55 protein-coding genes and 1 pseudogene (2 of these 56 cut by a window edge) are annotated in these 56,675 nt (G+C 60.3%); 31 read left to right on the top strand and 25 right to left on the bottom strand.

The features are described from left to right. Positions 1-99, top strand: partial view of an AraC family transcriptional regulator gene (locus tag J5M66_RS21495; RefSeq protein ID WP_123443711.1) — the end only. The gene continues 831 nt to the left of window position 1, outside the view; 99 of the gene's 930 nt are visible here — the last part of the coding sequence; its start codon lies beyond the left edge, outside the window; it ends in the stop codon at positions 97-99. Between the two features lie 124 nt (positions 100-223). Here J5M66_RS21495 and J5M66_RS21490 read toward each other — a convergent pair whose 3' ends face one another. Together J5M66_RS21490 and J5M66_RS21485 are read right to left on the bottom strand one after the other, a co-directional pair. Beyond that, complete coding sequence (locus J5M66_RS21490; protein ID WP_207808373.1) at positions 224-1,672, bottom strand: aldehyde dehydrogenase family protein; 1,449 nt, start codon at positions 1,670-1,672, stop codon at positions 224-226. Beyond that, positions 1,672-3,309: a 5-guanidino-2-oxopentanoate decarboxylase gene (locus J5M66_RS21485; RefSeq protein WP_207808436.1), complete on the bottom strand. Its 1,638-nt coding sequence runs from the start codon at positions 3,307-3,309 to the stop codon at positions 1,672-1,674. The genes J5M66_RS21490 and J5M66_RS21485 overlap by 1 nt, the downstream gene beginning before the upstream one ends. A gap of 218 nt (positions 3,310-3,527) precedes the next feature. Between J5M66_RS21485 and J5M66_RS21480 the strand changes: the two genes are divergently transcribed. After that, positions 3,528-4,409 (top strand): LysR substrate-binding domain-containing protein, encoded by an 882-nt coding sequence (locus J5M66_RS21480; protein WP_207808375.1) that lies wholly within the window; start codon positions 3,528-3,530, stop codon positions 4,407-4,409. A gap of 194 nt (positions 4,410-4,603) precedes the next feature. On the opposite strand, the gene J5M66_RS21475 is transcribed toward J5M66_RS21480, so the two are convergent. Together J5M66_RS21475 and J5M66_RS21470 are read right to left on the bottom strand one after the other, a co-directional pair. Then, positions 4,604-5,218 (bottom strand): NAD(P)-dependent oxidoreductase, encoded by a 615-nt coding sequence (locus J5M66_RS21475; protein ID WP_207808377.1) that lies wholly within the window; start codon positions 5,216-5,218, stop codon positions 4,604-4,606. A 45-nt stretch (positions 5,219-5,263) separates the two neighbouring features. Beyond that, a complete protein-coding gene (locus J5M66_RS21470) occupies positions 5,264-6,142 on the bottom strand; it encodes an MBL fold metallo-hydrolase (protein ID WP_207808379.1) in 879 nt (292 codons plus the stop codon). Between the two features lie 113 nt (positions 6,143-6,255). Between J5M66_RS21470 and J5M66_RS21465 the strand changes: the two genes are divergently transcribed. From J5M66_RS21465 to J5M66_RS27030, 3 genes and pseudogenes are all read left to right on the top strand, one after another. Continuing rightward, positions 6,256-7,185 (top strand): LysR family transcriptional regulator, encoded by a 930-nt coding sequence (locus J5M66_RS21465; RefSeq protein WP_207808381.1) that lies wholly within the window; start codon positions 6,256-6,258, stop codon positions 7,183-7,185. A 105-nt stretch (positions 7,186-7,290) separates the two neighbouring features. Continuing rightward, complete coding sequence (locus tag J5M66_RS21460; protein WP_016773438.1) at positions 7,291-7,467, top strand: hypothetical protein; 177 nt, start codon at positions 7,291-7,293, stop codon at positions 7,465-7,467. Positions 7,468-7,477: 10 nt separating this feature from the next. After that, positions 7,478-7,591, top strand: a pseudogene (locus J5M66_RS27030) (metal ABC transporter ATP-binding protein); the annotation flags it as partial. Between the two features lie 7 nt (positions 7,592-7,598). Here J5M66_RS27030 and J5M66_RS21455 read toward each other — a convergent pair. Further along, positions 7,599-8,489: a helix-turn-helix domain-containing protein gene (locus J5M66_RS21455; RefSeq protein ID WP_207808383.1), complete on the bottom strand. Its 891-nt coding sequence runs from the start codon at positions 8,487-8,489 to the stop codon at positions 7,599-7,601. Between the two features lie 175 nt (positions 8,490-8,664). Between J5M66_RS21455 and pobA the strand changes: the two genes are divergently transcribed. Together pobA and J5M66_RS21445 are read left to right on the top strand one after the other, a co-directional pair. Continuing rightward, positions 8,665-9,858 carry a 4-hydroxybenzoate 3-monooxygenase gene (gene pobA, locus J5M66_RS21450; RefSeq protein ID WP_207808385.1) on the top strand — a complete coding sequence of 398 codons (1,194 nt, stop codon included), beginning with the start codon at positions 8,665-8,667 and terminating at the stop codon, positions 9,856-9,858. Positions 9,859-9,935: 77 nt separating this feature from the next. Next, entirely contained in the window at positions 9,936-11,453 is a 1,518-nt protein-coding gene (locus J5M66_RS21445; RefSeq protein WP_071173411.1) for an MDR family MFS transporter, read from the top strand. Positions 11,454-11,585: 132 nt separating this feature from the next. On the opposite strand, the gene J5M66_RS21440 is transcribed toward J5M66_RS21445, so the two are convergent. The 4 genes from J5M66_RS21440 to J5M66_RS21425 all read right to left on the bottom strand — a co-directional run bounded on the left by J5M66_RS21440 (position 11,586) and on the right by J5M66_RS21425 (position 15,517). Then, a complete protein-coding gene (locus J5M66_RS21440; protein ID WP_207808387.1) occupies positions 11,586-12,434 on the bottom strand; it encodes a cache domain-containing protein in 849 nt (282 codons plus the stop codon). Positions 12,435-12,563: 129 nt separating this feature from the next. Then, positions 12,564-13,421, bottom strand: a complete 858-nt coding sequence (locus J5M66_RS21435; protein ID WP_110603230.1) for an ATPase — start codon at positions 13,419-13,421, stop codon at positions 12,564-12,566. 116 nt (positions 13,422-13,537) lie between these two features. Continuing rightward, entirely contained in the window at positions 13,538-14,530 is a 993-nt protein-coding gene (locus J5M66_RS21430) for an NAD-dependent epimerase/dehydratase family protein (protein ID WP_207808389.1), read from the bottom strand. A gap of 99 nt (positions 14,531-14,629) precedes the next feature. Next, on the bottom strand, positions 14,630-15,517 hold the full coding sequence (locus J5M66_RS21425; RefSeq protein WP_130902339.1) for a LysR family transcriptional regulator ArgP: 888 nt from the start codon (positions 15,515-15,517) through the stop codon (positions 14,630-14,632). Positions 15,518-15,613: 96 nt separating this feature from the next. Between J5M66_RS21425 and J5M66_RS21420 the strand changes: the two genes are divergently transcribed. The 9 genes from J5M66_RS21420 to J5M66_RS21380 all read left to right on the top strand — a co-directional run bounded on the left by J5M66_RS21420 (position 15,614) and on the right by J5M66_RS21380 (position 29,226). Beyond that, positions 15,614-16,216, top strand: a complete 603-nt coding sequence (locus J5M66_RS21420) for a LysE/ArgO family amino acid transporter (RefSeq protein ID WP_065616683.1) — start codon at positions 15,614-15,616, stop codon at positions 16,214-16,216. Between the two features lie 176 nt (positions 16,217-16,392). Then, on the top strand, positions 16,393-16,989 hold the full coding sequence (locus J5M66_RS21415; RefSeq protein WP_016773431.1) for a Fe-Mn family superoxide dismutase: 597 nt from the start codon (positions 16,393-16,395) through the stop codon (positions 16,987-16,989). Positions 16,990-17,318: 329 nt separating this feature from the next. After that, positions 17,319-19,370, top strand: coding sequence for an EAL domain-containing protein (locus J5M66_RS21410; RefSeq protein ID WP_016773430.1), 2,052 nt, complete (start codon positions 17,319-17,321; stop codon positions 19,368-19,370). Between the two features lie 146 nt (positions 19,371-19,516). Further along, positions 19,517-20,869, top strand: coding sequence for an imelysin family protein (locus J5M66_RS21405; RefSeq protein WP_122746738.1), 1,353 nt, complete (start codon positions 19,517-19,519; stop codon positions 20,867-20,869). Between the two features lie 277 nt (positions 20,870-21,146). After that, positions 21,147-22,574 (top strand): di-heme oxidoredictase family protein, encoded by a 1,428-nt coding sequence (locus tag J5M66_RS21400; RefSeq protein ID WP_024014142.1) that lies wholly within the window; start codon positions 21,147-21,149, stop codon positions 22,572-22,574. A gap of 27 nt (positions 22,575-22,601) precedes the next feature. Then, a complete protein-coding gene (locus tag J5M66_RS21395) occupies positions 22,602-23,666 on the top strand; it encodes an imelysin family protein (RefSeq protein WP_024014143.1) in 1,065 nt (354 codons plus the stop codon). A 14-nt stretch (positions 23,667-23,680) separates the two neighbouring features. Further along, on the top strand, positions 23,681-24,781 hold the full coding sequence (locus J5M66_RS21390; RefSeq protein ID WP_110603242.1) for a DUF1513 domain-containing protein: 1,101 nt from the start codon (positions 23,681-23,683) through the stop codon (positions 24,779-24,781). A 256-nt stretch (positions 24,782-25,037) separates the two neighbouring features. Then, the gene (locus J5M66_RS21385; RefSeq protein ID WP_206421640.1) at positions 25,038-26,186 is read left to right on the top strand and encodes an efflux RND transporter periplasmic adaptor subunit; all 1,149 of its coding nucleotides are present in this window, start codon (positions 25,038-25,040) and stop codon (positions 26,184-26,186) included. A 13-nt stretch (positions 26,187-26,199) separates the two neighbouring features. After that, a complete protein-coding gene (locus J5M66_RS21380) occupies positions 26,200-29,226 on the top strand; it encodes a multidrug efflux RND transporter permease subunit (protein ID WP_207808391.1) in 3,027 nt (1,008 codons plus the stop codon). A gap of 255 nt (positions 29,227-29,481) precedes the next feature. Here J5M66_RS21380 and J5M66_RS21375 read toward each other — a convergent pair whose 3' ends face one another. From J5M66_RS21375 to colR, 5 genes are all read right to left on the bottom strand, one after another. Further along, a complete protein-coding gene (locus J5M66_RS21375; protein ID WP_016773424.1) occupies positions 29,482-29,709 on the bottom strand; it encodes a hypothetical protein in 228 nt (75 codons plus the stop codon). Between the two features lie 2 nt (positions 29,710-29,711). Continuing rightward, complete coding sequence (locus J5M66_RS21370) at positions 29,712-30,428, bottom strand: lipopolysaccharide kinase InaA family protein (protein ID WP_130899986.1); 717 nt, start codon at positions 30,426-30,428, stop codon at positions 29,712-29,714. A gap of 3 nt (positions 30,429-30,431) precedes the next feature. Further along, positions 30,432-31,100 carry a class I SAM-dependent methyltransferase gene (locus J5M66_RS21365; protein ID WP_071173442.1) on the bottom strand — a complete coding sequence of 223 codons (669 nt, stop codon included), beginning with the start codon at positions 31,098-31,100 and terminating at the stop codon, positions 30,432-30,434. 149 nt (positions 31,101-31,249) lie between these two features. Next, a complete protein-coding gene (locus tag J5M66_RS21360) occupies positions 31,250-32,533 on the bottom strand; it encodes a HAMP domain-containing sensor histidine kinase (protein WP_123443727.1) in 1,284 nt (427 codons plus the stop codon). Continuing rightward, positions 32,523-33,206 carry a two-component system response regulator ColR gene (gene colR / locus J5M66_RS21355; RefSeq protein WP_016773421.1) on the bottom strand — a complete coding sequence of 228 codons (684 nt, stop codon included), beginning with the start codon at positions 33,204-33,206 and terminating at the stop codon, positions 32,523-32,525. Before colR ends, J5M66_RS21360 begins: the two co-directional genes overlap by 11 nt. A 208-nt stretch (positions 33,207-33,414) precedes the next feature. On the opposite strand from colR, the gene J5M66_RS21350 reads away from it, so the two are divergent. Continuing rightward, positions 33,415-34,158, top strand: coding sequence for a phosphatase PAP2 family protein (locus J5M66_RS21350; protein ID WP_206421638.1), 744 nt, complete (start codon positions 33,415-33,417; stop codon positions 34,156-34,158). 188 nt (positions 34,159-34,346) lie between these two features. On the opposite strand, the gene groL is transcribed toward J5M66_RS21350, so the two are convergent. The 4 genes from groL to J5M66_RS21330 all read right to left on the bottom strand — a co-directional run bounded on the left by groL (position 34,347) and on the right by J5M66_RS21330 (position 37,870). After that, the gene (gene groL, locus J5M66_RS21345; RefSeq protein ID WP_016773419.1) at positions 34,347-35,993 is read right to left on the bottom strand and encodes a chaperonin GroEL; all 1,647 of its coding nucleotides are present in this window, start codon (positions 35,991-35,993) and stop codon (positions 34,347-34,349) included. Positions 35,994-36,043: 50 nt separating this feature from the next. Continuing rightward, complete coding sequence (locus J5M66_RS21340; RefSeq protein ID WP_007916610.1) at positions 36,044-36,337, bottom strand: co-chaperone GroES; 294 nt, start codon at positions 36,335-36,337, stop codon at positions 36,044-36,046. Between the two features lie 259 nt (positions 36,338-36,596). After that, positions 36,597-37,073 carry an FxsA family protein gene (locus tag J5M66_RS21335; protein ID WP_016773418.1) on the bottom strand — a complete coding sequence of 159 codons (477 nt, stop codon included), beginning with the start codon at positions 37,071-37,073 and terminating at the stop codon, positions 36,597-36,599. A gap of 71 nt (positions 37,074-37,144) precedes the next feature. After that, positions 37,145-37,870: a HugZ family protein gene (locus tag J5M66_RS21330; RefSeq protein WP_095181796.1), complete on the bottom strand. Its 726-nt coding sequence runs from the start codon at positions 37,868-37,870 to the stop codon at positions 37,145-37,147. Between the two features lie 163 nt (positions 37,871-38,033). On the opposite strand from J5M66_RS21330, the gene J5M66_RS21325 reads away from it, so the two are divergent. Then, the gene (locus tag J5M66_RS21325; protein ID WP_123443729.1) at positions 38,034-38,792 is read left to right on the top strand and encodes an SDR family oxidoreductase; all 759 of its coding nucleotides are present in this window, start codon (positions 38,034-38,036) and stop codon (positions 38,790-38,792) included. A 107-nt stretch (positions 38,793-38,899) separates the two neighbouring features. On the opposite strand, the gene apbC is transcribed toward J5M66_RS21325, so the two are convergent. Further along, entirely contained in the window at positions 38,900-39,994 is a 1,095-nt protein-coding gene (gene apbC, locus J5M66_RS21320) for an iron-sulfur cluster carrier protein ApbC (RefSeq protein WP_024014150.1), read from the bottom strand. A 319-nt stretch (positions 39,995-40,313) separates the two neighbouring features. On the opposite strand from apbC, the gene metG reads away from it, so the two are divergent. The 8 genes from metG (at position 40,314) to J5M66_RS21280 (ending at position 47,113) form a co-directional block, all read left to right on the top strand. Further along, positions 40,314-42,365 carry a methionine--tRNA ligase gene (metG, locus tag J5M66_RS21315; RefSeq protein WP_123443730.1) on the top strand — a complete coding sequence of 684 codons (2,052 nt, stop codon included), beginning with the start codon at positions 40,314-40,316 and terminating at the stop codon, positions 42,363-42,365. 114 nt (positions 42,366-42,479) lie between these two features. Then, entirely contained in the window at positions 42,480-43,049 is a 570-nt protein-coding gene (locus J5M66_RS21310) for an Rnf-Nqr domain containing protein (RefSeq protein ID WP_123443731.1), read from the top strand. Continuing rightward, entirely contained in the window at positions 43,046-44,050 is a 1,005-nt protein-coding gene (gene rsxB, locus J5M66_RS21305) for an electron transport complex subunit RsxB (RefSeq protein ID WP_207808393.1), read from the top strand. The genes J5M66_RS21310 and rsxB overlap by 4 nt, the downstream gene beginning before the upstream one ends. Beyond that, positions 44,037-45,020 (top strand): RnfABCDGE type electron transport complex subunit D, encoded by a 984-nt coding sequence (locus tag J5M66_RS21300; protein WP_207808401.1) that lies wholly within the window; start codon positions 44,037-44,039, stop codon positions 45,018-45,020. Before rsxB ends, J5M66_RS21300 begins: the two co-directional genes overlap by 14 nt. Then, on the top strand, positions 45,017-45,622 hold the full coding sequence (locus J5M66_RS21295) for an RnfABCDGE type electron transport complex subunit G (RefSeq protein ID WP_123443734.1): 606 nt from the start codon (positions 45,017-45,019) through the stop codon (positions 45,620-45,622). The genes J5M66_RS21300 and J5M66_RS21295 overlap by 4 nt, the downstream gene beginning before the upstream one ends. After that, positions 45,619-46,191 carry an Rnf-Nqr domain containing protein gene (locus J5M66_RS21290; protein WP_207808403.1) on the top strand — a complete coding sequence of 191 codons (573 nt, stop codon included), beginning with the start codon at positions 45,619-45,621 and terminating at the stop codon, positions 46,189-46,191. Before J5M66_RS21295 ends, J5M66_RS21290 begins: the two co-directional genes overlap by 4 nt. Next, entirely contained in the window at positions 46,188-46,826 is a 639-nt protein-coding gene (gene nth / locus J5M66_RS21285) for an endonuclease III (protein WP_016773410.1), read from the top strand. Before J5M66_RS21290 ends, nth begins: the two co-directional genes overlap by 4 nt. A gap of 107 nt (positions 46,827-46,933) precedes the next feature. Next, on the top strand, positions 46,934-47,113 hold the full coding sequence (locus tag J5M66_RS21280; protein ID WP_016773409.1) for a hypothetical protein: 180 nt from the start codon (positions 46,934-46,936) through the stop codon (positions 47,111-47,113). Between the two features lie 88 nt (positions 47,114-47,201). Here J5M66_RS21280 and J5M66_RS21275 read toward each other — a convergent pair whose 3' ends face one another. Then, positions 47,202-47,828 carry a response regulator transcription factor gene (locus tag J5M66_RS21275; RefSeq protein WP_016773408.1) on the bottom strand — a complete coding sequence of 209 codons (627 nt, stop codon included), beginning with the start codon at positions 47,826-47,828 and terminating at the stop codon, positions 47,202-47,204. A 432-nt stretch (positions 47,829-48,260) separates the two neighbouring features. On the opposite strand from J5M66_RS21275, the gene J5M66_RS21270 reads away from it, so the two are divergent. Continuing rightward, positions 48,261-48,974 carry a hypothetical protein gene (locus J5M66_RS21270; protein ID WP_207808405.1) on the top strand — a complete coding sequence of 238 codons (714 nt, stop codon included), beginning with the start codon at positions 48,261-48,263 and terminating at the stop codon, positions 48,972-48,974. 124 nt (positions 48,975-49,098) lie between these two features. Here the strand turns inward: J5M66_RS21270 and J5M66_RS21265 are convergent, their stop codons facing one another. Together J5M66_RS21265 and J5M66_RS21260 are read right to left on the bottom strand one after the other, a co-directional pair. Then, positions 49,099-50,316 carry an argininosuccinate synthase gene (locus tag J5M66_RS21265; protein WP_007953201.1) on the bottom strand — a complete coding sequence of 406 codons (1,218 nt, stop codon included), beginning with the start codon at positions 50,314-50,316 and terminating at the stop codon, positions 49,099-49,101. A gap of 129 nt (positions 50,317-50,445) precedes the next feature. Further along, complete coding sequence (locus tag J5M66_RS21260; protein ID WP_122507760.1) at positions 50,446-51,360, bottom strand: OmpA family protein; 915 nt, start codon at positions 51,358-51,360, stop codon at positions 50,446-50,448. Between the two features lie 160 nt (positions 51,361-51,520). Here J5M66_RS21260 and pyrC point away from each other — a divergent pair, with 160 nt between their 5' ends. Together pyrC and rnt are read left to right on the top strand one after the other, a co-directional pair. Continuing rightward, on the top strand, positions 51,521-52,567 hold the full coding sequence (gene pyrC, locus J5M66_RS21255; protein ID WP_016773405.1) for a dihydroorotase: 1,047 nt from the start codon (positions 51,521-51,523) through the stop codon (positions 52,565-52,567). Next, complete coding sequence (gene rnt, locus J5M66_RS21250; RefSeq protein WP_207808407.1) at positions 52,564-53,241, top strand: ribonuclease T; 678 nt, start codon at positions 52,564-52,566, stop codon at positions 53,239-53,241. Before pyrC ends, rnt begins: the two co-directional genes overlap by 4 nt. 74 nt (positions 53,242-53,315) lie before the next feature. Here the strand turns inward: rnt and J5M66_RS21245 are convergent, their stop codons facing one another. Next, positions 53,316-53,918, bottom strand: a complete 603-nt coding sequence (locus J5M66_RS21245) for a peroxiredoxin (RefSeq protein WP_003227723.1) — start codon at positions 53,916-53,918, stop codon at positions 53,316-53,318. Between the two features lie 312 nt (positions 53,919-54,230). On the opposite strand from J5M66_RS21245, the gene J5M66_RS21240 reads away from it, so the two are divergent. Continuing rightward, on the top strand, positions 54,231-54,449 hold the full coding sequence (locus J5M66_RS21240; protein WP_003227725.1) for a bacterioferritin-associated ferredoxin: 219 nt from the start codon (positions 54,231-54,233) through the stop codon (positions 54,447-54,449). Positions 54,450-54,649: 200 nt separating this feature from the next. Continuing rightward, the gene (gene bfr / locus J5M66_RS21235) at positions 54,650-55,123 is read left to right on the top strand and encodes a bacterioferritin (protein WP_016773403.1); all 474 of its coding nucleotides are present in this window, start codon (positions 54,650-54,652) and stop codon (positions 55,121-55,123) included. Between the two features lie 201 nt (positions 55,124-55,324). On the opposite strand, the gene grxD is transcribed toward bfr, so the two are convergent. Further along, on the bottom strand, positions 55,325-55,666 hold the full coding sequence (grxD, locus tag J5M66_RS21230) for a Grx4 family monothiol glutaredoxin (RefSeq protein ID WP_016773402.1): 342 nt from the start codon (positions 55,664-55,666) through the stop codon (positions 55,325-55,327). A 97-nt stretch (positions 55,667-55,763) separates the two neighbouring features. Next, a protein-coding gene (locus J5M66_RS21225; RefSeq protein WP_206421630.1) for a molybdopterin oxidoreductase family protein crosses the window boundary here: on the bottom strand, positions 55,764-56,675 show its end. Its footprint extends 1,194 nt past the window's final position; only the last 912 of its 2,106 coding nucleotides appear in the window; the start codon falls outside the window, past its right edge; it ends in the stop codon at positions 55,764-55,766.

Below are 56,675 nucleotides of genomic sequence, written 5' to 3'. Positions count from 1 at the left end.
GTGGGCTATGAAAGTCCGTCGCAGTTCAGCCGTGAGTACAGCCGACTGTTTGGCGCGCCGCCGTTGCGGGATCTGGCGCGGTTGCGGCTTTCGGTCTGATCCGGAACCTGAAGTGGGGCTTATGGCGCTTTCGCGAGCAGGCTCGCTCCCACAGGGAAATGCATTCCAATGTGGGAGCGAGCCTGCTCGCGAAGGGGTCAGTCCAAGCGCTACATATCTATGATCAGACCGCGCGGATCACATGCTTGATCTCCTGAAACGCCGCCAACCCCCAAGGCCCCAGTTCGCGGCCGACACTGCTCTGCTTGTAACCACCCCAAGCCGTCTGCGGGAAAATCACCTGCGGAGCATTGATCCACACCAGCCCTGCCTGCAAGGCATTGGCCACGCGATCCGCCGTTGCAGCATCGCGCGTCACCACACTCGCGACCAGGCCGAACTGCGTGTCGTTGGCCAGCGCAATCGCCTCGCTCTCACTGGCGAAACTGCGCACACACACCACCGGGCCGAAAATCTCTTCACGCCATAACGCGCTGTCCAGCGGCACGTCGGTGAACACCGTCGGCTGCAGAAAATAACCGCGCGGCAAATGCGCCGGACGATTGCCGCCGCACACCAACCTCGCCCCGGCGCTCAAACCGCGATCAATATGCCCAAGCACCCGCTGGTACTGCGCCTGATTGACCAGCGCGCCCATCTCCACATCCGCATCAAACGGATCGGCGACTCGAATCGCCTCCGCACGTTTTTGCAGGCGCTGAAGAAATTCGTCCATCAATGCCTCGGCCACCAGCACGCGACTGGTGGCCGAGCACATCTGCCCGGCGTTGAAAAACGCCCCACCACAGGCCAGTTCCACCGCCAGCTCCAAATCGGCATCCGCCAGCACCAGCAACGACGATTTGCCACCCAGCTCCAGGCTCACACCCTTCACCGTTTCGGCAGCGCGTTGCATCACCTGCACGCCAACCGCATTGCTGCCCGTGAAGGAAATCCTGGCGATGCGTGGATCCGCCGACAACGGCGCGCCCACCGCCAGACCAGTGCCGCAGACCAGATTGAACACGCCGTCGGGCAAACCGGATTCAGCGATGATCGCGGCCAGTTCCAGCTCCGGCAGCGGCGTCACTTCAGAAGGTTTCAGCACCACGCAGCAACCGGCGGCGAGCGCTGGCGCCAGTTTCCACGCGGTGGTGACCATGGGGAAATTCCACGGCACGATCAGCCCGACCACGCCGCAGGGTTCACGCCGCAAGCGTGCGCTGAAATCCTCGCTGGGCAGCGGCACGTTGCTGTCCTGACCGGCGTCGAAGCCTTCGGCGAGTTCGGCGTAATAGTCGAAAGTGGCGATCACATCATCGACATCGATGGCCGCTTCGAACTGCGGTTTACCGTTGTTGCTCGACTGCAGGTTCATCAAGTGATCGCGACCGTTGCGCACGCCGTTGGCAATGTTGCGCAGGATCGCAGCGCGTTCGGCGCCGGTGGTTGTCGACCAGTGTTCGAACGCCTCGGTCGCCGCGCTGATCGCCTGGTCGACGGCGTGTTCGTCACCGCCATTGACGGTGGTCAGCAGCGCTTCGGTAGCGGGATTGATCACCCGTAGATGCTCGCGGCCCGACGACCATTGACCGTTGATGAAGAGCCCATCAAGTGTGGTTGGAAAACTCATCATTGGGCCACCGCCTGCATCCACTGGTTCTGGTCGATTTCAATCAGCGTCGGGCCTTGCCGGTCCGTCGCTTTACGCAGCGCTGCGCGCAATTCGTCGATGCTGCTGATGGCTTGCGCGGCGCAACCGAGGCCCTTGGCCACGGCGACGAAATCCGGGGTGTAGATGTCCACGCCGACCGGATCGATGGCGCGGTTGACCATGTACTTTTTGATCTCCTCGTAACCCTGGTTATTCCACAGCAGCACGATTACCGGCACCCGCGCCTCAACGGCGCTAGCCAGTTCCGGCAGGGTGAACTGCAAGCCGCCGTCGCCGATCAGGCACACCACTGGCGGTCGCGCGCCGTTATCGAGTTGGCCGCCGAGCCACGCACCAATCGCCGCCGGCAACGCATAGCCGAGGGTGCCGTAACCGGTGGATGCGTTGAACCAGCGACGCGGACGCTCGGGATTGAAGGTGAGGTTGCCGGTGTACACCGGTTGCGTGGAATCGCCGACGAACACCGCGTCAGGCAGCTCGTGCAACACGGTTTCGAGGAAACGCGTCTGCGCCAGCGTTGGTGCATCCCAGCTCGCCGCCAACTCATTACGCAGACGCGCGGCGCGGACCTGGCCCCAATCATTGCAACGCTCGGCCAGCGGTTGGTGCGACAAGGCGCTGAGCAATGCTTGCGCGGCATTGCGCGAATCAGCGACCAGTGCGACGTACGGCGGGTAGTTGCGCACGGTCTGATCGGCATCGATGTCGATGCGCAACAGCTTGCCGGGAATCTCGAAGCCGCCGGCGAAGGTCACGTCGTAATCGGTCTCGGCCAGCTCGGTGCCGATCGCCAGCACCACGTCGGCTTCAGCGACCAGTGCGCGGGTGGCAACCAGGCTCTGCGTCGAACCGATCAACAACGGATGACTGGTCGGCAGCATGCCTTTGGCATTGATGGTCAGCGCCACTGGAGCGTCGAGCAATTCGGCGAGTCGGGTCAGCTGCGGCGCTGCGTCGATGGCACCGCCGCCGGCGAGAATCAGTGGACGTTGCGCCGTGGCGAGCAGTTCGCTCATGCGGGCCACGGCAGCCGGTGCGGCGCCGGCGCGATCGATATTCACCGGCAGGCTGGCGAGCAACTCATCGGCCTCTTCCACCAGCACGTCCAACGGAATTTCGATGTGCACCGGACGCGGTCGCCCGGCCTGGAACAGCGCGAAAGCGCGAGCAAGCACCACCGGCAGTTCGGCAGCGGACATCAGCGTGTGCGAGAACGCTGCGACGCCGCCGACCAGTGCGCTCTGGTTCGGCAGTTCATGCAACTTGCCGCGCCCACCACCCAACTGACTGCGCGACTGCACGCTGGAGATCACCAGCATCGGAATCGAATCGGCGTAAGCCTGGCCCATGGCCGTGGTGATATTGGTCATGCCCGGGCCGGTGATGATGAAACACACACCGGGTTTACCGCTGGTACGCGCGTAGCCGTCAGCCATGAACCCGGCGCCCTGTTCATGACGAGGCGTGACGTGGTTGATGCTTGAACGCGCGAGGCCTCGGTACAGCTCGACGGTGTGCACACCGGGAATGCCGAACACCTGCTCGACCGCGTAATTCTCCAACAGCTTGACCAGTACTTCGCCGCACATTGCCATGTTGATTGCCCTTTCATTCACTGAACACTCCCTGTGGGAGCGAGCCTGCTCGCGAATAAGCGGTCCAGCCAACATCCGTGTCGAACCTTGAACCGTCTTCGCGAGCAGGCTCGCTCCCACAGGGTCCGTGGAGTGCCCATTGGAACGGTGCGCAACTGGCAGCAACAATCGATTAAAAGTCATACTAGCCATGTCGCCACGTCATACCTCGGATCGCCATGAAACGCCTGCCACCCCTGCCCGCTCTGTATACGTTCTGGATCACCGCGCAATGCTGCAATTTCACTCGCGCCGCCGAGCAGTTGCACATCACTCAGGGCGCGGTGAGCCGGCAGATCGCCGGGCTCGAAGAACAGCTCGGTTATCCGTTGTTCATTCGTCTGGCCCGAGGTCTGGCACTGACGGCCGAAGGCCGCGAATGGCTGCCGCGAGTGGAAAAGGTCTTCGGGCTGATCTGTGAAGCGACCGAGCAGATCGGTCTGACGCGGCAAACCTTGCAACTCAAGGCCCCGAGCTGCGTGATGCGCTGGCTGCTGCCGCGTCTGCTGCAATGGCAGAAGGAACGCCCGGACGTGCCGGTCAAATTGACGGCCTCGCTGCAACACGGCGTGGATTTTCAGCGCGAGCAATTCGACGCCGCGGTGATCTACGGCCCGCCGCCAGACCATTCGCCAGGCGCGCTGCACCTGTTCGACGAGCAACTGACACCGGTCTGCTCGCCGCAATTGCTCAAAGGCTCGCCGGCGCTGAATTCACCGCAGGATTTGCAAGAGCATCTGTTATTGCACCCGACCCACGACATTCAGGACTGGTCGGTATGGCTCGATGCAGCGGGATTGCGATTGGGCAACCTTGGCAGCGGGCAGCATTTCGAAACGCTGGATCAGGCGATGTCGATGGCCTCGCACGGGACCGGGGTGGCGATCGGGGACTGGTCGCTGATTGGCGATGATCTGAACGCAGGACGCCTGGTGATGCCGTTTGCGCTGAAGGTGAAGACGGGGTTGGCGTATTACGTGGTGGTGCCTGCTGGAGCCGAACCCTCGCCGCAACTTGAGGAGCTGATGCTCTGGCTGGTTGAGCAGGCTCATTTGCGTTGAGCCTCTCCCCTCACCCTAGCCCTCTCCCCAGGGAGAGGGAACTGATTGGGGATACTCAAGAAACTCATCGACCTGACACAGCCACGCCGAATCCATAATCGACACGGTCGTTCAGGTCAATGCGTGACCCAAGACAACTCGGTCGGCTCCCTCTCCCCCGGGGAGAGGGCTGGGGTGAGGGGAAAAGGCTTGACTCAATACCCGACCGTATAACGCTGCCGCAAATGCTTCGGCGTCTCCACTTCGTCAATCAGCGCAATCGCATAATCGGCAAAGGTGATCCAGCTACGCCCATCGGCACTGACCAACAGATGATCCTTGCCGACGCGATACTGGCCGCTGCGTTCACCCTCGACAAACTCCGCCGACGGCGAGAGGAAAGTCCAGTCCAGTTCCTGCTCCTGACGCAACGCATCAAGAAACGCCGCCCCCGCGCTCGCCTCGGCTTTGTATTCGGCCGGGAAACCGGCACTGTCGATCAACCGCGTGTCATCCGGCAGCAACAGCGAGCCGGCGCCGCCGACTACCAGCAAGCGCTTCACGCCCGCCTGTTTTACCGGTCCGACAATCGCCGAGGCCGGGACGGTGGCGAAATGCGCTGCGCTGATCACCACGTCGTGACCGGCCACCGCCGCTTGCAGCGCCGCCGAATCCAGCACGTCGAGGCTCTTGCTGACGACACCGGCACGGCTGCCGATCTTCGAGGTATCGCGGGCAATGGCGGTGACGCTGTGGCCGCGACGCAGGGCTTCTTCCAGCAGTTGGCTACCGGCACGGCCGGTGGCACCAATGATTGCGATCTTGCTCATGACATTCTCCAGTTGGCTTGAAAATGCTGCGTGTTCAGGTTCGGCTTACCACTGCATCTCGCCCTTGGCGACTTTCGCGCTGAGCTCCAGCGAGCTTTCCTCGCCCAGCTGCGGGTAGCGTTTTTTCATCGCTGCGATCAGTGCAGCGGAGTCTCTGGCCTTGGCGGTTTCGGCATCGAAGGCCTTGATGTAATCGGCGGTGAATTTCACGCTGGCCAGCGAGCGGCTGCTGTCGCCCAGAAAATGGCCGGGTACTACGGTTTGCGGTTTCAGGCTTTCGATGGCATGCAGGGTGTGCAGCCAGTCGGCATGGGATTGCGCGGTCTGGGTGTCGGCCATCCACACATGAATGTTCTCGGCGACCACTACGCCACCGACCACTGCTTTGAGCGACGGGATCCATACAAAGCTGCGATCCGGTTGCTTGCCGTCGAGGCCGATCACCTGCAATTGCTTGCCCTCGAGGGTCAGGCTGTCGCCCTTGAGCACGTCCGGGACGACGGTTTTCGCCGGCACGTCGGCGCCCATTTTCGGCCCCCAGTAGGCCAGTTTGCCGTCGACGGTGTGCTTGATGTGATCGACAGTCGGCTGCGAAGCCAGCACTTTCGCCTGCGGGAATGCTTTGGTCAGGGTGTCGAGGCCGAAGTAGTAATCCGGGTCACCGTGGCTGATGTAGATGGTGGTCAACTGTTTGCCACTGGCGCGGATCTTATCCACCACCTGCTCGGCCTGGGATTTGCCGAATTGCGCATCGACCAGAATTGCTTCTTTCTCACCGCTGACCAGCACCGAGCTGACCGGGAAAATCGCCTGGGTGCCGGGGTTGTAGACATCGAGGCTCAGCTCGGCGGCGGATGCCTGGGCGGCAAAGCCGAAAAATGCCGCGGCGAGCAGAACGCGTTTGAAGGGGGTGAAGCCGATCATTTGTTGCTCCGGATTACCAATGCCAGTCTGGCGATGCAACAGAGCTTAGTTGCCAGACTCAGTACAAAAAATGCGATGCTTGGACATAGTTTGTTTCTGAAAGCGGGCAAATCATGGATCGGCTTCAAGCAATGCGGGTATTCGTCACGGTGGTGGACCTGGGCAGCCAGTCGGCGGCGGCCGACCACCTCGACCTGTCGCGGCCGGTAGTGTCGCGCTATCTGGCGGAGCTGGAAGACTGGGTCGGCGCGCGGCTGATGCACCGCACCACGCGCAAATTGAGCCTGACCGCCGCTGGCAGTGAAATCCTCCCGCGCTGTCGGCAGATGATCGACCTGTCGCAGGACATGCAGGCCGCCGTCAGCGAACCCGAGGACGCGCCGCGCGGATTGCTGCGGATCAGCGTCAGCACCTCGTTTGGCCAGGCGCAACTGGCCGATGCGGTCGCGGCGTACGTCAGGCTTTACCCCGGCGTGAGTATCGAACTGCAAATGCTCGACCGCACGGTGAATCTGGTCGATGAACGTATCGATCTGGCGATTCGCACCAGCAATGATCTTGATCCGAATCTGATCGCCCGGCGCCTGACCGTGTGCCGCTCGGTGGTCTGCGCAGCGCCGGCTTATCTGCTTGAGCATCCGGCGCCGCAGACGGTTGAGGATTTGAGCCGACATAACTGCCTGACCCATTCCTATTTCGGCAAAAGCCTGTGGCATTTCGAGGAGGATGGCGAACCGGTTTCGGTACCGGTGCAGGGCAATATCAGCGCCAACGAGGCCAGCACCCTTCTGCGCGCAACCCTGGCCGGCGCGGGCGTGGCGATGCTGCCGACCTACCAGGCTGGCGTGCATATTCACAACGGCGAGCTGCTGCGTTTGCTGCCACACGCAGAACCGCGCCAGATGAATATCTACGCGGTGTACGCCTCTCGCAAACACATGCCGGCGGCACTGCGCAGCATGCTCGACTTTCTGGTTCAGCGTTTTCCCGAAAATCCCGCGTGGGATGAAGCTGCGAGCCTCAAGCCACAAGCGCCAAGCTGACCGCGTCGTGACAGCTTGCCGCTTGCCGCTTAAAGCTTGCAGCTGCGCCTGCCTGACCTATGCTCAAAGTAATACCGCAAGGTAGACGTTCAGAGGTCGAACACCATGAACATCAAAACAAAAAGATACGCCGCCATTTTCATCACCTGCGCCGCCACGCTGGCGCTGTACGGCACCGCTGCCTGGCGGGTCGAGCAGTTGCGCCAGCTGCCGCGCGAGTATGCGAGCTGCAACTATGAGCGGTGTATTCCGCACAATGCCACGCTGAACGCATTGCGCTGATAGACCTGCGCTGGAATGCAACCCTGTGGGAGCGAGCTTGCTCGCGAAAGCGGTGGGTCAGTCAGCCTGTTTGTTGGATGACACTCCGCCTTCGCGAGCAAGCTCGCTCCCACAGGTGTTGGGTGGTGCTTTTAAGGTTGTTGCTCGGCCTTCAAGCGGTCGCGGAATGCCTTTGGCGAAATCCCCACCCGGCGACGGAACAGGCGCGTGAAGTTGGTCGGATCGGAAAAACCCAACAACTCCGACATCTCGTAAATCGTCATGCTGGTGTAGGTCAGCAGGCGCTTGGCTTCCAGCAACTGACGCTCGTGCATGATCTGCAACGCCGGTTGCCCGGCCAGTTCACGGCAGGTGCCGTTGAGGTGCGACACGGAGATGCCCAGGCGATGGGCGAGGTCTTCGACCTTGACGTGCTGGCGGTAAGTCTCTTCCACCAACTGAATGAAACCGTTGAGGTATTCGCGCTGGCGTTGCGGCCGTTGGCTGGCCTTGTGCCGAACGATCGCCTGGCGGCTGACCCAGACCATGATCACGCTGACCAGCGAATGCATGAGCATTTCCCGCGCCGGTTGATGGCCGTTGTACTCGGCCTGCAACGCTGAAAACAGGCTGTTGAGATAATCGCCATCCTTGCCGGCCGGGTAGTTTTCCGCCCGAGCCAAGGCGTGTACCGAATCGCCCAGTTGCGCCTGCAAATGGTTGATCAGCGGCGTGGCCAAGGTGACGATGAAGCCTTCAACATCTTCGGAAAAACGAAAGCCGTGCACCGACAACGGTGGCAGCACCTGTATCGCCGGAGTCTCGAGTTGCGTGCGCTGGCCTTCGATTTCGAGCTCTGCCTGACCTCTGAAAACGAACAGCAGCTGGCATAGATCCGCGTGGCGGTGAGGTTTGATTTCCCATTGGTGTTCGCGACTGCGCGAGGAAATGGTTTCACAGTGCAGCAAGTCCGGGGTCGGCCAGTCCAGGCTTTCACCGTAGAGCTTGAACACCGGAATAGAAGGCAGGGCAGGCTTGTTCATACTTCAATCCAGGCCTCTGGTTTTTGGGCGATAATCGCACCGATTGGCAGAATGTACAGGTATCGGCTCAGTTTTCACCTTCAATTGACAGACCCGCAAGGGAAAAATGCAAGCACTCGATCCATAAAATCATTCACCGGCTGTTGCTGCGTGAAGCTTGCGAGTCATAAAAACAATGAAAACCCTGAAAACCCAAGTCGCCATTATCGGCGCCGGTCCTTCCGGACTGCTCCTTGGCCAGTTGCTGCACAACGCTGGCATCGACACCCTGATCCTCGAACGCCAGACGCCCGATTACATTCTTGGGCGCATCCGTGCCGGTGTGCTTGAACAAGGCATGGTAGAGCTGCTGCGGGAGGCCGGGGTCGGTCAGCGAATGGATGCCGAAGGTCTGGTTCATGGCGGCTTCGATCTGGCGCTGGACGGGCGTCAGGTGCACATCGACCTGCACGCGCTGACCGGCGGCAAAACAGTAATGGTCTACGGCCAGACCGAGGTCACCCGCGACCTGATGGCCGCTCGTCGGGAGGCCGGCGCGCCAACAATTTATCAAGCGAGCAATGTCGTTCCCCATGGCATGAAAAGCGACGAAGCTTTTGTCACCTTTGAAAAGGACGGTGAAAGCTGGCGCGTCGATTGCGATTACATCGCCGGTTGCGATGGTTTCCACGGCGTCGCCCGGCAGTCGATTCCGGCCGATTGCCTGAAGATTTTCGAGCGGGTCTACCCGTTCGGCTGGCTGGGCATTCTCGCCGACACACCGCCGGTCCACGACGAATTGGTCTACGCCCGCCATGAGCGCGGCTTCGCTTTGTGCAGCATGCGTTCAGCCACGCGCACCCGCTATTACCTGCAAGTGCCGGCGGATGAAAACGTCGATGACTGGAGCGATCAGCGTTTCTGGGATGAGCTGAAAAAGCGCCTGCCGGATGCCCTCGCGGAAAAACTGGTGACCGGTCCTTCGATCGAAAAAAGCATCGCGCCGCTGCGCAGTTTTGTCGTCGAGCCAATGCAGTACGGGCGCATGTTTCTCGTCGGCGACGCTGCCCATATCGTACCGCCCACTGGCGCCAAGGGCTTGAACCTGGCCGCCAGCGATGTCAGCACGTTGTTCAATATTCTGCTGAAGCTCTATCGCGAAAATCGCACTGATCTGCTGGAAAAATACTCGGAGATCTGCCTGCGCCGAGTATGGAAAGCCGAGCGGTTTTCCTGGTGGATGACGTCGATGCTGCATCGCTTCGACGAGCACGATGAATTCAGCCAGCGCATCAGCGCGTCGGAACTGGACTATTTTGTCAGCTCGCAAGCCGGGCAAAAAACCATTGCAGAAAATTACGTCGGGCTTCCGTACGAGGCTATCGAATAGCTTCCTACCGACTTACACTGCGAGCATCCACCCGCGCGCGAAGGCCGCGCGGGTCCATCACTGCCCGCAGGTTTTCCGTGACCACTCTCAATCAGCCTGAAACGCCCAAACCGGCCATTCGCAGCGTGCTGGTCGCCTTGATGATGGCGATCTTCCTCGGTGCGCTGGACCAGACCATCGTCGCCGTGTCGATGCCGGCGATCTCTGCGCAATTCAAGGACGTCAGCCTGCTGGCCTGGGTGATTTCCGGCTACATGGTGGCGATGACCGTGGCGGTGCCGATCTACGGCAAGCTCGGCGACCTGTACGGGCGACGCAAACTGATGCTGTTCGGCATGGGCCTGTTCACCCTCGCCTCGCTGTTCTGCGGCATGGCGCAGAGCATGGAACAGCTGGTACTGGCGCGGATTCTTCAGGGCATCGGCGCCGGCGGCATGATCTCGGTGAGTCAGGCGATCATCGGCGACATCGTCCCGCCGCGTGAACGCGGCCGCTATCAGGGTTACTTCAGCAGCATGTACGCGGTGGCCAGCGTCGCCGGTCCGGTGCTCGGCGGCTACATGACCGAATACCTGTCGTGGCGCTGGGTGTTTCTGATCAACCTGCCGCTGGGGCTTGGCGCCTGGTGGGTGGCACGGCGCAACCTGCGCGGCTTGCCGATTCCGCAGCGCAAACCGGTGATCGATTACCTCGGCACGGTGCTGATGATCATCGGCCTGACCGCGTTGCTGCTCGGCATCACCGAAGTCGGCCAGGGTCATTCATGGCGCAGCAGCGAAGTGCTCGGCCTGTTCGCTTGTGCCGTGGTGGTATTGGCGCTGTTCGTCTGGCATGAACGCCGGGCGCGGGAGCCGTTGCTGCCGATGCACCTGTTCGCCAATCGTAATGCCCTGTTGTGCTGGTGCACGATTTTCTTCACCAGTTTCCAGGCCATCTCGCTGATTGTGCTGATGCCGCTGCGTTTCCAAAGCGTCACCGGCGCGGGTGCCGACAGCGCCGCGTTGCACTTGCTGCCATTGGCGATGGGCTTACCGATCGGTGCCTATTTCGCCGGCCGCCGCACCTCGATCACCGGACGCTACAAACCGCAGATTCTCACCGGGGCGATCCTCATGCCGATCTCGATTCTCGGCATGGCCTTCAGTCCGCCACAAGCAACGCTGCTCAGCGGTCTGTTCATGCTGCTCAGCGGCATCGCCGGCGGCATGCAGTTCCCGACCTCGCTGGTCGGCACGCAGAACTCGGTGGAACAACGCGACATCGGCGTCGCCACCAGCACCACCAATCTGTTCCGCTCACTGGGCGGCGCGGTGGGCGTGGCGTTGATGTCGGCGCTACTGCTGGCGTTGCTGCACGATTCCAGTTTCGCCCACCTGGCGAACAGTTCGCTGATCAGCGAGGGGCATTCGGGCAACGTCCTGCTCGATGGCCTGAACGCCGCCCCCGGCGAAGCGCAGAACGCTTTGCGCGCGGAGCTGCTGGTGACCTTCCGCCACCTGCTCTGGGTGAGCACGGCAGTGTCGTTGCTCGGGCTGGCAGCGGCGATTGCCATGCCGAACAACCTGCTGCGCGGGCGGGAGCACGGCGCGAAATGAGCCTTTTGCGCTGATCGTTCCCACGCTCTGCATGGGAATGCCTCAACGGACGCTCTGCGTTCGGCCTTGGATGGGACGCAGAGCGTCCCGGGCTGCATTCCCACGCGGAGCGTGGGAACGATCATCGCGCGCTCAAGGGCTGTAGTAGCCCACCGCGACGAGGAAATGCCCGACCTTTTTCAGGTACGCATGCTTGTCCTCGATCTTGCCGGTTACCGGGTTTTTCCAGCGGTATTCGTATTCGCCTTCATCCTGCTTGCCGATCAGCGCCAGAATCGGCTCGCCCACCGGTTTGCCTTCCGGATCCTTGACCTTGCCAAAATCAGTGTTGATCAAACGCAGATTGGTGCCGTGGGCGACATAGCGCTGGTTGTTCAGATCGACCACGAAGACATACAGGTCATCCTGCAAGTAACCGCCCTTGAGTGAGTTGATCGCGGTCAGCGAGCCCTTCTCGTCCTTGGTCAGATCCGTCGCGGCTTTGTCCAGCAAGGCCTTAGCCTGCTCAGCCGAAGCCCGTGGCAGGTAGTAACCCACCGCGAGAATGCGCTGCCCGACGCGCTGATAGAACACATGCTTGCGCTCGACCTTGCCGTCGGCCCAGTTCTGCCAGCGGTATTCGGCCTGCTGGATGCCGTTGCCTTCCGGCACTTTCAGCGCATCCTTGAACGCCTTCTGCAGATCCGGCCCGAGCACTTCACTGACATCGCGGCCGATCAGCGCCGATGACGGCCCGCCACTTGCCAGCATGACGCCTTTGGTGTCGAGGACGAACACGTAGCGATCCTTGTCGACGAACTCACCCTGGCGGCTGAACGCGGCGAAGGCCTTGTCGCCATTGTCGTGGTAGTAGGCCAAGGCTTTTTCCAGCAGGGCGATGGCCGCCTGACTGTCATCCTTGGTGGCGGTGGCGGCGCTGGCCTGGCCGAAGCCGGCCAACAACATCAGGCCGAGCCAGGCCACTTTATGCAAAAACCCCATAGCGCATCCCTCGTTCTTTTTGGTGTTTCAAGAGCGTAGACGGCTTGCGGTCATGTAGAGATATTCAGAGCGTTTCTGAACATTGCGCCGTGAAGCTGGCAAGCAACGCTCGCCAGCCTCGCTCAGCGCTTACGGGCGGGAATTGATCTGCTGCTGGAGATTCTGGATCTGCGCCTGCAAGGTATTCAGGTTGCGGGTCATCTGCGCGCGGAATGCATCGAACTCGGCAGTATTGCCGCCACCCTGTGGCACTGCCGGGCGGTTGTCCTGCTGACTTTTCAGCACGACGATGTCCTGCTCCAGACGATCGATCGCCGCGCTCGGATTGCCCTGTTTCTTCAGCGCGGCGATATCGGCGCCGAGGCTTTTGAACTGGGCGTCGAAGGCTTTCAACTGGGCATCGACCTTGCTGGTATCGGCCGGGGTGCTTTTGATGGTCGCCAGCTCGGCGCTCAAGGCTTTGACCTGAGCCTGCAACTGCGTATTGGCGTTCTGCTGTTCGGTGGTCTGCGCGGTCATTTGCGCCAGCCGCTTGTCCAGCTCGCTGGCCTGCCCGGCCACCCCTTGCTGCTGCTTGCTCTGGTCGAGCAGCCTGCCTTCGAGTTGCTTGATTTGCAGCTTCAGCGCTTCGCTGTCGCTGCTGACGTTGCTCTGGCTGGCGACGACCTTGCCGGAAATATCCTGCAGGCGCCCTGCCGCTTCTTCGCTGATGCGGGCGAAGCTTTCCTGGGTGGCGACCAGTTGCTGCTCCATCAGCGAGATCTGCTGGAAGCTCCACCAGGCCAGACCGATGAAGGCAAAAAACAACGCGCCGACCAGCGCCCACAGCGGCCCGGTGCTGGCGGCCTTGACCTTGACCACTGGCGCGCTGCGCGAATGCACGGAAGTGCGGGGGCCGGGCGCGATGTCATCGTCATCGAACGGGTCGGCGCGCAGGCTTGGCACGTTGTCGAAATCGTCGTCGTGGGCATCGTTTCGCATGGACATTGAGGCAACCTTTGGCAAACGCGGTGATGGCTAAATGCTGCGAAGTATAACCGCCGCAGCCGCAGGCATTGACCCTCAACCCGCAAGGCGGTTCATTGCCGCCCGGCCGAATCGTTTCAACGGATGTCCTGGGCTTTCCACCACGCACAGAACTCATCGAGGGCCGCCCACAGACTGACTTTCGGATCGTAGTCGAGATAATGCCGGGCGCGGCTGATGTCGAGGGTGAAATTTTTTTTCATGACCTGCATGCCCAGGCGCGACAGGGTCGGCTCAGGGCGTCCCGGCCAGAGCATGCACGCGCCTTCGTTGAGCGCCGCGACGCTGTAGGCCAGACCGTAGGAGCGATATTTGCGCACCTGATCGACGTCCATCCGCCGCATCACGTAATTGACCACGTCCCACAGCGGCACCGGCGTGCCGTTGCTGATGTTGTAGGCCTTGCCCAGCGCCGAACCTTGCGCCAACAGGCTGCTGAGCATGGCTTCGTTGAGGTTCTGCACGCTGGTGAAATCGACCTTGTTCAAGCCGTCGCCGATGATCGCCAGCCGACCCTTGCGCTGCATCTTCAGCAGGCGCGGGAAGATGCTCATGTCGCCGGCACCGGTGACGAAACGCGGGCGCAGGGCGATGGTTTCCAGACCGAATTCCTGCGCGCCGAAGACCTTCTGCTCGGCCAGATATTTGGTCGCGGCGTAGGGATGCTTGAAGCGTTTGGGCACTTGCTCTTCGGTCAGACCGAGATGGTCGCGGCCATCGAAATAGATCGACGGCGACGACAGATGCACCAGCCGCCGCACCCGCTGCTTGAGGCACGCTTCGACGACGTTTTCGGTGACTTCGACGTTGCCCTGATGAAACTCCTGATAACGCCCCCACACGCCAACCGCACCGGCACAATGCACCACGGCTTCGACGTCACGGCACAGGTCGTGCACCAGATCGGCGTCGGTCAGATCGCCCGGCACGAACTCCGCGCCCCGGCGCACCAGATGCTCGACGCTCTCGGCCCGGCGACCGTTGACCCGCACTTCAAGGCCCTGCTCCAGGGCGAAACGCGCAAAGCGCCCGCCAATAAAGCCGCTGGCGCCGGTAACCAAAATCTTCATCAAAAACTCCAGGGAAGCAGCTGCAAGCTTCGAGCTTTCAGCTGCAAGTTGAAACGGTGCGTGTTCTTGCCGCTTGCAGCTTGACGCTTGTTGCTGCGTTCAAGCCACTAGCCATTGCTTTGAGGAGCGCAGCAGTTGTTCGGTCAGTAGATTGAGCAACTGGCCGCCATTGCGCCAATGATGCCAGTACAGCGGCACGTCGATCGGTTTATCTGGCAGCAATTCGCGCAGCACCCCGCGTTGCAATTGCTCGCGCACCTGCAGTTCCGGTACCAGGCCCCAACCCAGACCGGCCTCGGTCAGGCGGATGAAGCCTTCGGAGGACGGACATAAGTGATGTTCAAACGCGCCGTCGACGCCCAACAGCGCCAGATAGCGATGCTGAAGGAAATCGTCCGGACCGAACACCAGCGCCGGGGTGCGCGGCAATTGTTCGGCGCGCACGCCTTCGGGAAAATGCCGAGCGATGAAGGCCGGGCTGGCCAAGGCGCGATAACGCATGGCGCCGAGCAATACGCTGCGTGCGCCGGCCACCGGGCGCTCGCTGGCGCACAGGCACGCAGCCACTTCACCGGCACGCATGCGCTTGAGGCCGACGGTCTGGTCTTCGACGATCAGGTCGAGCAACAAATGCTGCTCGGCGCAGAAATCGCCGACGGCCGCGGCCCACCATGTGGCGAGGCTGTCGGCGTTGAGGGCGATGCGCAGGCGATCGGGCAGGCCTTCTTCGTCCAGCGCCGGCACAACTGATTGCAAATCGCGCTCAAGCAACCGCACCTGTTGCACATGGTTGAGCAAGCGCCGGCCAATTTCGGTCGGCGATGGCGGCGTTCCGCGCACCAGCACTGGCTGGCCGACCCGCGCTTCAAGCAATTTGATGCGCTGGGAGATCGCCGACTGCGACAGGCCGAGCACCTGTGCGGCGCGATCGAATCCGGCCTGCTCGACCACAGCGGCCAGCGCGGAAAGCAATTTATAGTCGAACATCAATTTTCCTAATGGGCGATCAGCACTATTGGTTTTTCTTATACAGCGTCACACCGGAGAATAGCCAGCAAGCACTCTCTTTCAAGGATCTCTCCCATGTGGCAAAGCTACGTAAACGGCCTGTTGGTGGCGTTCGGCCTGATCATGGCGATCGGCACGCAGAACGCATTTGTCTTGGCGCAAAGCCTGCGCCGTGAACACCATTTGCCGGTGGCGGCATTGTGCGTGGTGTGTGACGCGATTCTGGTCGCGGCCGGAGTGTTCGGCCTGGCGACGATTCTGGCGCAGAACCCGACCCTGTTGGCGATCGCCCGTTGGGGCGGCGCGACGTTTCTGATCTGGTACGGCAGCCAGGCGCTGCGCCGGGCCTGTTCGAAGCAGAGCCTTGAACAAAGCGAGAACCAGACCGTGCGTTCGCTGCGCGCAGTGATGCTCAGCGCTCTGGCGGTGACCTTGCTCAACCCCCACGTTTATCTGGATACGGTATTGCTGATCGGCTCGCTGGGCGCGCAGCAATCGGTGCCCGGGGCTTATGTGGTCGGCGCGGCGAGTGCATCGTTGCTGTGGTTTTTCACCCTGGCCCTTGGCGCGGCATGGCTGGCACCGTGGCTGGCCCGCCCGAGCACCTGGCGCATTCTCGATCTGGTGGTGGCGTTGATGATGTTCGCCGTGGCCGCGCAGTTGATCATCGCCGGATGAATTATTGCTGAAGGCTCTGGAACCTCTATCCCACACAGTTGTTGCGTGGTTAAGGCGCGACCCCGGTGCTATGATCCGAACCCTGCGCCGCAAAGAGTAAAAACTCGCCGGTGCATTTCCGGCCGCCCGTGATCGGCCTTGCGCTCACCGCAACAGACCTGATTAGGAGAATCATCATGGCTTTCGAATTGCCGCCGCTGCCTTACGCACACGATGCCCTGCAGCCGCACATCTCCAAGGAAACCCTGGAGTTCCACCACGACAAGCACCACAACACCTACGTCGTGAACCTGAACAACCTGGTGCCAGGCACCGAGTTTGAAGGCAAGACCCTGGAAGAAATCGTCAAGACTTCTTCGGGCGGCATCTTCAACAACGCCGCTCAGGTCTGGAACCACACTTTCTACTGGAACTGCCTGGCGCCAAACGCCGGCGGTCAACCAACCGGCGCCCTGGCAGACGCCATCAACGCAGCGTTCGGTTCGTTCGACAAGTTCAAGGAAGAATTCAGCAAAACCTCGATCGGCACCTTCGGTTCCGGCTGGGGCTGGCTGGTGAAAAAGGCTGACGGTTCCCTGGCCCTGGCCAGCACCATCGGCGCCGGCAACCCGCTGACCAGCGGCGACACCCCGCTGCTGACCTGCGACGTCTGGGAACACGCTTACTACATCGACTACCGCAACCTGCGTCCGAAGTACGTTGAAGCGTTCTGGAACCTGGTCAACTGGAAGTTCGTGGCCGAGCAGTTCGAAGGCAAAACCTTCACCGCTTAAGCTGCGCGCCCGATGAAAAGCCCGGCTTCGGCCGGGTTTTTTTATGCCCGGCGCATGGCGTTTCTCGCACGGTAAAAGCAGCTTCACGCCGTTTGCCGCCAGCCCCCAGCCGTCTACCATCACAGAAAGGAAAAAATCTTTGGCCCAGTGCTCAAGTTGAAGGCAATTGCAACCGACACAGTTGATTCAGAGCTATTACTCAAATGACGACAATGCGGCCAGGATCACGGCGACTTTTCCCGTGCCTGATTGTCCCTTTGACTGCCAACCCGGGATTGCCAATACTCATGGCAACTTGACGCTACCCGCACGGAACAAGGAATAACCCTTTGAAGCTGGAACTCAAGAACAGCTTGTCGGTGAAGTTGCTCCGGGTCGTGCTCCTGTCGGCATTGATCGTAGGCGTAGTCTTGAGCTGCGCGCAGATTGTCTTCGATGCCTACAAGACCCGTCAGGCGGTTGCCGGCGACGCCGAGCGCATCCTCGACATGTTCCGCGATCCATCGACCCAGGCCGTGTACAGCCTGGATCGGGAAATGGGCATGCAGGTGATCGAAGGGCTGTTCCAGGACGACGCCGTGCGTCAGGCCTCCATCGGCCACCCCAACGAAGCCATGCTGGCGCAGAAATCCCGCGAACTTCAGCATTCCAACAGCCGTTGGCTGACCGACCTGATTCTCGGCCAGGAACGCACCTTCACCACGCAATTGGTCGGCCGCGGTCCGTACAGCGAATACTACGGCGACCTGAGCATCACCCTCGACACCGCCACTTATGGCGAAGGTTTCATCGTCAGCTCGGTGATCATTTTCATTTCCGGGGTGTTGCGCGCACTCGCATTGGGCCTGGTGCTGTATCTGGTCTATCACTGGCTGCTGACCAAACCGCTGTCACGAATCATCGAGCACCTCACCGAGATCAATCCGGATCGCCCCAGCGAGCACAAGATTCCGCAGATCAAGGGCCACGAAAAAAACGAGCTGGGCCTGTGGATCAACACCGCCAACCAATTGCTCGAGTCCATCGAACGCAACACCCACCTGCGCCACGAAGCGGAAAACAGCCTGCTGCGCATGGCCCAGTACGACTTCCTCACCGGTCTGCCGAACCGCCAGCAATTGCAGCAGCAACTGGACAAGATTCTCGTCGATGCCGGCAAATTGCAGCGCCGCGTCGCGGTGTTGTGCGTCGGCCTGGATGACTTCAAGGGCATCAACGAGCAATTCAGCTACCAGACCGGCGACCAATTGCTGCTGGCCCTGGCCGATCGTTTACGTGCCCACAGTGGTCGTCTTGGCGCGCTCGCTCGCCTGGGCGGCGATCAGTTCGCGCTGGTGCAGGCCGACATTGAACAGCCTTACGAAGCAGCAGAACTGGCGCAGAGCATTCTCGATGACCTCGAGGCGCCCTTCGCCCTCGACGATCAGGAGATCCGCCTGCGCGCGACCATCGGCATCACCCTGTTTCCGGAGGACGGCGACAGCACCGAGAAGCTTTTGCAGAAAGCCGAGCAGACCATGACCCTGGCCAAGACCCGCTCGCGCAATCGTTATCAGTTCTACATCGCCAGCGTCGACAGCGAGATGCGCCGTCGTCGCGAGCTGGAAAAGGATTTGCGCGATGCGCTGATCCGCGACCAGTTCTACCTCGTCTACCAACCGCAGATCAGTTATCGCGATCACCGCGTGGTCGGCGTCGAAGCGCTGATTCGCTGGCAACATCCGGAACACGGTCTGGTGCCGCCGGACCTGTTCATTCCGCTGGCGGAACAGAACGGCACGATCATCGCGATCGGCGAGTGGGTGCTCGATCAGGCCTGCAAGCAGTTGCGCGAGTGGCACGATCAGGGTTTTGTCGATCTGCGCATGGCGGTCAATCTGTCCACCGTGCAACTGCACCACGCCGAGCTGCCACGGGTGGTCAACAACCTGCTGCAAATGTACCGCTTGCCGCCGCGCAGTCTGGAACTGGAAGTCACCGAAACCGGCCTGATGGAAGACATCACCACCGCCGCCCAGCATCTGCTCAGCCTGCGCCGCTCCGGTGCGCTGATCGCGATCGACGACTTCGGCACCGGCTACTCGTCCCTCAGTTATCTGAAAAGCCTGCCGCTGGACAAGATCAAGATCGACAAGAGCTTCGTTCAGGATCTGCTCGATGACGACGATGACGCGACCATCGTTCGCGCGATCATTCAACTGGGCAAGAGCCTGGGCATGCAGGTGATTGCCGAAGGCGTGGAAACCGCCGAGCAGGAAACCTACATCATTTCCGAGGGTTGCCACGAAGGTCAGGGCTACCACTACAGCAAACCGCTGCCGGCGCGGGAGCTGGGCATTTACCTCAAGCAGGCGCAACGCAGCAACGCGGCCATTCTCTAAAAGCGCAAGATCGCGCCATCACACCTGCCTAAATAAGAAATATTTCCAAGCACGCCTTTACACATAATGCGAAAGATTTGCATTATGTCGCAGTTTTGCGCGCCCCCGGCGCCAGTCCACTCAACTACCGAAGCAGGATGTTCGCCATGATTCGTATGCCTCTGGCTACCGCCAGTCTGCTGGCCATCGCTATTTCCCTCGCCGGTTGCGGCGAAGGCAAGGACAAAGAAAAAGCCTCCGAAATGACTCCGGCTTCCAGCAGCGCTGCTCCAGCCCCTGCCGCTGCACCTGCTCCTGCCGCCGGTAAAGTTGACGATGCCGCCGCCAAGGCTGTGGTCGCGCACTATGCCGACATGGTCTTCGCCGTTTACAGCGATGCCGAATCCACCGCGAAAACCCTGCAAACCGCCGTCGACGCGTTCCTCGCCAAGCCGAACGCCGACACCCTCAAAGCCGCCAAGGCTGCCTGGGTCGCCGCACGCGTGCCGTACCTGCAGAGCGAAGTATTCCGCTTCGGCAACACCATCATCGACGATTGGGAAGGTCAGGTTAACGCCTGGCCATTGGACGAGGGCTTGATCGACTACGTCGACAAATCCTACGAGCACGCACTGGGTAACCCGGGCGCCAGCGCCAACATCATCGCCAACACCGAAGTGCAGGTCGGCGAAGACAAAGTCGACGTGAAAGAGATCACCCCGGAAAAACTCGCCAGCCTCAACGAGCTGGGCGGTTCCGAGGCGAACGTTGCCACCGGCTACCACGCGATCGAATTCCTGCTCTGGGGCCAGGATCTGAACGGCACCGGCCCTGGCGCTGGCAACCGTCCGGCCTCGGACTATCTGGAAGGCGCCGGCGCCACCGGTGGTCACAACGAGCGTCGTCGTGCCTACCTGAAAGCCGTGACCCAACTGCTGGTGAGCGACCTGGAAGAAATGGTTGGCAACTGGAAGCCGAACGTGGCCGACAACTACCGCGCCACCCTGGAAGCGGAGCCAGGCGAAACCGGCCTGCGCAAAATGCTCTTCGGCATGGGCAGCCTGTCCCTGGGTGAACTGGCGGGCGAACGCATGAAGGTTTCCCTGGAAGCCAACTCCCCGGAAGACGAGCAGGATTGCTTCAGCGACAACACCCACTACTCGCACTTCTACGACGCCAAAGGCGTGCGTAACGTTTACCTGGGCGAGTACACCCGTGTTGACGGCACCAAGCTGACCGGCGCCAGCCTGTCGTCGCTGGTAGCCAAGGCCGACCCTGCTGCCGACACCGCGCTGAAAGCCGATCTGGCCGCGACCGAAGCGAAGATCCAGGTCATGGTCGATCACGCCAACAAGGGTGAGCACTACGACCAGTTGATCGCTGCCGGCAACACCGCTGGCAACCAGGTCGTTCGCGACGCCATCGCCGCGCTGGTCAAGCAGACCGGCTCGATCGAAGCCGCTGCCGGCAAACTGGGCATCAGCGACCTGAACCCGGACAGCGCCGATCACGAATTCTGATCGCAGCGTCCGCGTCAAAAAGAGGCGACCTTCGGGTCGCCTTTTTCATTATTGGCACACCACTATCCCTGTGGGAGCGAGTCTGCTCGCGAAGGCTTGATCCGGCGCAGCATTTACAGCGCGTCGGGCATCGCTTTCGCGAGCAGGCTCGCTCCCACAGTGTTGGCATGCGCTTCAAGGCTTGCGCGATATCAAGCAAACGATAATTCCTCTTATTCAAACTCCCCCGCCCTGTTAGACTTTGCGCCTTTGTTTTCGCCCGTTTGCAGGATGTCTGATGCTGTCGTTGCCGCTTCGCTTGTCCGCACTGTTGCTGGCCCTGGGCCTGAGTGCCTGCGATGACGCCCCGCGTTTCACCAAGGCCGAGCCGGGTGAAGCGCGTTCGGGCGGTGCGGCGACCGTGCGCAAGAGCGATCAGAACGCCTTCTCCCTGCCATCGGCCAACCTGCCGCCCTCGCGGCGCGTGGATTTCAGTGTCGGCAACAGTTTCTTTCGCAGCCCGTGGGTGATCGCGCCGTCGACCACCACGGCGCGCGACGGCCTCGGCCCGTTGTTCAATACCAACGCCTGCCAGAACTGCCACATCAAGGACGGTCGAGGGCATCCGCCGGCACCTGACGCATCCAATGCGGTGTCGATGCTGGTGCGCCTGTCGATTCCCGACGCGCCGCAATACGCCAAAGTCATCGGACAGCTCGGCGTAGTGCCGGAGCCGGTGTATGGCGGGCAATTCCAGGACATGGCCGTGCCCGGCGTTGCTCCGGAAGGCAAGGTGCGGGTCGACTACACGCCGGTGCCGGTACGCTTCAAGGACGGCACTGAAGTCGAGCTGCGCAAACCGACCCTGCAGATCAATCAACTCGGTTACGGCCCGATGCACCCGGACACGCGTTTTTCCGCGCGGGTGGCGCCGCCGATGATTGGTCTGGGCCTGCTCGAAGCGATCCCCGAGGAGGCGATCCTCGCCAACGCCGCCGCCCAGGCGAAAGAGAACAATGGCATCAACGGCCGGCCCAACCAGGTCTGGGATGACCAGTTGCAGAAGACCGTCATCGGCCGGTTCGGCTGGAAAGCCGGGCAGCCGAATCTCAATCAACAGAATGTTCATGCGTTCTCGGGTGACATGGGCCTGACCACCAGCCTGCGGCCGTTCGACGATTGCACCGAGGCGCAAACCGCCTGCAAACAGGCGCCGAACGGTAATGGCCCGGACGGCGAACCGGAAGTCAGCGACAACATCCTGCGGCTGGTGCTGTTCTACAGCCGCAATCTCGCAGTGCCGGCGCGCCGTGGCGTCAACGATCCACAGGTGCTGGCCGGCAAGAATCTGTTTTTCCAGGCCGGTTGTCAGTCGTGCCACACGCCGAAATACACCACTGCCGCCGATGCCGCCGAACCGGAATTGGCCAATCAGGTGATTCGTCCATACAGCGACTTGCTGCTGCATGACATGGGCGAAGGCCTGGCGGACAACCGCACGGAATTCAAGGCCTCCGGCCGCGACTGGCGCACCCCGCCGTTGTGGGGGATTGGTCTGACGCAAGCGGTCAGCGGTCACACCCAGTTTTTGCATGACGGCCGCGCACGCAACCTGCTCGAAGCGGTGCTCTGGCATGGCGGCGAAGCGACGGCGGCGCAGCAACAGGTTTTGTCTTTCAATGCCGAGCAGCGCGCTGCGTTGCTGGCGTTTCTGAACTCACTTTAAATACTGAAAAAGCATCGGGAGCCCGACATGTTCCGTCCCAAGTTACTGTTCACCAGCCTTGCCGCGCTCGCCCTCGGCGCCTGCTCGCCGCAGGATCCGCAAGCGGTCACCTCGGCGGCGATCGCCAAATCGGTGATCCTGCCGACCTACACCCGTTGGGTCGAAGCCGACCGGCAACTGGCGGTCAGCGCCCTCGCCTACTGCCAGGGCAAGGAAAGCCTGGAAACCGCCCGTGCCGACTTCCTCCACGCGCAGAAAGCCTGGGCCGAGTTGCAACCGCTGCTGATCGGTCCGCTGGCAGAGGGCAACCGTTCGTGGCAAGTGCAGTTCTGGCCGGACAAGAAAAACCTCGTCGGCCGTCAGGTCGAGCAACTGGTCGTCGCCCAGCCGCAGATCGACGCCGCCGCGCTGGCCAAATCCAGCGTCGTGGTGCAGGGCCTGTCGGCTTACGAATACATCCTCTTCGACGCCAAGCCTGACGTCGCCAACGATGCGCAAAAAGCCAAATACTGCCCTCTGCTGATCGCCATCGGCGAGCGCCAGAAGCAACTGGCCGAAGAGATCCTGCAGGGCTGGAACAACACCGATGGCATGCTCGCGCAGATGAGCAAGTTCCCCAACCAGCGCTATGCCGACTCCCACGAAGCGATCGCCGATCTGCTGCGCGTACAAGTGACTGCACTGGATACCCTGAAGAAAAAACTCGGCACGCCGATGGGCCGCCAGAGCAAAGGCGTGCCGCAGCCGTTCCAGGCGGATGCGTGGCGCAGCCAGTCGTCGCTGACCGCACTGGAAGCCAGCCTTGCCGCGGCCAAAACCGTCTGGGAAGGCGTCGACAACAAAGGCCTGCGCGGTCTGCTGCCGGCCGAACAGAAGCCGTTGGCGGACAAGATCGATGCCGCTTATGCCGCGTCGCTGAAGCTGTTCGACAGCACCCAGCGCTCGCTGGGCGAAATGCTCGAAGACGACGCCGGTCGCCAGCAACTCAACGATATCTACGACAGCCTCAACGTCGTCCATCGCCTGCATGAAGGTGAGCTGGCCAAGGCGCTGGGCATCCAACTGGGCTTCAACGCCAACGACGGTGACTGATGAGGGCGAGTGCCATGCTGCGACGTCAGGTTCTGACTTTAGGTAGTGCACTGCTGGGAGCAGTGACGCTGGGCGGCTGGACGCTGTTCAAACGCAAGGATCAGAGCCCGCTGCTGCTGTCGGCGCGTGACGATACTGACGGCAAGCATTACGCCGTCGGCTATCGGCTCGACGGTACGCGGGTGTTCGCTACCCACGTCGGCCAGCGTTGTCACGACATCATCAACCACCCGACGCAGCCGCTGGCGCTGTTCGTTGCACGGCGTCCGGGTACCGAGAGTTACCTGATCGACCTGCGCGACGGCACGTTGCTGCAGACCGTGACCTCGCAGCCGAACCGGCACTTCTACGGCCACGCCGTGGTGCACAAGGACGGCGAATACCTGTACGCCACCGAAAACGATACGACCGATCCTGGTCGCGGTTTGCTCGGTGTGTATAAGTTCGAAGGCGAGCGGCTGGTGCACACGGGCGAGATTTCTACCCACGGCCTCGGCCCGCATCAGGTGTCGTGGATGCCCGACGGCGAGACGCTGGTGGTGGCCAACGGCGGCATTCGCACCGAGGCGGAAAGCCGCGTCGACATGAATCTCAACGCCATGGAACCGAGCCTGGTGCTGATGCAGCGCGACGGCACATTGCTGAGCAAGGAAACCCTCGCCCAGCAGATGAACAGCGTGCGCCACCTGGGCATCGCCAGTGACGGCACCATCGTTGCCGGCCAGCAATTCATGGGGCCGTCCCACGAGCGCTCGGAGCTGTTGGCGATCAAGCGACCCGGGCAAGCGTTCGTGGCGTTCCCGGTAGCGGAAGATCAGTTGCAGGCGATGGGTCACTACACCGCCAGTGTTGCGGTGCACAGCGATCTGCGTCTGGTCGCGTTGACGGCGCCGCGCGGCAATCGTTTCTTTATCTGGGATCTGGACAGCGGCGAACTGCGCCTCGATGCGCCTTTGCCTGATTGCGCCGGCGTTGGTGCGGTAAAGGATGGCTTTGTCGTGACCTCGGGTCAGGGCCGTTGCCGTTACTACGATTGCCGGCAGGAACAGCTGCTGGCCAAGCCGCTGGAATTGCCGGCGGGGCTCTGGGACAACCATCTGCACTTGATGGCCTGATACCCGCTCATTTTTGAGATGCCCCCCCATCCTGTGGCGAGGGGATTTATCCCCGTTGGGTGGCGCAGCCGCCCTTAAAACTGCAATTGCGGTATGACTGAAGGATTCAGGGGGCCGCTTCGCAGCCCAACGGGGATAAATCCCCTCGCCACAGGGTTCATATCCGGCCTTCACGTAATAACTGCCAGTTGGAATCCCCACCTGACTCGGAGTAATGTGCCCGCCTGTCTCATGATTTATCCAAGGAACTGGACATATGCTGCGTCGCCGCATGCTGATCATGTTGGGTGTTGTTTTGCTGCTCGTCCTGGTGCTGGGCGGTTATAAAGCCTTGTCGATCTACACGATGATCCAGGGCTTTTCCAAGCCCAAGCCGCCGATCAGCGTCGCCGTAGCCACTGCCGGCGAACAGCCGTGGCAGATGCGTCTGCCCACCGTCGGCACGCTCAAGGCGCTGCAAGGTGTTGACTTGAGTCTGGAAGTCTCCGGCACCGTCACTGAACTCAAATTCGAATCCGGGCAGAAGGTCAAGGCCGGGCAACCGTTGCTGCAACTCGACAGCGCCGTCGAGACCGCTCTGTTGGAAACCGCCCGCGCCGACCTCGGCCTGGCGCAACTGGACTTCGGCCGTGGCGCGCAACTGGTCGACAGCCGCGCGATCTCCAAAGGCGAGTACGACCGCCTCTCCGCCGTGCTGCAAAAGAACAAGGCCACGGTCAATCAGCTCAACGCGTCGCTGGCGAAAAAGCGCATCCTCGCGCCATTCAGCGGCACCATCGGCATCCGTCAGGTCGACGTTGGCGACTACCTCGCCAGCGGCACCAAAATCGCCACGTTGCAGGATTTGAGCAGCCTCTACGCTGACTTCTACGTGCCGGAACAAGCGGTGCCGAAACTCGCTATCGGTCAGCCCGTGCAGTTCACCGTCGCCGCTTATCCGGGGCAGAACTTTGCCGGCAAGATCAGCGCGATCAACCCGATCGTCGAAAGCACCACGCGCAATATCCTCGTCCGCGCCACCCTGGCCAACCCCGACGGCAAGCTGCTGCCGGGGATGTTCGCCAGCCTTGAAGTGCTGCTGCCTGATCCGCAAAAGCACATCGTCGTGCCGGAGAGCGCGATCACCTACACCCTGTACGGCAACTCGGTGTACGTGGTCGGGCAGAAGAAGGCCGAGGACGGCAGCGTCGCCAAGGATGACAACGGCCAACCGCTGCTGATCGCCGAACGTCGTTTCGTCGAAACCGGTGAACGCCGCGATGGCCTGGTGATGATCAACAAGGGCGTGCAGAGCGGCGAACAAGTAGTGACGGCGGGCCAGATCAAACTGGACAACGGCGCCAACATTGCCATCAGCGACGACAAGACCCTCGGCGAGCAGAACAGTCCGCCTCGCGTCGACTGATCAAGGAATTCCCATGGCTTTTACCGATCCGTTCATCCGCCGCCCGGTGCTCGCCACCGTGGTCAGCCTGCTGATTGTGCTGCTGGGCTTCCAGGCCTGGAGCAAGCTGCCGCTGCGCCAGTACCCGCAAATGGAAAACGCCCTGATCACGGTGACCACGGCTTATCCCGGGGCCAACGCCGAAACCATTCAGGGCTACATCACCCAGCCGATGCAACAGAGCCTGGCCAGCGCCGAAGGCATCGATTACATGACCTCGGTCAGCCGGCAGAACTTCTCGGTGATTTCGATCTACGCGCGCATCGGTGCCAACACCGACCGCTTGTTCACCGAACTGCTGGCCAAGGCCAACGAGGTGAAGAACAAGCTGCCGCAGGACGCCGAAGACCCGGTGCTGAGCAAGGAATCCGCCGACGCTTCGGCGCTGATGTACATCAGTTTCTTCAGCAAGGACCTGAGCAACCCGCAGATCACCGACTACCTGTCGCGGGTCATCCAGCCAAAACTGGCGACGCTGCCGGGCATGGCCGAAGCGGAAATTCTCGGCAATCAGGTGTTCGCCATGCGTCTGTGGCTCGACCCGGTGAAACTCGCCGGCTTCGGCCTCAGCGCCGCCGACGTGACCGCGGCGGTGCGCCAGTACAACTTCCTCTCCGCCGCCGGCGAGGTGAAAGGCGAGTACACCGTCACCAGCATCAACGCCAACACCGAACTGAAATCCGCCGAGGCCTTCGCGGCGATTCCGCTCAAGGTCGATGGCGACAGCCGTGTGTTGCTGCGTGATGTCGCGCGGGTGGAAATGGGCGCGGAAAACTACGACTCGATCAGCTCGTTCGGTGGCACGCCGTCGGTGTACATCGGCATCAAGGCCACCCCCGGCGCCAACCCGCTGGACGTGATCAAGGAGGTGCGCAAGCTGATGCCCGAGCTGGAAGCGCAGCTGCCGCCGAACCTGAAAAGCGAAATCGCCTACGACGCGACGTTGTTCATTCAGGCCTCCATCGATGAGGTGGTGAAAACCCTGTTCGAAGCGGTGCTGATCGTCATCGTCGTGGTGTTCCTGTTCCTCGGCGCGCTGCGTTCGGTAGTGATCCCGGTGGTGACCATTCCGCTGTCGATGATCGGCGTGATGTTCTTCATGCAGATGATGGGTTATTCGATGAACCTGCTGACGCTGCTGGCCATGGTGCTGGCCATCGGTCTGGTGGTGGACGATGCGATCGTCGTGGTGGAGAACATCCACCGACATATCGAGGAAGGCAAGACGCCGTTCGACGCAGCCCTGGAAGGCGCGCGGGAAATTGCCATGCCGGTGGTGTCGATGACCATCACCCTGGCGGCGGTGTATGCGCCGATCGGTTTCCTCACCGGGCTGACCGGGGCGTTGTTCAAGGAGTTCGCCCTGACCCTGGCTGGAGCAGTGGTGATTTCTGGCGTCGTTGCCCTGACGCTGTCGCCGATGATGTGCGCGTTTCTGCTGCGCCACGAAGAGAATCCCGGCGGACTGGCCCATCGCCTCGACCGCGTCTTTGAAGGCCTCAAGCGCCGTTATCAAAGCATGCTCCATGGCACGCTCAATACGCGGCCGGTGGTGCTGGTGTTTGCGGTGATCGTGCTGTGCCTGATTCCGGTGTTTCTCAAGTTCACCAAGTCGGAACTGGCCCCGGACGAGGATCAAGGCATCATTTTCATGATGGCCAGCGCACCGCAGCCGACCAACCTCGACTACCTGAGCACCTACACCGACGAATTCATCACCATCTTCAAAGAGTTTCCCGAGTACTACTCATCGTTCCAGATCAACGGCTACAACGGCGTGCAGGCCGGTATCGGCGGCTTCCTGCTCAAGCCATGGAACGAGCGCAGCCGCACGCAGATGGAAATCCTCCCCGAGGTGCAGAGCAAACTGGAGAGCATTCCCGGCCTGCAGATCTTCGGTTTCAACCTGCCCTCCCTGCCCGGCACGGGCGAAGGCCTGCCCTTCGAATTCGTGGTCAACACCGCCAATGACTACGAGCTGCTGCTGCAAGTCGCCGAGCGCATCGAGAAGCGCGCCATGGAGTCAGGCAAGTTCGCCTTCGTCGACCTCGATCTGGCGTTCGACAAGCCGGAAGTAGTCGTGGATATCGACCGCGACAAGGCTGCGCAGATGGGCGTGTCGATGCTCGACCTCGGCAGCACGCTGGCGACCTTGCTCGGCGAGGCGGAAATCAACCGCTTCACCATCGACGGGCGCAGCTACAAGGTCATCGCCCAGGTTGAACGGGCCTACCGCGACAACCCGGACTGGCTGAATAATTACTACGTGAAAAACACCCAGGGCGAATTGCTGCCGCTGTCGACCTTGATCAAGGTCAGCGACCGCGCACGGCCGCGCCAGCTCAATCAGTTCCAGCAGCTCAACGCGGCGAAGATTTCCGGTTTCCCGCTGGTGAGCATGGGCGAAGCCATCGACACCGTGCTGCAGATTGCCCGCGAAGAAGCACCGGCCGGGTTTGCCTTCGATTACGGCGGTGCCTCGCGGCAATACGTACAGGAAGGCAGCGCATTGTGGGTAACTTTCGCCCTGGCATTGGCGATCATCTTTCTAGTGCTGGCCGCACAGTTTGAAAGCTTCCGTGACCCGCTGGTAATTCTGGTAACGGTGCCGCTGTCGATTTGCGGGGCGCTGATTCCGCTGTTCCTCGGCTGGTCGAGCATGAACATCTACACCCAGGTCGGGCTGGTGACGCTGATCGGCCTGATCAGCAAGCACGGCATCCTGATCGTCGAATTCGCCAACCAGTTGCGCAAGGACAAGGGCCTGACCGCCCGTGAAGCGGTGGAGGAAGCAGCGGCGATTCGCTTGCGCCCGGTGCTGATGACAACGGCGGCAATGGTGTTCGGCATGGTGCCGCTGATTCTGGCCACCGGTGCGGGCGCCGTGAGCCGCTTTGATATCGGCATGGTGATTGCGACGGGGATGTCGATCGGCACGCTGTTTACGCTGTTCGTGCTGCCGTGTGTTTATACCTTCCTCGCTAAGCCAGATGCCAGATAATGCACATTTCCCTGTGGGAGCGAGCCTGCTCGCGAATGCGGTATTTTGATCGTTCCCACGCTCTGCGTGGGAATGCAGCTCGGGACGCTCCGCATCCCATTGGAACGCGGAGCGTCCTTTGAGGCGTTCCCACGCAGAGCGTAGGAACGATCAAGCAAGATCAAAAGATCGCAGCCTTCGGCAGCTCCTACACAATCCGTATCCCAAATAAAAGGCCTCGCAATTGCGAGGCCTTTTATTTGGGCTTCAATCGTTTCAACTGGCTGGCCTCATTCCCTGAGACAGTCCGAACATGAACAACAGCAAATCATGATCGGGCTGGGTCGCCACGGAGGCTTTCGCCACCCGTGGAACCGAACAATGAGCGTCGTTCCCGGACGCTCCTATGACCTGCATGCGCGGCTGCTCCCAGGCAGCCACCGCCAGTGAAGCAACTGCCAAGGCCCCGACCAGGAACAAACCTCGTGCAATTTCGAGTTTCATCGCTATAAACCTTTGATAGCGCTGCCAAACGCCGTCTCATAAAAGTAGACGAGTTTTTTCCAGTCGGCATCGCGGAACGACGAATGGCGACGCAGTTGCTTCATATCATGCTGCGCGGCGCGATAGGGTGTCAGACGCTGACGGCACTTCTCCAGATCGATCAACGCCACTTCAACCTGCGCCGCTTCGCCTTCACCGGTGACGCGCACGAAAACGTGTTTGATGTAGATGCAGCTGTGCTGCCAGCGCCCCTTGTGCATGCGCGCCAGGTTTTCGGCGAGATCCTTGAGGACTTTCTCGTAAACCACGTCGCCACATTGATCGCGACCACCGGCGGCAGCCAGCCACTGTTCCAGTTCCTGGAAACCGTCGAGGGATTTGGTGACAAGCAGGGCGCGCCACTTGTGTTGCGGATCCGGTTGCGCGCCGCAAAAGACGATTTGTGGTACGCGCACGCCGAGTTTGCTCACGCCGGTCAGCGCATCGAGTTCGCGCAATACGGTCGGGCGACCGAAGGGGTGCAACCAGCTGCGATAAATGTGCCCGGTCTGGCGCTTGGCGTACAGCAACTGGCCGTCACGGCCGACGATGCGCTGCACACCACTTTCGCCACCGCGGCGCACGTTGGGCTCTTCAACCCAATCGCCACGCTGGGCCCAGTAATAATCGAAACCATCCTGTGGAGCGACATTCGCTTCAACTGCTGCTTGCACTGCCATCCTCTACCTCTTGCGTAATACGTAAACCCGCCACATCGCATAGAGCGGTATAAAGTCCAGTTGTTCCTGAATGCGGAAACCCGCCTGTTCAAATTCTTTTTCGATCGTGGCCGCCGGAATCAGAAAGCGGTTCTGGTAATCACGATTCGGCCGGTCGAGCTCGGCGCGCTTGCGCTTCCACGCCTTGAAGTTGCCATCGACCCACAATGAAACAATCACGCTGTCACGGGTTACCCGCTCGAATTCACGCAGGATCACCTTGCGGTGCTCGGCTTCACCGATGTGGTGAAGAAGGCGCATGCAGAAGATGCTGTCGACCGCGTTATCCGGCAAAGCAATATCGAAAGCCGAGGTGTGCAGCGGTTGTACACGCTTGACCACATCGGCTGGCTGCCCTTGCAGCGCGGTGTTGATCATCGACTCGGAATTGTCCGCACCGATGATTACCCGGTTGGGTTTCTCCGCGAGCATTGGCCAGAAGCGTCCGGCACCGCAGGGCAGATCCAGCACCAGACCGGGATCCCCCGCCAGCGCCAGAGCCTTGCGACCCAATTGCTCGTCGCGCCAGTGCGACAGGCGGCGGCCAAGGCTTTCCTTGTGCTTGCGCAGGTAACGTTGTGCGTGTTGGTCGTCGTACTTTTCGGAAAAATCGAGCTTGATCGGGTCGGCCATCATCTGGACTCCTGTTCTGATGACACCACCTTAAGCAGCGGTGTGTCAGCGTCAGGTCATCCAATTGTGAAAATTCTGTCAGGTAAATCTGCAAAGTATTACAACGTTATACAGGATTTAGACAGGTGGGCGGGAGTAGCCTCGAGCCACTATTTGCCGGTATTCACGCCAAGATCTACCTCGAATCGGCAGCCATTGGGGTCCATCGTGCTCAGGCTGACTGTCCACCCCTGGTTTTCGCAAATGCGCTGGACCAGCGACAGGCCCAGGCCCAGACCCTCGCCACGTTTCTCGCTACCGCGCACAAACGGCTCGAACATCGCCTCGCGTTTTTCCTCGGGAATGCCTACCCCTGAGTCCTCGACGATGAAGCCGCTGGCGGTAAGGGTAAGGCGAATGAAACCCTCTTCGGTGTAATGCAGTGCGTTACGCAGCAAGTTGCCCATCACCGCATTGAGCAAGGTCGCGTTGTAACGAGTGTCCGGTGGATCGCCCGGCTCGAACATCAGCTTCAGGCCCTTGCGCTCGATCGGTTCGCGCCACAGGCACAGCAGGCTTTCGGCGACTTGTGAGAGGTTTTGCTGCGGCGCGGCGCCGGCCTCTTCGTTCTGTGCGCGCGCCAGCATCAGGAAGGTCTGCACCAGCTCGCGCATCTCCTCGCTGGCCCGGGCAATACGCTCGACCTGAGCGCGACCGCGCTGATCGATACCGGGGTTTTCCAGCAGCAGTTCGCAGGAACTGGCGAGGACCATCAGCGGCGTGCGCAATTCGTGGCTGACGTCGCTGGTGAACAAACGCTCGCGGTTCAGCGCCTGACGCAAGCGCCCCAGGGTGGCATCGAACGCCACCGCCAGTTCACCGACTTCATCCGCCGCGTAGTCTGGCGCCAGGGGCGGCGCCAGCCCGAGCAACTGGTCGCGATGACGGACCTGCCGCGCCAGGCGCACCACCGGCGCCATCACCTTGCGCGCGAGCACCCAGCCCAGGAACACCGCCAGTGCCAGGCTGAGCACGAAGCCCACCAGCACCACGGCAAACAGCACGCGCTCGCGCTCTTCGAAATCACTTTGATCCTGCAGCAAAACATAACGCCGACCATCCACCACTTCGACCATGGCGTGATAGGACAGCTGCTCGCGAAAGACCTCGTGGAAACCGGCATCGAGGTGACGCAGATCCTTGGGCAGGTCGAAATCCCCCGGCCCGCCGCTGAAATAGAACAGCTGATCCGGCTCGGGGCGATGGCTCCAGTCGGAGACGTTGTCCATCAGCAGCAAACGTTGCAGGTCACCGCCCAATCCCGCCGAAATGAGTTTCTCCTCCACCAGATGCACCGTCGCAACAATGCCCATGGCGAAAGCCCCGGCGACCAGTGCGCTCATCAGCGCAAAGGCGATGATGATCCGCTGGGAAAGACTCTGCTTAAACTCCATCTCGGCCCTCGGCCAAGCGATAACCGACACCGTGCACGGTGTGCAGCAGTGGCTTGGCGAATGGCTTGTCGATCACCTGGCGCAATTGGTGAACATGGCTGCGCAGGCTGTCGCTGTCCGGGCAGTCATCGCCCCACAGCGCTTCCTCGAGAATCTCCCGACGCAGCACGTGCGGGCTCTTCTGCATCAGCACTGCGAGCAGCTTGAGTCCAACCGGGTTGAGCTTGAGCAGCTTGCCTTCGCGGGTCACTTCCAGGGTGTCGAGGTCGTAGCTCAGATCACCGACCTGCAATGCGCGGCGACCGCCGCCCTGAGCACGGCGCATGACCGCTTCGACGCGGGCGGCCAGCTCGGACAGCGCAAACGGTTTGATCAGATAATCGTCGGCGCCGGACTTGAAGCCCTGCAGCCGGTCGTCGAGTTGGTCGCGGGCGGTCAGCATGATCACCGGCGTATCGCGCCGGGCATCTTCGCGCAGGCGTTTGCACAAGGTGTAGCCGTCGATGCCGGGCAGCATGATGTCGAGCACGATCAGGTCGTAATGCTCGGTCGCCGCCAAGTGCAGACCGGACAAGCCGTCTTGTGCGCAATCGACGGTATAGCCTTTCATGCCCAGGTAATCGGCCAGATTGGCCAGGATGTCACGGTTGTCTTCGACCAGCAGAATTCGCATGGACATCTCCTCCGAACGGGTAACGGCCGTCTTGGCCCGCGCAGCTTACGGCCAAGTGTGGCTCAGGGCTAGGGGCGTTTTTCGATAAACCTGCACTGCGCGCGCTGCGACGTTTTTTTCACTTTCGGTTAACAAATCGCCGACGCCAGCGCGCGCAGACTCCGCGCGATTACGCTCTCTCCTCCGTTCATCGACCAAGGAACCTGTCATGGTGTCGACCTCTGCCCTTCCCGCTTCAAGACCGCTGAACTGGTGGTTGTGTCTGGGCATTCCCGCCGTGGCGGCGATCATTCTGCTGTTGCTCGAACTGACCGATCTGGACATGGTTCTGGCGCAAATGTTCTACGACCCGGTCGCGGGGGATTTCATCGGGCGGCACAGCTATTTTCTTGAAGACATCCTGCATGACCGGGCGAAACAGCTGGTGATCGGCTTCTCGGTGTTTGCCATTCTGGGTTTCATCGGCGCGTTTTTCATCGAACGGCTGAAACCGTTCAAGCGTGAACTCGGTTGCCTGGTGCTGTCGCTGGGGCTGGCGACTTCGTTTGTCACTCCAGTCAAAGCCGTCACTGCCGTGCAATGCCCGTGGAGCCTGGAGCAATTCGGCGGTCACGAGACCTACAGCAAACTGATGGAGCATCGCCCCGCCACGGACAAGCCGGGACGTTGCTGGCCGGGTGGCCATGCGGCAACCGGGTTCACCCTGTTTGCACTGTTCTTCGTGTTGCGTGACCGCCGCCCGCGACTGGCGCGGCAGGCGTTTGTGTTCGCCTTTGCGCTGGGCTCGGTGTTCTCGATCAGCCGCATGATGCAGGGTGCGCACTTCTTTTCGCACAACGTGTGGACGGCGATTTTCTGCTGGCTGATTTGTCTGGGGGCTTATTACTGGGTGCTGTATCGCCCGGCTGGCAAGACTTCTACAGCGATGAACACACAGCCGATCAACGCCTGAAACAAAGCACCTGTGGGAGCGAGCCTGCTCGCGAATTGTCGGCTCAACTGGCTTGCATGTCGGATGACAGACCGCTTTCGCGAGCAAGCTCGCTCCCACATTGGTTCGGGTGGATGCTGAACTTGGGTAATAAAAAAACCCCGCTGACTTTCGCCAGCGGGGTTTTGCGTTACAGGGCCAGGGCTGGCTTACATCATGCCGCCCATGCCACCCATGCCGCCCATGTCTGGCATACCGCCGCCAGCTGCACCTTCTTTCTTCGGTGCGTCGGCAACCGCTGCTTCGGTGGTCAGGATCAGACCGCCGATGGAGGCTGCAGCTTGCAGAGCCGAACGGGTTACCTTGGTTGGGTCCAGGATGCCCATTTCGATCATGTCGCCGTATTCGCCGGAAGCAGCGTTGTAACCGAAGTTACCTTTGCCGTTCTTCACTTCGTTGACGACTACGCTTGGCTCGTCACCGGAGTTGGCAGCGATCTGACGCAGCGGCGCTTCAACAGCGCGACGCAGCACAGCGATACCGACGTTCTGGTCAGCGTTGTCGCCGGTCAGCTCGGTCAGTGCTTCCAGAGCACGGATCAGCGCCACGCCACCGCCAGGTACCACGCCTTCTTCAACGGCTGCGCGGGTTGCGTGCAGGGCGTCTTCAACGCGGGCTTTCTTCTCTTTCATTTCAACTTCGGAACCAGCGCCAACCTTGATCACTGCAACGCCGCCGGACAGCTTGGCCAGACGCTCTTGCAGTTTTTCACGGTCGTAGTCCGAGGAAGTTTCGGCAACCTGGGCGCGGATCTGAGCGATACGGCCTTCGATGTCTGCCTGCACGCCAGCACCGTCAACGATGATGGTGTTTTCCTTGGACAGGGTGACGCGCTTGGCGTTACCCAGGTGCTCCAGGGTGGTGCTTTCCAGGCTCAGACCGATCTCTTCGGAGATAACGGTACCGCCGGTCAGAACAGCGATGTCCTGCAGCATGGCCTTGCGACGGTCGCCGAAGCCCGGTGCCTTGACGGCAGCGACTTTGACGATGCCACGCATGTTGTTCACAACCAGAGTCGCCAGGGCTTCGCCTTCAACGTCTTCGGCCACGATCAGCAGTGGGCGGCCGGCTTTGGCAACGGCTTCCAGCACTGGCAGCATTTCGCGGATGTTCGAGATCTTCTTGTCGACCAGCAGGATCAGCGGGCCGTCGAGCTCGGCAACCATGGTGTCCGGCTTGTTGACGAAGTATGGCGACAGGTAGCCACGGTCGAACTGCATGCCTTCTACAACCGACAGTTCGTTTTCCAGGCCCGAGCCTTCTTCAACGGTGATCACGCCTTCTTTACCGACTTTTTCCATGGCTTCGGCAATGATGTCGCCGATGGAGTTGTCGGAGTTGGCCGAGATGGTGCCGACCTGAGCGATGGCTTTGAAGTCAGCGCATGGCTTGGACAGGGCTTTGAGCTCTTTGACAATGGCGATGGTCGCCTTGTCGATGCCGCGCTTGAGGTCCATCGGGTTCATGCCGGCAGCGACGGCTTTCAGGCCTTCGTTGACGATCGACTGAGCCAGAACGGTAGCGGTGGTAGTACCGTCACCAGCGTCATCGTTGGCACGGGAGGCAACGTCTTTGACCAGCTGCGCGCCCATGTTTTCGAAGCGGTCATCCAGTTCGATTTCTTTGGCGACGGAAACGCCGTCCTTGGTGATGGTCGGAGCGCCGAAGCTCTTCTCGATAACCACGTTACGGCCTTTCGGGCCCAGGGTCGCTTTTACCGCGTCAGCCAGAACGTTGACGCCTTTGAGCATCTTGGTACGGGCGGCATCGCCGAACTTAACTTCTTTAGCAGCCATGATCGATATTCCTTAAATACTTTGTAGTAGCGGGAAAATGAACGGGGATATCAGCCTTCGATAACCGCGAGGATTTCGTTCTCGCTCATTACCAGCAGGTCTTCGCCATCGACTTTCACAGTGTTGCTGCCGGAGTAAGGACCGAACACAACCTTGTCGCCTTCCTTCACGGACAGTGCACGCACTTCACCGTTTTCCAGAGCTTTGCCCGGGCCTACAGCGAGAATCACACCGTGGTTGGCTTTTTCAGCAGCCGAACCTGGCAGGACGATACCGCCAGCGGTTTTCTTTTCTTCTTCGCTGCGACGGATGACGACGCGGTCATGCAGAGGACGAAGCTTCATTGTCGATCTCTCCTAATTGTGGTTTTCATCGGCCGGTGTAGTCCCGGCGGGTTTAACGAATCCGGCCTGCGCCGGTTGCGGTCCGTCGAGCGAACCGCGCAAGTCTGTCCGGTTTGAATACCGGAAACCTTTCGGTGACCGATACATAGGGGCTTACAAGCCGATTACAAGGGCTGGCGGAAAAAATTTTTCATCCAGACACGGCAAATAACAGCCATAAACGAGCACGGCACCCGCAGGTGCCGTGTCGATGCTGATATCACTTGTTGTCGCGGTGTTCGAACTCGCCTTCGATCACATTCGGCTCCCGACCGAGCGGCTCGCGCGGGGCCGGGCCGCCACGGGGTTGCAGGTCGTCGGCGAAGGCACGCTGGCGCATCGCCTGGTCTTCAGCGCGCTGGCGCATCTTGTTCGCCAGCAGACGACGGGTGACCGGCAACAGCATCACCAGACCGACCACGTCACTGATGAAGCCGGGAATGATCAACAGGCCGCCGGCCAGTGCCAGCATCAGGCCTTCGAGCATGGTCTGCGCGGGCAATTCGCCGCGATTCAGGCTTTCCCGGGCACGCAATGCGGTGGCCAGACCGGCGACGCGCAGCACGAACACACCGAACATCGAGCCGAGAATGATCAGCAGCAGGGCCGGGAAGAACCCGATAGAGCCTGCCACTTTGACGAATACGAACAGCTCCAGCACTGGAAACAGCAGAAAGAGCAACAGAAAAGGGCGCATCAAAGTTTCCTCAACGCAAGAAATGCCTTGCAGTAAGCCTTAGATGACGTCGCCCTTGCGTGAATTCAAGCTTAACTTTGCGCTTTTTTCGGCCAGGACTGGGCGTGAGCCAGAGAAACCAAGGCCTCGCGCACTTGTGTCGGCGTATTACATGGCGCCGCGAAGGGCAACCAGTAGACGGCCTGACCGATGCGCAGGTGCATGCCCTCGCTGTCGATGCCGGCCAGTTGCGCCGGCGTGCTGTTGGGCAGCCCGGCCAGCTCGACGTAATGGGCAATGGCCTTGGCGTGATCGCTGTTCATGTGCTCGACCATGCTGATTTCCGCCTTGCCGGCGAACGGGTTGGCCAAGGTCAGATCGTCGATCCAGTGGATCGCGCCAAAGCCGCCGATGTAGCGATGGCGCACCGGATCGAGCACCCAGAAATCGAAATCGTGGGCCTGGTGATAATTCTGCGAGTCGGGGAAATAGCGGTAATAGCGCTCGGCGGCAGCCTCGATCGCTGCCGGTTCTGCGAGCTTCTGCGCTTCGGCCAGATAAGTCAGCCGCCCGACCGCCTGCACATCGTCGGCCTCGCGCTCGCCCACCAGCATCGAACACTTCGGATCTTTCTGCAGGTTATGCGTGTGCTGCGCGATGCGGCTGATCAGGATCAGCGGCCGGCCCTGCTCGTCCAGGCAATACGGCACAACCGAGCCAAAGGGAAAACCCGGCATCGATTTGGAGTGGGTCGACAGCACTCCACGGTATTCCTTGAGAAGCAATTCTCGGGCATTCTTCGCCACTTCAGCGCTCAATTTGTGACTCCTTAAATGGGTTCCGTCTAGAAAACGGACAGGCGCGCAGCGAAAAGTAACCGGCGCGCATCGGGCAAATGTTCGTGTGCAACCAGGCCTGACCGGTGCCGATCGAGCGTTGCCGACAACAAAAACAACTCAGACCTGCCAGCGGGACATGCGAATGCAACTCAACGACAAAGTAATCATTATCACCGGCGGTTGCCAGGGTTTGGGCCGTTCCATGGCCGAGTATTTCGCCGGCAAGGGCGCGAAACTGGCCCTGGTCGATCTGAATCAGGAAAAACTCGACGACGCCTTGGCCGCCTGTAAAGCCAAGGGTGTCGAAGCGCGCAGCTACCTGTGCAACGTCGCCAATGAAGAACAGGTCGAGCATATGGTCGCGCAAGTGGCCGCAGACTTCGGCGCCATCCACGGCCTGATCAACAACGCCGGGATCCTGCGCGATGGTCTGTTGCTGAAGGTCAAGGACGGTGAGATGACCAAGATGAGCCTGGCGCAGTGGCAGGCGGTGATCGACGTCAATCTGACCGGCGTGTTCCTCTGCACCCGTGAAGTCGCAGCGAAAATGGTCGAGCTGAAGAACAGCGGCGCGATCATCAATATTTCCTCGATCTCCCGCGCGGGCAACGTCGGCCAGACCAACTATTCCGCCGCCAAGGCTGGCGTCGCAGCGGCGACCGTGACCTGGGCGAAGGAGCTGGCGCGTTACGGCATTCGCGTGGCGGGCATCGCACCGGGCTTCATCGAAACCGAAATGACTTTGGGCATGAAGCCGGAAGCGCTGGAGAAGATGACGTCGGGCATTCCGCTCAAGCGCATGGGCAAGCCGGAAGAGATTGCCCATTCGGCGGCGTATATCTTCGAGAACGACTACTACACCGGGCGGATTCTGGAGATGGATGGCGGCTTGCGCATCTAAAACCAAATCAAAAGATCGCAGCCTCGCTTCGCTCGTCAGCTCCTACGGCAAATGTGTAGGAGCTGACGAGCGAAGCGAGGCTGCGATCTTTTTGCAGGCGACGCTGATCAATCGTCGCTGATGGTGATATTCGGCATCGCCGGCGTGGCCGCTTCCTGTAACACGATCCGCGCGCCGACGTGGCGGGCCAGTTCCTGATAGACCATGGCAATCTGGCTGTCCGGCTCGGCGATCACGGTTGGCTTGCCGCCATCGGCCTGTTCGCGGATCAGCATCGACAGCGGCAGCGAGGCCAGCAGTTCGACGCCGTACTGGGTGGCCAGCTTCTCGCCGCCGCCTTCACCGAACAGATGTTCGGCATGCCCGCAGTTCGAGCAGATGTGCACCGCCATGTTTTCCACCACGCCCAGCACCGGAATGTTGACCTTGCGGAACATTTCCACGCCTTTGCGTGCGTCGAGCAGCGCCAGGTCCTGCGGCGTAGTGACGATCACCGCACCGGCCACCGGGACTTTCTGCGCCAGAGTCAGTTGAATGTCGCCGGTGCCTGGCGGCATGTCGATGACCAGATAATCCAGATCGCCCCACGCGGTTTGCGTAACCAACTGCAGCAGCGCCCCGGAAACCATCGGCCCGCGCCAGACCATCGGCGTGTTGTCGTCGGTCAGGAACGCCATCGACATGACTTCCACACCGTGGGCCTTGAGCGGCACGAACCACTTCTGATCCTTGACCTCAGGACGGGTGCGCTCGGGGATGCCGAACATGATGCCCTGGCTCGGGCCGTAGATATCGGCGTCGAGGATGCCGACTTTGGCGCCTTCACGGGCCAGCGCCAGCGCGAGGTTGGCAGCGGTAGTGGATTTGCCCACGCCGCCCTTGCCGGACGCGACGGCGACGACGTTCTTGACGTTGGCCAGTCCCGGAATCTGCGCCTGGGCCTTGTGCGCGGCGATCACGCTGGTGACCTCGACGCGAGCGATGACCACGCCGTCGAGATTTTCGATGGCCAGTTGCAGCAATTGCGCCCAGCCGCTCTTGAACAGACCGGCGGCGTAGCCGATTTCCAGCTGCACATTGACGCGGTCACCGATGATCTCGATGTTTTTCACGCACCCGGCGCTGACCGGATCCTGGTTCAGGTAGGGGTCGGTGTATTGGCTGAGGACGGCTTCCACCGCTGCGCGAGTGACGGCGCTCATGGGCAACTCCGATAACAAGACTGGAAAAGATGGCGGCTATCGTACGCTGGACACCGATTTGAGGCGAACAGATTACTTGCGCTGAAAAGCCACTGTGGTGAGGGGATTTATCCCCGTTGGGCTGCGCAGCAGTCGTAAAGCCATTGCACTCGGACTATCTGATATATCGATGTTTGCGGTTTTGGGGCGGCTTCGCCACCCAGCGGGGATAAATCCCCTCACCACAAGGGCTCTCAAAGTACCCAGTGGCGCAGGGGTGAAAAATATGCGCCGGCGCTTTATAGTGGCCGACCTCCGTTTCATCAAGTAGCGAAGCCCCATGTCCGAGCCACGCAAGATCCTCGTCACCAGCGCCCTGCCCTACGCCAACGGTTCGATCCACCTTGGCCACATGCTGGAATACATCCAGACCGATATGTGGGTGCGCTTCCAGAAGCATCGCGGCAACCAATGCATCTATGTCTGCGCCGACGACGCCCACGGTTCGGCAATCATGCTGCGCGCAGAAAAGGAAGGCATCACCCCGGAACAACTGATCGCCAACGTGCAGGCTGAACACAGCGCCGACTTTGCCGACTTCCTCGTCGATTTCGACAATTTCCACTCCACTCACGCCGAAGAAAACCGTGAGCTGTCGAGCCAGATCTACCTCAAGCTGCGTGACGCCGGGCACATCGCCCAGCGTTCGATCACCCAGTATTTCGACCCGGAAAAGCAGATGTTCCTGGCCGACCGCTTCATCAAGGGCACCTGCCCGAAATGCGGCACCGAAGACCAGTACGGCGACAACTGCGAAAAATGCGGCGCGACCTACGCACCGACCGACCTGAAGGATCCGAAGTCGGCTATCTCTGGCGCCACCCCGGTGCTCAAGGATTCCCAGCACTTCTTCTTCAAACTGCCGGATTTCCAGCAAATGCTGCAGACCTGGACCCGCAGCGGCACCCTGCAGGACGCCGTGGCCAACAAGATCGCCGAATGGCTGGATGCCGGCCTGCAGCAGTGGGACATTTCCCGCGATGCGCCGTACTTCGGTTTCGAGATTCCGGGCGAACCGGGCAAGTATTTCTACGTCTGGCTGGATGCGCCGATCGGTTACATGGCCAGCTTCAAGAACCTCTGCAACCGCACGCCAGAGCTGGACTTCGACGCGTTCTGGGGCAAGGATTCGACTGCCGAGCTGTACCACTTCATCGGCAAGGACATCGTCAATTTCCATGCGCTGTTCTGGCCAGCCATGCTCGAAGGCGCCGGCTACCGCAAGCCGACCGGCATCAACGTGCACGGCTACCTGACCGTCAATGGTCAGAAAATGTCCAAGTCGCGCGGCACGTTCATCAAGGCCCGCACTTATCTCGATCATCTATCGCCGGAATACCTGCGCTATTACTACGCAGCCAAGCTGGGCCGTGGCGTCGATGACCTCGATCTGAACCTCGAAGACTTCGTGCAGAAGGTCAACTCCGACCTGGTCGGCAAAGTGGTCAACATCGCCAGCCGTTGCGCCGGATTTATCCACAAAGGTAACGGCGGTCTGCTGGTCGACAACAATGCCGCGCCGGAGCTGACCGAGGCCTTCCTCGCCGCCGCGCCGAGCATTGCCGACGCCTACGAGGCCCGCGACTTCGCCCGCGCCATGCGTGAAACCATGGCCCTGGCTGACCGCGCCAACGCGTGGATCGCCGACAAGGCGCCGTGGTCGTTGAACAAGCAGGAAGGCAAGCAGGATGAAGTCCAGGCGATCTGCGCCACCGGCATCAACCTGTTCCGCCAGTTGGTGATCTTCCTCAAACCGGTACTGCCGCTGCTGGCCGCTGATGCCGAGGCGTTCCTCAACGTCGCGCCGCTGACCTGGAATGACCACACCACCCTGCTGGCCAACCACCAGCTCAACGAATTCAAACCGTTGATGACCCGCATCGACCCGGTAAAAGTGCAAGCCATGACCGACGCCTCCAAGGAAGACCTGACCGCCAGCCAGACCGACACTGGCGCAGCCGCCCCTGCGGGCAACGGCGAACTGGCCAAGGATCCGCTGTCGCCGGAAATCGATTTCGACGCCTTTGCCGCCATCGATTTGCGCGTCGCATTGATCGTCAAGGCCGAACACGTCGAAGGCGCGGACAAGCTGCTGCGCCTGACCCTCGACATCGGTGACGAGCAACGCAACGTGTTCTCCGGGATCAAGAGCGCGTATCCGGACCCGTCCAAGCTCGACGGTCGTCTGACCATGATGATCGCCAACCTCAAACCACGGAAAATGAAGTTCGGTATTTCCGAAGGCATGGTGATGGCAGCCGGTCCCGGCGGTGAAGAGATCTACCTGCTGAGCCCGGACAGCGGCGCCAAGCCAGGTCAGCGCATCAAGTAAGACGTTGCCGCAAAACGATCCCACCGACGTGCTCTGCATGCCGGTGGGATTTTTCATATCTGGCCCGATAGTGCCTACCCTTAAGAGACACCCGCCCGTTTCGCTGGCAGAACCATGACCGAACTCGTGTTAACGCTGATCAGTGCTGCGCTGCTCAACAATTTCGTGTTGCACTGGCCGCTGGGCGTCGCTCCGCTGCTGGCGGGCAGCCGACGCCAGGTACATGCGCTGGGATTGGCGACGTTGTGCCTGATGCTGGTAGTCAGCGTTATCGGTCAGGCGATCTGGCAGTGGATACTGCTGCCGTTGCAGCTTGAAGCGCTGCGCCTGTTCGTGTTTCTGCCGTTGAGTGTGTTGTTGATCGCGCCGCTGCTGAAGCTGCTGGCGCGCGGGCTGCCGGATTGGCCGTTCGACGGATTGTGGCCGCTGCTGCTGGGCAATGCCGGCGTACTCGGGCTGGCGTTGATCAATGCGCAAAACGATCAAGGCCTGCTGCACGCAACGGCTTTGAGCTTCGGCGCCGGGCTGGGTTTCTGGCTGGTGTTGAGTGTGTTCTGCGACCTGCGCGAGCGCACGGCCGACAACGATATTCCCCTGCCCTTTCGCGGCCTGCCGATCGATCTGATCAGCGCCGGACTGCTCGCAGTGATTTTTCTCGGATTCAGTGGATTGATCAAAACATGAGTCTGCTTCAACGCATCGATGCCCTGCTGCCGCAGACCCAATGCGGCAAGTGCGGCCATTCCGGATGCAAACCCTATGCGCAAGGCATTGTTGACGGCGAGCCGATCAACAAGTGCCCGCCGGGCGGCGGAGAAACCATCGCTGCCCTGGCCGAGCTGTTGAAAATACCGGTCCTGGAACTGGACATCAGCCGTGGCCCGGCACCGCCGCAAGTCGCCTTCATCCGCGAGGCCGAATGCATCGGCTGCACCAAGTGCATTCAGGCCTGCCCGGTCGACGCCATCGTCGGCGCGGCAAAACTCATGCACACGGTGCTGATCGACGAGTGCACCGGTTGTGATCTGTGCGTTGCGCCGTGCCCGGTCGACTGCATCGAAATGCATCCTTTGCCTGCGAACACGATCCCAGTGGTTGGCGGTCTCGCATTTGATCTCGAAGAACAGCGCGCCCGCGCGATCAAACGTGACCACGCGCGCCAGCGTTTCGAGCGCCGCAACCAGCGCCTGCTGCGTGAAGAACAGCAAAAGCAGGCCGAACGTGAAGCGCGAGCCGCGCGTGCGGCACAACCGCAAGTCTCGCCCGCCGATCCGGTGCAGGCTGCACTTGAGCGGGTGCGCGCACAAAAAGCCGCTAACGCCGATGCGGCGCTGAAGAAGGCCAAGGTCGATGTGGCGATGAGTCGGGCTCAGTTGCATAAATCGCTGAAAGCTTTCGGCCATCCGCCGACGTTCGAACAGCAGTCGCAACTGATCGTCCTGCAGCAACAATTCGAAGCCGCCGAGCAAGCACTGGCGAAGCTGGAAAGAAGCCAACCGGCAATTCCCGCCGTTCCCGCACCGACCAACGACGCCGAACTGAAGCGAGCCAAGATCCAGTTGGCCATGCGCCGCGCCGAGTTGAAAAAGGCTCAGGCAGCGGAGGCTGCGCCGGAGCAGATCGCAGCACTGGAGCAAGCCGTGACTGACGCCGAGCGCCAGGTGCAAGACCATGCCACCCCTTGAGGCAGCGGACGATCGCCTGCAACAGGCGATGAATACCGTGCTGCTCGCAGCGCTGCCGGGGCTGCTCGCTTTGTTCTGGCTGTATGGCTGGGGCGTGTTGATCAATCTGCTGTTGGCGGTTGCCAGTGCTTTGCTCGTCGAAGCCGGGGTCGCCCATCTGCGTCGGCAAGCGGTGCAAGCGGCACTGCGTGATGGCAGCGCGCTGGTCAGTGCGATGTTGCTGGCCGCCGCGCTGCCGGTTTATTGCCCTTGGTGGCTGACTGTCATTGCGACCGCTTCAGGTCTGTTGTTCGGCAAACATCTGTATGGCGGCGTCGGCAAAAACCCGTTCAACCCGGCGATGCTTGGTTTTGCCCTGAGCATGGTGCTGTTTCCGCAAGCGATGACCCTATGGCCCGGTCATGGCCTCGATTTCCCCTCGGCGTTGCAACAGGTTTTCAACCCGGCTCCAGCACCGGACGCTTGGGCGCAGGCCACGGCACTGGACAGTCTGCGCATCAATAAAAGCCTGACCATCGATGAGCTGTTCGCCAGCAACCCGGCCTTCGGCCGTTTCGGCGGGCGCGGTGTGGAATGGGTGAATCTGGCGTTTCTGCTCGGCGGCCTGTGGCTGTTGCAGCGGCGGATCTTTTCCTGGCACGCACCGGTGGGGATGCTCGCCAGCCTGTTCCTCATCAGCCTGTTGTGCTGGAACGGATCGGGGTCCGATTCCCATGGTTCGCCGCTGTTTCATCTGCTCAGCGGCGCGACCATGCTCGGTGCATTTTTTATCGTGACCGAACCGGTGTCCGGCGCGAAAAGCGCCCTCGCCCGCCTGCTGTTTGGCATTGGCGTCGGCTTGCTCACCTATCTGATTCGTACTTGGGGTGGTTACCCGGACGGCGTCGCGTTTGCGGTATTGCTGATGAATCTGCTGGTGCCGACGCTGGAGCGCTTCGCCGCCAGCCGCCATCTGCCGGTGAGCACATGAACCGCTCGGCGAGTGTCGTGACGGTTGTACTGCTGGCTCTCGTAGGTGCGAGCGCGACATACGTGTTGCAGCGCAGCAGTGCACCGCAGATTGCCAGCGAGCAGCGCTTGCTCGATAGCCGCCAACTGCTCGATGTCATGCCTGCAGCGCTCTACGACAATCAGCCGCTGGAGCAACCGCTGACGCTCGCCGAGCCTGTTTTGCGCCATAGCACGCTGTCAGGCGGCTATCGAGCGACCCGCTCCGGACAGACAGTTGCGGTGCTGTTGCGCAGTCGCAGCGAAGGTTACGCAGGCACTCTGGAACTGCTGATAGCCATCGATGCAAACGGCAGAGTTCTAGGCGTGAAAACCCTTGAGCAGCGCGAAACGCCAGGATTGGGTGGTCACATCGGTGAATGGCCGAATGCCTGGCTTCAGACCTTCCTCGGCAAATCTCGTACCGAGCCGACTGACGCCGGTTGGGCGCTGAAAAAGAATCAGGGGCAGTTCGATCAAATCGCTGGCGCGACCATTACCTCCCGTGCCGCCATCAACGCGATTCATGACGCACTGCGTTATTTCGATGAGCATCGGGCGTTGCTGTTAGGAACTGGCTCATGAAACGCACGGTAGGTTTATTGATGCTGGTGCCGCTATTGGGCGCCACACAAACACTCAGCGCTGCACTGGGGATAACCTTGATGCTCGGCGCGGTGCTCGGCGTTTTTGCCGTTTGCATGTCGCCGCTGCGCGAACGCCTGACGGGCACCCGTGCGTTGCTCGCCAGCCTGACGCTTGCTGCGACGCTGACCAGTTGCGCGGATATTGTGGCGCAACGCTGGTTTTTGCCATGGCAGCAAACATCTGGGCTCTACATAGGGCTGATCGCCTTGCACTGCGTCGTGCTTGAATACCACGGTGCCTTCCGCGAGCCCGTCGCTGTCAGCTTCAAACGCTGCGCCTTGTTCGGCGCGCTCATGCTGGTGGTGGGCGGGCTGCGCGAGATCATCGGTTATGGCAGCCTTGGCCGAGGTCTTTCGGAGCATTGGCAAGGTCTGGTTTTGTTCCCCGAGGGGCTGCATCTGTTTACGCTGGTCCCCGGCGCTTTCGTTTTACTGGGCCTGCTTCTCGCCGTACGTCACGCGTGGACACGCCGCAACTCTGTCATCAAGGAAACGCATCGCCCATGAATGCTGCAAAACGTCTTGAGATATTTCGCCGACTGCACGAAGACAATCCCGAGCCGAAAACCGAACTGGCCTACTCTTCGCCGTTCGAGCTGCTGATTGCGGTGATTCTTTCGGCGCAGTCCACCGATGTCGGCGTCAACAAGGCGACCGCCAAACTCTTTCCCGTCGCCAATACACCCGCCGCGATTCATGCGCTGGGTGTCGAGGGGCTGTCCGAGTACATCAAGACCATTGGCCTGTACAACAGCAAAGCGAAGAACGTCATCGAAACCTGCCGTCTGCTGGTTGAACGTCACGGCGGTGAAGTTCCGCAAACCCGGGAAGAACTGGAAGCCCTGCCGGGCGTCGGGCGCAAGACCGCCAACGTGGTGCTCAACACCGCTTTCCGTCAATTGACCATGGCGGTCGACACGCACATTTTCCGCGTCAGCAATCGCACCGGCATCGCGCCGGGGAAAAATGTGGTGGAAGTTGAAATGAAGCTGATGAAGTTTGTACCGAAAGAATTCCTGCTCGACTCCCATCACTGGCTGATTTTGCATGGCCGCTATGTTTGCCTGGCGCGTAAACCGCGCTGTGGCAGCTGCCGCATCGAAGATCTGTGCGAATACAAACATAAAACTTCTGACGATTGAGCCGTCATCGGTTTTTCGTATCCATCGATTGAAAAAATCTTTTTTACCCGCCGCAGTAATGTCGATATAAGGAGCGCCAAAGGCAGTCTTAGCCGGGAGTTGACTTCATGAGTACCGACAAAGAGCAACTGGATGTAGAAGAAGATTTTATTGCCGTCGAGGCCGATGAGGTCGAACCGGTGGTAGAGGTGGCGAAGACCAACCTCAGCAAGCGTCGCACAATCGACAACCTGCTTGAGGAGCGCCGACTGCAAAGGCAATTGGCCGATTACGATTTTGATCTGTGATACCTGAAGGCCTCCCGAAGCGGAGGCTTTTCATTTTCTGCGACAACCGAGCTTGATCGGCCCATGACGGTCTCAGCTGTCGAATCGTTCAAACAAGGCCGTTGCGCTGCGCCAACTCGATCAGATCAACCAGAGACCGCGCATTGAGTTTCAGCAACAGGCGAGTCTTGTAAGTGCTAACAGTTTTGTTGCTCAAAAACATGCCGTCGGCGATTTCCTTGTTGGTCTTGCCGCGTGCCAATTGCTGCAACACCATCATTTCCCGCCCGGACAGACGATCAACCATGTCCGCCTCACTCGCATTGCCCAGACTTGTACGCACGGTGTGCAGGGCCTGATTGGGGAAATAGCTGTAGCCGGACAGAACTGCCTTGATCGCACTCAGCAGTTCGGTCAGATCCTGCTGCTTGCACACATAACCCGCTGCACCCGATTGCATGCAACGCATTGAAAAATGTCCGGGAGCCTGGGAAGTCAGCACCAGCACTTTCACCGGCATGGCGGTGGAAGTCAGGCGAGCAATAACTTCCAGTCCATCGAGTTTGGGTATTCCAATATCCAGAATGACAAGATCCGGTATTTGTTCACGAGCAATTTGTAGTGCATCAACGCCATTATCCGTTTCTGCAATGACTTCGTAGCCATGCCGTTCCATCAGCATACGTACCGCAAGTCGAATGACGGGGTGGTCATCCACGATCAGCACTTTATTCATGGGCAAGTCCAGTTTTCGCTGTTCGAATTTTTAGAACACGCACGATATCCCAGTCACTTGCTTCAAGGGATGGCAACTTTTACACGCATTTGCATCGAGAGACATTCCCTACAGGCATTGAGGATAATTCCCACAAATAGGTCCCGTCGCATCCATCGCAATTGCTTCCCGTCCTTCAAGGCCGCAACGAATTTCCGTTTACTGCGCACACGTCCTACGCAGCTGCGAATTCCAATCGAGCCATCTGAAATTTCCTGGACCACTTTTGCCGGCTGCCGATTCGACATATGACGTAACGAACCGCCGCTACTGCATATTCGACGCACCGGCAGCCCTTCTATAAAACTTGAAACAACAGCCTGAAACTTCAATGAAGGCTTTTGCTATATATAGAAATATTCAACCTCAAACAAACAGCATAGAACTTGAATCATGCTCAAGATAACGAACAAGATCACTAACCCAATGACAGTCATCGCGATATTCGCCATTATTTCGGAAACTTCAGCGGCGGTATCGCTGCCATTTCTCGACAACAAGGACCGGGAGATTTATGTCTGGTTTCTGATCAGCTTTCCGTTTTACTTGTTATTTCTTTTTTTTATCACGCTCAACTTCAACCACCGCTCGCTCTACTCGCCCTCGGATTTCGGCAAGGACAAAAATTTCCTGAAGGCGGCTGAACATTCGGAACGCGACAGCGAACGAAAAGTACCGTTGCGAAAAACCGATGGATCGTGCGCTTTCGAGATAACCAGCTGCGTGGTGTCCAGCAACACTGGGAGCGGCGGATTCCAGCGTCCATGCAGGATTCACAACGCGCCTGACCCACCAACCGATATTGATGGCCAAGCGAACCCCGTGGTGCAGACGATCAAACTGTCACCGCTGATAAGCGAACTGAACATCATCGACGCCCGGGACGTTGATGCGTCCAGGGAGTTCGATGCGATTCTCGACACTCTTCGGAGCGCCGGTAAAAAAAATCCGCGAGTGCTGGTTTTTCTAACGAATCATGTTTCGGACTCTCTGGCGCATACTTCGCTGCAACAGATCAAACAGGCGAAGAAAAGCTCAGGTGCAACACTGTGTGTCGTTTACAACCTGTGCACCCAGACAGTTACCCTGCTGGGGCGAACCAGCTGACAGGCGTGGCACATCCCGCAAGCGGGCAGACAAGAGAAACGGCTTGATGAACCCGATGAAAATTCCGAAAAAAAAGGCGGCCCTGAACTGGCCGCCTTTTTTATTGCGCGTGGGTCTGAGCCACTCAGAACAACTTGCGGCCCTTGTTGGCAGCAATGCGCATGCGCAGCGCGTTGAGCTTGATGAAGCCCGCCGCATCGGCCTGATTGTAAGCGCCGCCGTCTTCTTCGAAGGTGGCGATGTTGGCGTCGAACAGCGAATCATCGGACTTGCGACCGGTGACGATGACGTTGCCCTTGTACAGCTTCAGGCGCACTACGCCGTTCACGTTGACCTGCGAAGCATCGATCATCTGTTGCAGCATCAGACGCTCAGGGCTCCACCAGTAACCGGTGTAGATCAGGCTGGCGTACTTGGGCATCAGCTCGTCTTTGAGGTGAGCGACTTCGCGGTCCAGAGTGATCGATTCGATGGCGCGGTGAGCGCGCAGCATGATGGTGCCGCCCGGGGTTTCGTAGCAGCCACGGGACTTCATGCCGACATAACGGTTTTCGACGATGTCGAGACGACCGATGCCGTGCTCGCCGCCGATCTTGTTCAGCGTCGCCAGTACGGTGGCCGGGGTCATTTCGACGCCGTCCAGCGCGACGATGTCGCCGTTGCGGTAGGTCAGTTCCAGGTACTGCGGGGTGTCGGGAGCCTTCTCCGGGGAGACGGTCCAGCGCCACATGTCTTCTTCGTGCTCGGTCCAGGTGTCTTCCAGCACGCCGCCTTCATAAGAGATGTGCAGCAGGTTGGCGTCCATCGAGTATGGAGATTTTTTCTTGCCATGGCGTTCGATCGGGATCGCGTGCTTCTCGGCGTAGTCCATCAGCTTCTCGCGGGACAGCAGGTCCCACTCGCGCCAAGGGGCAATAACTTTTACGCCTGGCTTGAGCGCGTAGGCGCCCAGTTCGAAACGCACCTGGTCGTTGCCCTTGCCGGTGGCGCCATGGGAAATGGCGTCGGCGCCGGTTTCGTTGGCAATTTCGATCAGGCGCTTGGCGATCAGCGGACGGGCGATGGAAGTACCCAGCAGGTACTCGCCTTCGTAAACGGTGTTGGCGCGGAACATCGGGAACACGAAATCACGCACGAATTCTTCGCGCAGGTCATCGATGTAGATTTCTTTGACGCCCATGGCCTGAGCCTTGGCGCGGGCCGGCTCGACCTCTTCGCCTTGACCGAGATCAGCGGTGAAGGTCACCACTTCACAGTTATAAGTATCCTGCAGCCACTTGAGGATCACCGAAGTGTCCAGGCCGCCGGAATACGCCAGAACGACCTTGTTTACGTCCGCCATGCCATCACTCCACGGGGTTCTACGGAAAGCGGGGGAGTCTACCGCTCAAACGCGATAATTTACAGAGGCGCGACAGCTTAAGACGACAAAGCGACAGAATCTGTCGAGAGCGCGACGATGACCGGCGAGTCAGGAAGTCGTTGCGGCGGTGGCTGGCGTACCCGCTTGCGGCGCCGGAGCCGGGGCGGTAGTCGGTGCGACGCGCGACAATTTCACGTTGACCCGACGGTTCTTCGCACGATTGGCCTTGCTGGTGTTGGGCACGATCGGATACTGCTCGCCGTGGAAACGCACGGTGATCTGCGATTCCTGAATGCCGTTGGCCTTGAAGAAATCCACCACCGCCAGCGCGCGGCGGCGCGACAATTCGCGGTTGGTCAGACGATTGCCGCTGTTGTCGGAATGGCCGTCGAGGTCAATGTGGTTCACCGTCGGGTCGGCCTTCATGTATTCGAGCATCACTTGCAGCTTGGCCTTGGCAGCCGGGTCCAGCTCAACGCCTTCGCCGGGGAAGCCGATCTGCGACTGCTTGATCTGGTCGAAATTCTGCGGCAGCAATTTCGCCACACAGCCTTGATAGTCGTTGAACGCCTTGCTGAATTTCACCGGCAACAAACGCACTTCGGAGACGCGGCCATCGCCAGACGCACGACGTACCACCGGGCTGCGACCGTCCAGCAGACCGCTGATCAATCCCCCGGCCTGGGATTGCGAGCTGTTGAACAACACATTGCCGCTGCCCAGACGCACAGAGCCCAGATTGATGTCGCCACGCCCTGGCTGCCAAGGTGCAGCGGCAGCGAGCAAAGTCGCCGAACCGCCGCCAAGCATGGCGTTGTAGGCATTCAGGCGAAAGATCGCCTGTTCACCGGCCTTGCGCACGAACTCGCCCGAGCCGAAATCGGTAATCGGCTGGGTCAGGCGGCATTCGAACTGGTCGCCGGCGACCGTCCACTCAATGTTCTCCAGACGGGTCTGGTAAGTCAGCGCCATCGCGGGAAGGCTGGCAAACACACTGAGCAGGGCTAAATAACGCTGGCGCACGGGAGGCTCCATTGGCTTGTGAAACACAAACACCGATTCACACAATGTTTACGGCATACCTCCGGGATATCGGACGCTCGTGGCAAAACTTGATAGCGGGTGCCTGCAAGAGTCTTTTCCGGTAGCATTCGCCTCAGTTTGACCCGCCTGGAATCCCCTCATGTCCGACCGCCTGACCCTGCTGCGTCCCGACGACTGGCACATTCATCTTCGCGATGGTGCCGTGTTGACCAATACCGTTGCCGATGTGGCCCGCACCTTCGGGCGCGCGATCATCATGCCGAACCTGGTACCGCCGGTGCGCAACGCCGCTGAAGCCGACGGCTATCGTCAGCGCATTCTCGCTGCCCGCCCGGCCGGCAGTCAGTTCGAGCCGTTGATGGTGCTGTACCTCACCGACCGCACCCAACCGGAAGAAATTCGTCAGGCCAAGGCCAGCGGTTTCGTCTACGCCGCCAAGCTGTACCCGGCCGGCGCGACCACCAACTCCGATTCCGGCGTGACCAGCATCGACAAGATCTTCCCGGCGCTGGAAGCCATGGCCGAAGTCGGCATGCCGCTGTTGATCCACGGTGAAGTCACCCGTGGCGACGTCGATGTATTCGACCGCGAAAAGATTTTCATCGACGAGCACATGCGCCGCGTGGTCGAGCGTTTCCCGACGCTGAAAGTGGTGTTCGAACACATCACCACCGGCGACGCCGTGCAGTTCGTCAACGAGGCTTCGGCCAACGTTGGCGCGACCATCACCGCGCATCACCTGCTGTACAACCGCAACCACATGCTGGTCGGCGGGATTCGGCCGCACTTCTACTGCTTGCCGATTCTCAAGCGCAATACCCATCAGGAAGCCTTGCTCGACGCCGCCACCAGTGGCAGCGCCAAGTTCTTCCTCGGCACCGACTCGGCGCCCCACGCCCAGCACGCCAAGGAAGCCGCCTGCGGTTGTGCCGGTTGCTACACCGCTTACGCCGCCATCGAGATGTATGCCGAAGCGTTCGAACAGCGTAACGCGCTGGACAAGCTCGAAGCCTTCGCCAGCCTCAACGGCCCGCGTTTCTACGGCCTGCCGGCAAATACCGATCGCATCACCCTGGTCCGTGAAGAATGGACCGCCCCGACCAGCCTGCCATTTGGCGAGCTGACCGTTATCCCGCTGCGCGCCGGTGAAAAACTGCGCTGGCGCCTGCTGGAGGAACACGCGTGAGTGAAGACAATTTCGACGATGAACTGGACGGTCAAGGTGGCGGCGGCGGTTCCCATCATCCGATGGCAGCGCGCTTTCGCGGCTACCTGCCGGTTGTCGTCGACGTAGAAACCGGTGGCTTCAACGCAGCCACCGATGCCTTGCTGGAGATTGCCGCGACCACCATCGCCATGGATGAAAAGGGTTTCGTCTACCCGGATCACACCTACTTCTTCCGCGTCGAGCCATTCGAAGGCGCCAACGTTGAAGCGGCAGCGCTGGAGTTCACCGGTATCAAGCTCGATCACCCGCTGCGCATGGCCGTCAGCGAAGAAACCGCGCTGACCGACATCTTCCGTGGCATCCGCAAGGCGCTCAAAGCCAACGGCTGCAAGCGGGCGATTCTGGTCGGGCACAACAGCAGTTTCGACCTGGGCTTCCTCAACGCAGCAGTTGCGCGCCTGGACATGAAGCGCAACCCGTTCCACCCGTTCTCCAGTTTCGACACCGCGACCCTGGCGGGTCTGGCGTATGGTCAGACCGTGCTGGCGAAAGCCTGTCAGGCGGCCGGCATCGATTTCGACGGTCGTGAAGCGCACTCGGCGCGTTACGACACCGAAAAGACCGCTGAGCTGTTCTGCGGCATCGTCAATCGCTGGAAGCAGATGGGCGGCTGGGAAGACTTCGACGACTGATCGTCGGCGAGCAAATCCCGCGCATGAAAAAACCGGCCACGTGGGCCGGTTTTTTTGTACCTCGACGTTGCGCCTTACAGGGCCGCAGCGTTCTCGGTCAGGTAAGCCGCAACGCCTTCCGGCGAAGCGTTCATGCCTTTGTCGCCTTTCTTCCAGTTGGCCGGGCAGACTTCGCCGTGCTCTTCGTGGAATTGCAGCGCGTCGACCAGACGGATCAGCTCTTCCATGTTACGGCCCAGCGGCAGGTCGTTGATGATCTGCGAGCGAACCACGCCTTTGTCGTCGATCAGGAACGCGCCACGGAAAGCCACGCCGCCTTCGGATTCAACGTCGTATGCCTTGGCGATGTCGTGCTTCATGTCGGCAGCCATGGTGTATTTCACCTGACCGATGCCGCCATTGTTCACTGGAGTGTTGCGCCAGGCGTTGTGAGTGAAGTGCGAGTCGATCGACACAGCGATCACTTCAACGTTGCGCGCCTTGAAGTCAGCCATGCGGTTGTCCAAAGCGATCAGCTCGGACGGGCAGACGAAGGTGAAGTCCAGCGGGTAGAAGAACACCAGGCCGTATTTGCCTTTGATGGCCGAGGACAGGGTGAAGCTGTCAACGATCTCGCCATTGCCGAGTACGGCCGGGACGGTGAAGTCTGGGGCTTGTTTGCCTACGAGTACGCTCATTGATATCTCCTGGTGTAGAAACTTGAAGTTCAGGGTCCGGGCCAGCCTGTCCCCCTCAGGCGACAGCCCTGTGACACGAACCCTCTTCGCAAGGGACGACCATCATACACTGCGTGTTTGGCCTGTCCGTAACGGATTTTCCCTGTTCGGTTATCCACTGCGTATTCATGGGGTCAGACGCGCATTTGGAAAATACCGTTCGTCAGTCGCCGGGAAATTGGCTGCGAAGCGTTCCGAAAGCACTTTGACAATCATTCTCGTTAACATTAAGATCCATCGCAATTGAGTCACAACCAGCGACGGTTCTTACTTATGTATGTTTGCCTCTGCACTGGCGTCACCGACGGACAGATCCGCGAAGCGATCTATGAAGGTTGCTGCAGCTACAAAGAAGTTCGCCAGGCCACCGGCGTCGCCAGCCAGTGTGGCAAATGCGCCTGCCTTGCCAAGGAAGTGGTGCGCGAAACCCTGACCAAGCTGCAAACCGCCCAGGCCGCGATCCCTTACCCGGTAGAATTTACTGCTGCGTAAATGCCCCATTTCAAAGAACCGGACTAGATGTCCGGTTTTTTTATGCCTGAAAATCAATTGCTTAGCGTCCAGACGCGGAACACAAACATTCTTATTCCGATTAATTTTCATTTATTATTCAATAGCTTAGGTTTGACACTTATAACTGCCAAGCTCAAACTCCGCCTTATATACGGTTAATACAGGGCAGGACTCCGATCATGAAAGGCGACATTACAGTCATCCAGCATCTCAACAAGATCCTCGCCAATGAGCTGGTCGCGATCAATCAGTACTTCCTGCATGCGCGCATGTATGAAGATTGGGGTCTGAATAAGCTCGGCAAGCACGAATACCACGAATCCATCGACGAGATGAAACACGCGGACAAGCTGATCAAGCGCATCCTGTTCCTTGAAGGCCTGCCGAACGTTCAGGACTTGGGTAAGCTGCACATCGGCGAGCACACCCGCGAGATGCTCGAATGCGACCTGCGCATCGAAAAGACCGGCCACGCCGATCTGAAAGCCGCCATCGCCCATTGCGAAACCGTTGGCGACTTCGGCAGCCGTGAACTGCTCGAAGACATTCTCGAGTCGGAAGAAGAACACATCGACTGGCTGGAAACCCAGCTCGGCCTGATCGACAAGATCGGCCTGGAAAACTATCTGCAGTCGCAGATGGGCGAAGAGTAGGAGCTGTCGAGTGAAACGAGGCTGCGATCTTTATCGATTTCAGCCTTGATACTCAGTCAACTCGTATAACCAACAAAAAGCCCCGCCCTCTTTCGAGGTGCGGGGCTTTTTGTTGGCCGAAGATCAAAAGATCGCAGCCTCGTTTCACTCGACAGCTCCTACAGGAGACGCGTCGTCGGGCGAAACTATATGAAAGTAGAATCAGGCTTCGGACTTGTTCGCCGCTGCCGCTTCCACAGCCGCCTTGATGGTGCTTTGCAGCGAACCGTCTGCAGCCATCTCGGTCATGATGTCACTGCCGCCGACCAGCTCACCGCCGACCCACAGTTGCGGGAAAGTCGGCCAGTTGGCGTATTTTGGCAGGTTGGCGCGGATTTCCGGGTTCTGCAGGATGTCCACGTACGCGAACTTTTCACCACAGGCCATCACGGCTTGCGCAGCTTTTGCGGAGAAGCCGCACTGCGGGGCATTCGGCGAGCCTTTCATGTAAAGCAGAATGGTGTTGTTGGCAATCTGCTCTTTAATCGTTTCGATGATATCCATGGAGCACCTCGGCTGAACTTTCCGACTCAGAGGTCGGCACGGTGGCGCATTGTAACGGAATCCCGAGCGCCATGCTCGGTCTCCCCGACAGACCCACTCAGGCCGCCGCCACGGTCACCGGCACACCGTTCAACGCCGCGTTGCCCGACAGTTCGTCGAGCTGGCACTCATCGGTCAGGTCGTTGGCGCTCGATCCCGGCTGGCCGCTGGCGATCGCCATCTGCACGCCCGGGCGCGCATGGCCCCAGCCGTGCGGCAGGCTGACCACGCCTTTCATCATGTCGAGACTGGCGAGCACTTCCACCTCGATCTGCCCGACCCGCGAACTCACCCGAACCCGTTGCCCATCAGCCAGACCACGGCTGGCCAGGTCATCCGGGTGCATCAGCAACTGATGCCGTGGCTTGCCTTTCACCAGCCGATGAAAATTGTGCATCCACGAATTGTTGCTGCGTACATGGCGGCGACCGATCATCAACAATTCATCGGCTGCCGGCGCCTGCAACGCGGCAAAGCGTGCGAGGTCGGCGAGAATTTCCGGCGGTGCAGCCTGGATACGCTGATTCGGCGTTTTCAGACGTGACGCCAGATTCGGCTTCAGCGCCCCCAGATCAATACCGTGCGGATGATCGAACAGCGTCGCCAGCGACAGCTTGTGCTCGGACGCATCGCCGTAGCGGCCCATGCGCAGGCCCATGTCGATCATCTTCGCCGGCGGCATCGTCGGTTTCAGTTCTTTACCGGTTTTCTCGGCGAAGGCCTTGGCCAGCCCGACGAAGATCTCCCAATCATGCAAAGCCCCCTCGGGCTTGCCGAGGATGGCGCGATTGAAGCGGGTGACGTTACGCACCGCGAACAGATTGAACGTGGTGTCGTAGTGATCGTTTTCCAGCGCCGAGGTCGACGGCAGGATCAGATCGGCATAGCGCGTGGTTTCGTTGATGTACAGGTCGATGCTGAGCATGAAGTCGAGGCCGTCCAGCGCCTGCTCCAGCTGCCGGCCGTTGGG

This window comes from Pseudomonas sp. 67(2021), from assembly GCF_017491835.1.
Lineage (GTDB): Bacteria > Pseudomonadota > Gammaproteobacteria > Pseudomonadales > Pseudomonadaceae > Aquipseudomonas > Aquipseudomonas atacamensis.
The sequence above is the reverse complement of the archived record's forward strand: the minus strand, read 5'-3'. Positions and strand labels throughout refer to the sequence as shown.

Coding starts and splice junctions, on each gene's coding strand:
- J5M66_RS21490 (WP_207808373.1), bottom strand. CDS start 1,672: ATGAGTTTTCCAACCACACTTGATGGGCTCTTCATCAACGGTCAATGG.
- J5M66_RS21485 (WP_207808436.1), bottom strand. CDS start 3,309: ATGGCAATGTGCGGCGAAGTACTGGTCAAGCTGTTGGAGAATTACGCG.
- J5M66_RS21480 (WP_207808375.1), top strand. CDS start 3,528: ATGAAACGCCTGCCACCCCTGCCCGCTCTGTATACGTTCTGGATCACC.
- J5M66_RS21475 (WP_207808377.1), bottom strand. CDS start 5,218: ATGAGCAAGATCGCAATCATTGGTGCCACCGGCCGTGCCGGTAGCCAA.
- J5M66_RS21470 (WP_207808379.1), bottom strand. CDS start 6,142: ATGATCGGCTTCACCCCCTTCAAACGCGTTCTGCTCGCCGCGGCATTT.
- J5M66_RS21465 (WP_207808381.1), top strand. CDS start 6,256: ATGGATCGGCTTCAAGCAATGCGGGTATTCGTCACGGTGGTGGACCTG.
- J5M66_RS21460 (WP_016773438.1), top strand. CDS start 7,291: ATGAACATCAAAACAAAAAGATACGCCGCCATTTTCATCACCTGCGCC.
- J5M66_RS21455 (WP_207808383.1), bottom strand. CDS start 8,489: ATGAACAAGCCTGCCCTGCCTTCTATTCCGGTGTTCAAGCTCTACGGT.
- pobA (WP_207808385.1), top strand. CDS start 8,665: ATGAAAACCCTGAAAACCCAAGTCGCCATTATCGGCGCCGGTCCTTCC.
- J5M66_RS21440 (WP_207808387.1), bottom strand. CDS start 12,434: ATGGGGTTTTTGCATAAAGTGGCCTGGCTCGGCCTGATGTTGTTGGCC.
- J5M66_RS21435 (WP_110603230.1), bottom strand. CDS start 13,421: ATGTCCATGCGAAACGATGCCCACGACGACGATTTCGACAACGTGCCA.
- J5M66_RS21430 (WP_207808389.1), bottom strand. CDS start 14,530: ATGAAGATTTTGGTTACCGGCGCCAGCGGCTTTATTGGCGGGCGCTTT.
- J5M66_RS21425 (WP_130902339.1), bottom strand. CDS start 15,517: ATGTTCGACTATAAATTGCTTTCCGCGCTGGCCGCTGTGGTCGAGCAG.
- J5M66_RS21420 (WP_065616683.1), top strand. CDS start 15,614: ATGTGGCAAAGCTACGTAAACGGCCTGTTGGTGGCGTTCGGCCTGATC.
- J5M66_RS21415 (WP_016773431.1), top strand. CDS start 16,393: ATGGCTTTCGAATTGCCGCCGCTGCCTTACGCACACGATGCCCTGCAG.
- J5M66_RS21405 (WP_122746738.1), top strand. CDS start 19,517: ATGATTCGTATGCCTCTGGCTACCGCCAGTCTGCTGGCCATCGCTATT.
- J5M66_RS21400 (WP_024014142.1), top strand. CDS start 21,147: ATGCTGTCGTTGCCGCTTCGCTTGTCCGCACTGTTGCTGGCCCTGGGC.
- J5M66_RS21395 (WP_024014143.1), top strand. CDS start 22,602: ATGTTCCGTCCCAAGTTACTGTTCACCAGCCTTGCCGCGCTCGCCCTC.
- J5M66_RS21390 (WP_110603242.1), top strand. CDS start 23,681: ATGCTGCGACGTCAGGTTCTGACTTTAGGTAGTGCACTGCTGGGAGCA.
- J5M66_RS21385 (WP_206421640.1), top strand. CDS start 25,038: ATGCTGCGTCGCCGCATGCTGATCATGTTGGGTGTTGTTTTGCTGCTC.
- J5M66_RS21380 (WP_207808391.1), top strand. CDS start 26,200: ATGGCTTTTACCGATCCGTTCATCCGCCGCCCGGTGCTCGCCACCGTG.
- J5M66_RS21375 (WP_016773424.1), bottom strand. CDS start 29,709: ATGAAACTCGAAATTGCACGAGGTTTGTTCCTGGTCGGGGCCTTGGCA.
- J5M66_RS21370 (WP_130899986.1), bottom strand. CDS start 30,428: ATGGCAGTGCAAGCAGCAGTTGAAGCGAATGTCGCTCCACAGGATGGT.
- J5M66_RS21365 (WP_071173442.1), bottom strand. CDS start 31,100: ATGGCCGACCCGATCAAGCTCGATTTTTCCGAAAAGTACGACGACCAA.
- J5M66_RS21360 (WP_123443727.1), bottom strand. CDS start 32,533: ATGGAGTTTAAGCAGAGTCTTTCCCAGCGGATCATCATCGCCTTTGCG.
- colR (WP_016773421.1), bottom strand. CDS start 33,206: ATGCGAATTCTGCTGGTCGAAGACAACCGTGACATCCTGGCCAATCTG.
- J5M66_RS21350 (WP_206421638.1), top strand. CDS start 33,415: ATGGTGTCGACCTCTGCCCTTCCCGCTTCAAGACCGCTGAACTGGTGG.
- groL (WP_016773419.1), bottom strand. CDS start 35,993: ATGGCTGCTAAAGAAGTTAAGTTCGGCGATGCCGCCCGTACCAAGATG.
- J5M66_RS21340 (WP_007916610.1), bottom strand. CDS start 36,337: ATGAAGCTTCGTCCTCTGCATGACCGCGTCGTCATCCGTCGCAGCGAA.
- J5M66_RS21335 (WP_016773418.1), bottom strand. CDS start 37,073: ATGCGCCCTTTTCTGTTGCTCTTTCTGCTGTTTCCAGTGCTGGAGCTG.
- J5M66_RS21325 (WP_123443729.1), top strand. CDS start 38,034: ATGCAACTCAACGACAAAGTAATCATTATCACCGGCGGTTGCCAGGGT.
- apbC (WP_024014150.1), bottom strand. CDS start 39,994: ATGAGCGCCGTCACTCGCGCAGCGGTGGAAGCCGTCCTCAGCCAATAC.
- metG (WP_123443730.1), top strand. CDS start 40,314: ATGTCCGAGCCACGCAAGATCCTCGTCACCAGCGCCCTGCCCTACGCC.
- J5M66_RS21310 (WP_123443731.1), top strand. CDS start 42,480: ATGACCGAACTCGTGTTAACGCTGATCAGTGCTGCGCTGCTCAACAAT.
- rsxB (WP_207808393.1), top strand. CDS start 43,046: ATGAGTCTGCTTCAACGCATCGATGCCCTGCTGCCGCAGACCCAATGC.
- J5M66_RS21300 (WP_207808401.1), top strand. CDS start 44,037: ATGCCACCCCTTGAGGCAGCGGACGATCGCCTGCAACAGGCGATGAAT.
- J5M66_RS21295 (WP_123443734.1), top strand. CDS start 45,017: ATGAACCGCTCGGCGAGTGTCGTGACGGTTGTACTGCTGGCTCTCGTA.
- J5M66_RS21290 (WP_207808403.1), top strand. CDS start 45,619: ATGAAACGCACGGTAGGTTTATTGATGCTGGTGCCGCTATTGGGCGCC.
- nth (WP_016773410.1), top strand. CDS start 46,188: ATGAATGCTGCAAAACGTCTTGAGATATTTCGCCGACTGCACGAAGAC.
- J5M66_RS21280 (WP_016773409.1), top strand. CDS start 46,934: ATGAGTACCGACAAAGAGCAACTGGATGTAGAAGAAGATTTTATTGCC.
- J5M66_RS21275 (WP_016773408.1), bottom strand. CDS start 47,828: ATGAATAAAGTGCTGATCGTGGATGACCACCCCGTCATTCGACTTGCG.
- J5M66_RS21270 (WP_207808405.1), top strand. CDS start 48,261: ATGCTCAAGATAACGAACAAGATCACTAACCCAATGACAGTCATCGCG.
- J5M66_RS21265 (WP_007953201.1), bottom strand. CDS start 50,316: ATGGCGGACGTAAACAAGGTCGTTCTGGCGTATTCCGGCGGCCTGGAC.
- pyrC (WP_016773405.1), top strand. CDS start 51,521: ATGTCCGACCGCCTGACCCTGCTGCGTCCCGACGACTGGCACATTCAT.
- J5M66_RS21245 (WP_003227723.1), bottom strand. CDS start 53,918: ATGAGCGTACTCGTAGGCAAACAAGCCCCAGACTTCACCGTCCCGGCC.
- J5M66_RS21240 (WP_003227725.1), top strand. CDS start 54,231: ATGTATGTTTGCCTCTGCACTGGCGTCACCGACGGACAGATCCGCGAA.
- bfr (WP_016773403.1), top strand. CDS start 54,650: ATGAAAGGCGACATTACAGTCATCCAGCATCTCAACAAGATCCTCGCC.
- grxD (WP_016773402.1), bottom strand. CDS start 55,666: ATGGATATCATCGAAACGATTAAAGAGCAGATTGCCAACAACACCATT.